Here is a 41,467-nt window from a genome sequence, read left to right as displayed (position 1 = left end):
GGCAACGCTGATCAAGTCGGTCCCTATCGGAGAAAATATGCCCCTTCCTTCAAATCGGAACGACCGATGAAACAGCAGACATTGGCGATGGCGGCCGATCAGGGCAGTGGATTCGAGCAGCATCGTCGGCCGACGCGCCGGGATGTGTTCCTGTCGACGATGGAGCAGATCGTGCCGTGGTCGGCACTGTGCGCGGTGATCGAGCCGTACTATCCGAAGGCAGGCAATGGCCGGCCGCCGGTCGGCCTGGAACGGATGCTGCGGATGTATTTGGTGCAGCACTGGTTCAATCTGGCCGATGAGGCCTGCGAGGAAGCGCTACTGGACAGCACGGCGCTGCGGCGGTTCGTGGGGATCGACCTGGGCCGCGAGCGGGTTCCGGACGCGACGACACTGCTGAAGTTTCGTCGCCTTCTGGAGACGCACGAGCTGGGGGCGGAGCTGTTCTTGCAAGTGAACCGGGAATTGGAAGCACGTGGCCTGAAGGTGGGCACGGGCACCATCGTGGATGCGACTATCATCGGCGCGCCCAGTTCGACGAAGAATGCGGACAAGGCCCGCGATCCGGACATGCATCAGACCCGCAAGGGGCAGCAGTGGTACTTCGGGATGAAGCTGCACATCGGCGTGGATAGTCGTAACGGCCTGGTGCATAGCGCGGCGGTGACGGCGGCCAATGTGCATGACAAGCACCTGCTGGGAGACCTGCTGCACGGGGAGGAACGCCGGGTCTATGGAGACAGCGCCTACGCCAGCCAGAAGGCGCTGATCGGCACGCATGCACCGCACGCCCGGGACTTCACCAACCAGCGGGTTCGCAAGCGTGGCGAAGTGAATGAGGTGCAGCGCCAGCGGAACCGCAACAAGTCGAAGATCCGTGCCCGTGTCGAGCACGTGTTCGCGGTGGTGAAGCGGCTGTGGGGCTTTGCCAAGGTGCGTTATCGCGGGCTGGACAAGAACGCGAACCGCTGCTTCGTGGCCCTGGGCCTGGCGAACCTGTACCTGGCGCGGGTGCGTTTGGCGGGATAGTTGCGCCTGCGGGGCCGCAAAAGCGGCCCGCAGCGCCCGGAAACGGGCATGGAAGGACGGCTGATCGTAGATCCAAGTGCGTCATGAGCCGGATCGGCCAGTTCGCTGGCCGTTGCGACTACTTGATCAGCGTTGCCNCGCAGCGCCCGGAAACGGGCATGGAAGGACGGCTGATCGTAGATCCAAGTGCGTCATGAGCCGGATCGGCCAGTTCGCTGGCCGTTGCGACTACTTGATCAGCGTTGCCTTAGATGATCGAAACGCCGTAGCGTTTGAATAGGGCTTCGAAGAATGCCTTGACGTCAGTCTTTGCTGACGGCAACTGCAGTTCCGCTGCCCCGAAGCGAAAGACTTCATAGCCGGTGAGTTTGAGTTCGCGATCAGCCCGAACCATCTGGGTATAGCGCTGTACATCGGCACTGCCGGTGGCATCTGCGTAGTGGTGCTTGCCATCGACCTCGATGACAACGCGAACACCCTGTGGCAATAGGAGCAAAAAGTCCATTCGAAACCGCAAAAGCGCGTCTGGCCCTCGCTCTCTGACCGTGCGAGGATCCCAGTGCAGCCAGACTTCCGGTAGCAGCGCCGGTAGGGTCGGCACCGCACTGCGAAACCCCTCGAAGAATGCGTCGAACAGCACTGTCTGCGGTGGGGAATTCTGAGGCAGGCTGGCCTTGAGACGAGCGTACAACGAGCGTTTGGCTTGCGTAGCATCAGAGATCTCCTCGACTTCGCTCCACCACTGCTGCAGATCGTTCCAGCGGAGACCGGCGTTGCCGATTGGTCGGTCATAAATGAGCACCTTGTCCGCATTGGTTACGATCTCGACATCGTTGTCGAGTGCATCGCGGAAGCGCAGGTCGGGCTTGTCGGGCGAAGCGAAGATGAGATTCTTCGGCCGGCCTTTGGCCGATGCATGCAGTGAGACCAATGAGAAGACTAGGTAACCGCCTGTCACGGCGGTTTCGCGTAGCTCAACGCCGCAGCTGCGCAGTGGCTCATTGACGCAAGCAACGAAGTGCCGTTGCGCCACCTCGTCAGGTCGTACTTCAGCCGAAGCCAGCCCTTCTAAGAACAGTGCAAAGCGTTGGTCTGAAGCGTCATAGGCGCCCAACTGATCGAACAGGGTTTCGGCTGGCCAGTCTTCTGAGTTGCGATGGACATGCTGTTGAATTCCAGCGCGCAACTCCGTGGGCTTCCCGCTCAGCAAGCCCATCCAGTCGTCAGTATCCAAAATCCATAAGCGTTCCAACAAGTCATCAAACCTGCGAGCATCGACATACAGGTCTTCGCTGTTGAGCCGGCGCGCGACTTCGCGCCGGTACCGTTTCGGGATGGTAGGGCCCGCAATGTCACTCCAGAGAATGTCCTGGATCTGATGTCGTAAGGCTGCTTTGGGCGGGTGGCGTTGCAGTAGTTTGGACGCAACCCCCTGGCAAGTCTGTGTCCGCCACCGCGCCCAAGCTGGCCATCATGCGCTCCCGCTTAGAACCATCGGTGGTAGGAATAGGCAATCCTAATCCTTCGCAAAGCGTCGGCAGCATGGTGTGCGTGCCGGCATCCTTCAGCCCAGTGACCAATGGCTCGAGTAGGTTGCGAAGTTGTGCATAGTCCATGGTGGCCCGACTCAACCCCTCAGTGCCATGGCGCGTAGCAGTGCATCGACCTGCCCGAAGGCATCCTGCTGCCACTGGTCGGGCGTGCGATCACCCAGTGCATGCGTGTCTTGGACGAAGCGCCTTACGCAAGTGGGGCCATGCCCCTCGAATGTGTCAAACTTGTCTGCGATGTGCCGGAAGCCGCTCTCACCGCTGGCATGGCCCAGCAGTTGGCGGCATTCCTGTGCCAGCGCCTCGATCCCATCGGGGTAGTTCCGTACGCAGTAGTAGATGTCGTAAGCATCCTTCTGTTTGTAGCGACCTGCCAGCGCATGTCCTTTCATTGCAAGCAGCGCGGGTATGGAGCACACCGCGATCTCCACGCGGTTTGTTCCTCCATCCGGCATCGGCCCGGCCACAGCCACCAACTGATAGAACCGCATCGCCAGGTCGGCGCCATCCGCTCGCTGCACAGCGAAGTCGCTGATCAGGGGAGGATCGTTTTTGACGATCGCCGCATCGCGCGGCATCAAGAAATCGACCACGACATCGATCGCCGCACCACCATCTTGAGTGGGAACCTGGCGAACCAATTGAAAGCGCCGGAGCCCTTCACGCTGGGCATATCCATGGCTTCGGAGCGCACCGATCAAGGTTGCGTACTCACCGTCTCCGAGTGCTTCTGCATCCAGACCGACGTCCACGTCGAGCGTGCCAACGTGCGGCATGTCCTCATTGGCCAGCAGAAGCCACGGCACCGCGCCGCCAATGATGGCGAACTTTCCCTTGAAGCTGCCAAGGATCTGACCGATCTCGATCAGAACGGACTTCACGGCTGCAGTCGTGCGGTCGTCGTACTCGGCGGCAGACTGTGGCTCCTGGGGTGGTGTCATTTGGACCATGAGAGCCTTTCTTGGCGCAAGTGATCTGCGGCTTCTGCACCGCGTTCGCCGGCAATGGATAGGTCTAGATAGGTCTGAACCGGGTTCGTACAAACGGCCCCGGGCGCGGGCTCGACTGTGTCGGCAAGCAGTTCCAAGTCCTTGGGCACGATGATGATCACATTCTCACCTTTCGATGCGGGTGCTAGCTTCAACGCTGCTTGGAGCTTGCGCAGACCTTCCTCGTTGGCGAAGAAGTAGTGCGATCCGGTGCGCCCGTAAGGAGCGAGCCACTGTGCTGCCGAGAACGATGCGAAGGCCGCGCGTCCGAAACCGTCTTCGACGCGAAGTGCGTCGCGTGCCGCATCTTCCAGCGCACTGCCATGGAGCGGTGTGTAGAAGTGCAAGCGCTCACCTTGTGGCGCTGTGTAGCTATCCCGCCATGCGTCCAGCAGTGCATCGGGTTCTGAGAGGACGAGGCCATCGTCCGAGATGCGAGCCCATTCCCGATCAATCAGGCCGGTGCGCACATTGCTGACGTGTCCCAGGCTGACTCTGGAGATTTCCGACAACTCGGTGACGCGCCATGCACGTGTGGGCTCGCGCAGCATCGCGCGTAGAACCTGGGCCGACTTCGGCCTGAACAGCGATTTGAGTTCACGCTGCTCGGCCGCCGGCCTGTCCGCCACCATGCGCTCAACAAAAACGCCGCCGAAGGCGATGCGGGCATTCCCCTCCAGGTCGAGATAGCCCACGCCTTTCTCTGCGCACATCTGCCTTACCGCCGGTGAGATGTAGGGCGCGATGAAGATGGGCGTCGCGAGGGGAGCCCGTTGCGCCACATAGTTCAGCACCGCCAATAATGCGTTTCGCGCGTACCGAGGTTGCCCGTTGGACTTGCACTCGCAGACGAGCATATGCTGCCGTCCGTCTACGAGCAGTCGGGCGATCAAGTCTGGCTCCCAAGCACCTGACACGGCTTCGGTTTCAATGCTTTCGACTTGAAGGATTGGAACGTTTTCCAGTAGACGGCGTAGCGCCTCAGAAGCACGAGCTTCTATATTTTTCATTGAAACTGAGCTTTTCAACATATGCTGAAAATAGCATATTTTTTGAAATTTGGAGCCAGATTTCATAGAGTTGCTTCGTTTCAACGTCTGTTGAAAGCTTTTGATACGGTGAAATCAACAAAAGCTCTTGGCTGGCCAATGATGGGTAGCTAGGTTCGGCGAAGCTCTGTTGACGCGCTGGAAGCTGAAAACCCAGAACCAAGACGAGGTGGCCTTTGCAGATACCGGGGCGCCGCGCGAAGACGAACTGACGGGTCTGAAACGCGAACTGGCGTGTGAAGATGGGCGGGATTTTTTGTGTGAGAAGCGGCGATGTTCTTCGTCAAGGGATCATCTTGCGGTATAGGGTGATCGAACGTTGCCGCGATGAGTTCCCGATTCGACCGATGTACAGCTGTCTGAACGTGTCGGCCAGCAGGTATTAATTGGGACGATCGCTTGCCCTGCGCTCGCCAGATCTACAACTGACGAGACAGCCAATCTGAACTGTGTGGCCCGCCTGTGCAGGGAGGCCTCGCGCAGCGGCGTGGCCAGTGGGCTGCCATAGCACCACCGGGCGTGCGCAATCTGTTGAAGCGGAACTTCATCGCGCTGTAGCCGGAGACAAAGTGGCATGGCAGCGCCCGTCCCTCTCTTGCTAAGGATGGTCTGATCAACGCAGCCGGAAAACGAAACACGCCACATCCGCCGCGCTGAGGGCGCTCAAACCCCCGGTTTTTTGCCGTTTTCGGCACGTTTTNCTGCCCCGACGTCGGGTAGTGCGGCTCGATCAGCGCCAGCAGGCCCTTCCACGGCACGACCTGGTCCATCTCGGCCAAGAACACCTCACGCCGCGTCCGCTTGCTGTTGTACTCCGCGTCGCCGAAGGTCAGTTGCATCGTCATCGTCCTGGTGCCTCTGTGCGATTGTCGCAGGATCAGGGGGAGTTGTTCAGAGTTTCCCTAAAGAAAAAATCTGGACGTAGCGGTATGGGGTAGGCGGCAGAATACACATTCGTGCTTACACGTTGTGGGTGCACTATGCGAGTTGCAAAGTGGGGTGATGGCTTGGCGATACGTCTGCCGGTCAGCTTGGTCGAGGCACTGGAGTTGCAGGAGGGCGATGAAATCGAGGTCATCGTTGACGGTCCTCGACTCTTCAAGGTCCGGACGAAGCCAGGGCTGCAGTCCAGGTTGGAACAGCTTCACTCCTACCGCGGAAGGTTGCCTGCGGACTTCACGTTTTACCGGGATGAGGCCAATGACCGCGGGTGACGCGCGCGCTTTTGGGGATTGATGCTCTAGATGGACCGGATTGGGCATCAGCGATCCCGGCGTTTACAATCAGGGTCAGATTCGCTTGTTCTTGAACTGGATTGGCTTGGCGCGCGAAAGCCGAGCCAGCCGTCATAACGGCCAGCACCGATTCCGCCGTGATCCGTCTGGGCTTTATCTCTAGGAACGCCCGGAGAATCCCTGACTTCACGTGCCGCTGATGATAGTCTGACTAGACATTGGCCATCGTCGTGAGCTTGTCGTCCAGTCGTAGATCGTGCTTCGCTGTCCATGTCGTCGCGTGTGCCTTCCGGTAATCGCTGCTATGGCCGGCTGTCTGGCTAGGCTCGAAAGCGCATGTAGCTATAGACAAGACCTTTCAAAGTAACCCCATGACAGAAATGAATGCACAGGCGGCCCGCCAGCCGCGGATAGGCATGGTCAGCCTTGGCTGCCCGAAGGCGCTCGTCGATTCCGAACGCATCCTCACCCAGCTGCGCGTGGAGGGCTACGACATCGTGCCCAGCTACGACGCCGCCGACGTGGTGGTGGTCAATACCTGCGGCTTCATCGATTCGGCGGTGACCGAGTCGCTGGACGCCATCGGCGAGGCGATGAACGCCAACGGCAAGGTGATCGTCACCGGCTGCCTGGGCAAGCGCCCGGAGCAGATTCGCGAGGCCTACCCGCAGGTGCTGGCGGTGTCCGGCCCGCAGGACTACCAGAGCGTGATGGAAGCGGTGCACGCGGCGCTGCCGCCGCGCCACGACCCGTTCGTGGATCTGGTGCCCGATTACGGCATCAAGCTGACCCCGCGGCATTACGCTTACCTGAAGATTTCAGAGGGCTGCAACCACCGTTGCAGCTTCTGCATCATTCCCTCGATGCGCGGCGATCTGGCTTCGCGCCCGGTGGACGAGGTGCTGCGCGAGGCCGAGCGGCTGGTGCGTGGCGGGGTCAAGGAACTGCTGGTGGTGTCGCAGGACACTTCCGCTTACGGCGTGGATCTGAAGTACGCCGAGCGCCCGTGGCGCGACCGCATGTACCAGACCCGCATGAAGGCCTTGTGCGAGGGCCTGTCGGAACTGGGCGTATGGACGCGCCTGCATTACGTGTACCCGTACCCGCACGTGGACGACGTGATTCCGCTGATGGCCAAAGGCAAGCTGCTGCCGTATCTGGATATCCCGTTCCAGCACGCCAGCCCGCGCATCCTCAAGCTGATGAAGCGGCCGGGCGCGGTGGAAAAGACGCTGGAGCGCGTGCAGCGCTGGAAGGCGATGTGCCCGGAGATCACGGTGCGTTCGACCTTCATCGTCGGCTTCCCCGGCGAGACCGATGCCGAGTTCGAATCGCTGCTGGAGTTCCTGGATCAGGCGCAGCTGGATCGCGTCGGTGCGTTCGCGTATTCGCCGGTGGACGGCGCCAGCGCCAACGCATTGCCGGATCCGGTGCCGGAAGAGGTGAAGCAGGAGCGGCTGGCGCGCTTCATGGCCAGGCAGGCGGAGATTTCCGCCGCGCGCCTGGAAGCCAAGATCGGCAGCGTGCAGCAATGTCTGGTCGACCTGATCGAAGACGACATCGCCGTGGCCCGTTCGCGCGCCGATGCGCCGGAGATCGATGGGCTGGTGCATATCCAGAACAGCGGCGCGCTCGGCCTGAAGGTGGGCGACCTGGTCGATGTGGAGATCACCGACAGCGACGCGCACGACCTGTTTGGCGATGCGCTGCCGTCGGATCGCGCGGTGCAGCCAGGGCGGGCGTTGAACCTGCAGATGGTCTAGCCGCCGCGGGATGCCGGCTGGCCGATGGCGTCGACGCTCCCTCGTGTGCCGAACCATCGGCGCACACGCTGTATGGGCACGCCAGCCCGTAGGAGCGTGCCTGCGCGCGACGGAGCTTGCTACGCGGAACCGGAGTGAGGAGTACATCCCGACTCCGAGCGCTGGCGGCACTGGCATGGCGGTGAGCGCAGTCGTTTTCTCAGACGCCCTAAAGCGCCGCGTACTCCACTGCCACCACCACAAACGTGTGCCTGCCCGCCGGCAACTGCGCCTCGAACTCGTCGTCCACGCGTTTTTTGAGTAGCGCACGCGCCAGCGGCGAATCGATGCTGATCCAGCCGCGCGCAGCATCGGTTTCGTCCGGGCCGACGATGCGATAGCGCAGCAACTCGCCGCTGTCGGCGTCTTCCAGCTCCACCTGCGCACCGAAGAACACCGCCTGCGGGTCGGTGGGCGCGGTGTCCACCACCCGCAGCGCTTCCAGGCGCTTGCTCAGGTAGCGCACCCGGCGGTCGATTTCGCCGAGCTGCTTCTTGCGATAGGTGTATTCGGCATTTTCCGAGCGGTCGCCCTCGGCGGCCGCCGCCGCCAAGGCGCGCACCACCTCCGGCCGCCGCACCCGCCACAGCTCCTCCAGCTCGACCTTCAGGCGCGCATGTCCTTCGGGCGTGATCAGCGCGGTGCTTTTTTCGGCGGGCGGTCGCCAGCGGCTCATGGGCAGGCTTGGGGGGAGGGAAGGGGCGCGATGCTAGCGCGCATGGTCCACTTGCGCATCTGTCGCCGCACGGCGAAGCTTTGCGCCATTCTCAAGACACGGACGTCGTCATGGTGATCATGCCGCTGCACAAACCCTGGTCGCGCCACAACATCCCGTGGGTGACGCTGCTGCTGGTGCTGATCAATGTCGTCGTCTATGTCGGCTATCAGCGCAAGGACGACGATCTGGTCGAGAACGCCGTGCGGTATTACGTCGACTCCGGGCTGGGCACGCTCGAAGCCCAGGCGCATGCGCGCTACCTGGAGCGCACCGCCGACGCCCGGCTGCGCGCTGCGCGCCAGGCCAGGCTGGAGGCAGTGCCCGCGCCGCAGCGCATCGCCTACCTGGCGCACCTCACCCTGCACGATGTCGCCTTCGGGCAGGCACTGCGCGAAGGCACGCTGTTCAAGGATGACGAGCAGCGGCGCGAGTGGCGCGGTCTGCGTGCGCCCTACGACGCGCGCCTGGCGCGGGTGTTCACCTTGCGCCATCTGCAACGCAGTTCGGAGTGGTCGCCGCAGCGGATGCTCTCGGCCACCTTCCTGCATGCCAACGCCGATCATCTGTTCGGCAACATGGTGTTCCTGCTGGCGCTGGGTACCTTGCTGGAAGGGGCGATCGGCAGCGGCTGGTTCCTGCTGCTGTATCTGCTGGGTGGCTTTGGCGCCAGCGCCGCCAGCCTGTGGTGGCGCTGGGGCGAGCCCGGTGGCGGCCTGGGGGCCTCCGGCGCGGTCGCCGCCCTGATGGGCGCGTTCTGCGTGGTCTGGGGGCGGCGCCGGGTGCGGTTCTTCTACTGGTTCTTCGTGGTGTTCAACTACGTGCGCGGGCCGGCCATCCTGCTGTTGCCGCTGTGGTTGGGCTGGGAGCTGTACAGCCTGCTGGGCAGCGGCAGCGAGGGGGTCGCATTCGAAGCGCATGCCGGCGGCCTGGTCAGCGGTGCATTGCTTGGTGCGGTATTGGTCGCCGTGCGGCAGACCCGGCCGGCTTTCATGGACGAGCAGGATGCCGCGCAGCGCGACGACCGTTGGGAGCGCGCGCAACGGCATCTGGGACGCATGGAGAACCAGGAGGCCGAACGCCTGCTGGCCGAGCTGGCCGGCGAGAGCCCGCAGAGTCTGGAGATCGCGCTGGCCCGCTATCGCGTGGCACGCAATGCCGGCCGCCAGCAGGAAGCCGTACGACACGCGCACATGCTGGTGTGTCTGCCCACGCACACTGCCGAGCAGACACGCCTGCAACTGGGTGTGGCCGCGGAGCTCGGCAAGGACCGCGCCGCGCTGGAGTTGCCGGCGCGCCTGGCCCTGGTGGATGCCTGCCTGCGCAACGGCTTGCTGGCCGATGCCGAGCGCCTGTTGAAGGAGTGCGACAGCAGCGCGCCGCGCGCCGAGCTTGCCCAGTGCTGGTTCGTGCTGGCGCTGCGCCACGGCGAATTGCAGGCCGGCGAACAACGCGCACGGTTGTTACGGCTGGTGCTGGAGCAGTTTCCCGAACAGGGGCCGGCGAGCAAGGCGCGGTTTCTGCTGGAAAACGGCTGAGCCGATGGCGCTGCAAGGGCGAAGCGTGTAGAGGGGTCTCTTGCGGCGTCCTGCGGTCGCAGGTCGCAGTGCTGCGCACACCCTGCTGGCTGGTTGCGAATCGGACTAACCGATCAAGCCGGCTGGATTGCCACCGCACGTAACGCCGCGTCCAGCTTGGCGCGTTGGGCATCGTCATCGCACTGTTCCAGCGCCTGCTGCAGCACCGCACGTGCCTGCTCATCGCGACCAAATCGTTCGGCCAACATCAGGCCTGCGTCCAGCGACCAGGCCGGCAGCATGCGGTCGCGGGGCCAGGCGGCGATGGCGGCGAGCAGGCCATCGGTGGCCAGCTGGAACTGGCCGGCCATCTTGGCGCGCTCGGCGAGCAGGGTGGCCTGCTCGGGCGTCAACGGCGTGAATGTCGCATCCAGATCCAGCGCCTCGCGTTGCAGCGCCAGCGCGCGGCGTTCCCGTTTTTCCTGCAGCAGGCGATTGATGTACTGGCGGGTGTGTTCGCGCAACTCGTCGTTGCGGTGATGCTGGCGGAGCAGGCGCTGATACAGCTCGTGCACTGCCAGGCTCACTGCGCGCGAGCGCACCGCACCGCGCAAGGCCTGGAAGGCTTCGTCGGAATGGCCGTCGCGCAGGTACTGGTCCGCCTCGTCGAGCAGGCGTTGGTCGGGGTCGGTGCGTTCGTGCGCAGCCCCGCCGCTGGGCATGTAGCCCAGCTCTTCGTGGTACTGGTACACCAGATACCCCAGCAGGTGGAAGCTGGCGAACAGGGCCCAGATCGAGGTCATCATCACTGTCGCCTCGCGCACGAGCGGAGGCAGGAATTTCAGTGCGAAGAACACCGCTGCCGTGCCGCTGCCCTGAATCACGTAAAGCAGACCGTAGGCAGCCAGATACGGCCAGCCGATGCGCAGCGCCATGTCGATCGAGACGGCCGGGTTGAGCGCACGGCGCAGGCTGCCGTCGATGGCAAGCGAAATCAGCATGCCGGGCAACAGCAGCATGGTGCCCAGGTAGGCAATGGTCAGCCCGAACGGGCCGGCGATCGCGGCGGCCACGCCGATCACGATGCCTAGCGCAAGGGCCAGCAGGATCAGGCGCAGCACCGCGCTGTCGAAGCTGTCATAGCCGAGCCGGGGTGCATCGGCCTGGCCATCGGCGGTGTGGCGCAGGATGTCGAAGGCGTAGGTGTAGGTCGCCATGCCCAGCACACCGGCAATCACCAGTTTCAGGATGCCCGGCAGCACCAGCAACGCGCTGCATAACGTCAGTGCGATCAGCGCATACAGTGCCGAGCCTCGCAACGGGTAAGTGGCGATGGCGGGAATGCGCGTCCAGAACGGCGCAAGCGCGGCCTGCGCGGCCACCTTGCGTGCGCGAAAACGGTCTTTCATGACGCTCCCCCAAAGCGTGTGATGTGAAGGGATTGTGCAGGTGCGCGGGCCGCTGCGCAATTGGGGGGGGGCGGCTGGTGATTGGCTGCACCGCATTGGCGGGGCAGCGCTCGAAGTCAGGCGGACAGGCGATTGCCCTGGTGGGCGCCGAGGTGCGCGAGCAGGCGAGTGGCGGCTTGCCCCTGCAGCGCCCGTAGAACCTGCAAAACATGAAGAGGCATGACGATCAATCCGCGAACCAAGACTCGCTGTCACCGACAGCAGTCCTTCGCGCAGAAAGGCATGCAGCGATCAGTTCGCCCGTCCAGGCGCCCTATTGTCGGACATAGGCGCATGGCGCTTCATGCTCATGGCCGGTCTTACCGCTTCCCACCAAAGATACTGCCGAAAATCCCGCGCACGATCTGCTGGCCGATCTTGCTGCCGATGGTGCGCGAGGTTTGCTTGGCCATCGTTTCCAGCATGCCCTGGCGGCGGCCAGTGCCGAATACGGCGTCCTTGACCGCTTTTCCGAAACCGCTGTCCTGCGTGTCTTCTTGCTCGCGGGTCCGCGCGGGCGGAGCGGCAGTCTGCTCCGCGACCTGTTCGACGCGACGTGCCAGCAGTTCGGCGGCCGATTCGCGGTTGATGGCCGTGTCGTAGCGCGTGCCGACCGGGCTGACCGCACGCACCTGTGCGCGTTCGGGCGCGCTGATGGCACCCATGCGGCAGCGCGGCGGGGCGATCAGGGTTTGCTGCACCGGCGCCGGCACGCCCTTGCCCTGCAAGGGAGAAACCAGTGCTTCGCCGGTGCCGAGGCTGGAAATGGCCGAGGCCACATCGAGCTTGGGATTAGCCACGAAGGTCTGCGCCGCAGTCTTGACCGCCTTCTGGTCGCGCGGCGTGTAGGCGCGCAATGCGTGCTGTACGCGATTGCCGAGCTGGCCGAGGATGGTGTCGGGAATGTCGTCGGGAAACTGCGAACAGAAATAGATGCCCACGCCCTTGGAACGGATCAGCCGCACCACCTGTTCGATGCGCTGCACCAGGGCAGCCGGCGCATCGTCGAACAGCAGGTGCGCCTCGTCGAACACGAATACCAGCTTGGGTTGTTCCAGGTCGCCCACTTCCGGCAAGCCCTCGAACAGCTCGGACAACAGCCACAGCAGGAACGTGGAATACAGCTTCGGCTTGAGCACCAGCTGGTTGGCCGCCAGGATGCCGATCACGCCGCGGCCATCCGGTGCCACGCGCATCAGCTCGGCAAGCTCCAGCGCCGGTTCGCCGAAGAACTGCTCGCCGCCGTCCTGCGACAGCCGCAGCAGTGCGCGCTGGATCGCGGCCACCGACTGCGCCGACACCAGCCCGTAACTGGTGGACAACTCCTTGCGCTCTTCCACCACCAGCGCCAGCCGCGCCCGCAGGTCGTCCAGGTCCAGCAGCAACAGGCCGCGGTCGTCGGCGAGCTTGAACACGATGTCCAGCACGCCGGACTGGGTGTCGTTGAGTTCCAGAATGCGGGCGAGCAGGGTGGGGCCCATCTCGCTCACGGTGGTGCGCACCGGGTGCCCTAGCTGCCCATACAGGTCCCAGAACACCACCGGGCTTGCGGCCGGCGCGTAGTCGGCAATGCCCACATCCGTGGCGCGCTGCAGCACGCCGGGCGCGCCGTCGCCGGCCACCGCCAGGCCCGCCACGTCGCCCTTCACGTCTGCCAGGAACACCGGCACCCCCAGCCGCGAGAAGCCCTCGGCCAGGGTCATCAGGGTCACGGTCTTGCCGGTGCCGGTGGCGCCGGCCACCAGGCCATGCCGATTGCCGAAGCGGCCTTCCAGGATGACCGGGATGTCGTCGGTGACGCCTTTGCCGAGCAGGAACGAGGCCATTGCACTGATCCGGTGGAGAAAGACCGGAGTCTAGCGGGCAACGGTGGCAGGCCAGCCAGACGAGCCACCCATGACCCGCCCGAACGTGCGGACGAAGAAGCCGGCCGGGCAGCGGGTCCATCGCCCTGCTCACCGCGCGTCGAAACCCCCCGGTCTGCAGACGATCATCGCGGCCGGGATGCTCGCCAAGCTAACGGGCCACTGACCCCGGCCGCTGCCGCGCCTTGCCCCGGTGTTGCCCCGGCGGCTACCCTGCCTGCCTTTCCGCTGTCCTGCCGACGATGCCGCTCGCTCATTCTGGTTTGCGCCCATGGCCTGTTCTGGTCGTGCTGGCGCTGTTGTCTCTTGCTCCTTCCGCCCAGGCCCTGTCCAAGCGCGATACCGAAAAGGTCGCCGCGCTGGACGCACGCATGGCCGCCGCCGAGAAACGCTACCGCGACGCGCTGGTGCTGGTGAACAACTCCGACCCCAAGGGCACCGCCGAAGGCGACGCTGCGCTGGAGGACATGGAGGATGTCATCGACGCCTGCATCAAGCAGCGCGGTTGCCTGGTCTCCAACCAGCTGGCGACCTACAAGCGGCTGCTGAAGGCGCGCGCCGATGCCGAGTCGCAGGCCGCAGAGGACCCGGAAGACGACGACACCTTGCTGCAGGCCGATCCGGACCATCTCGGCCCGGCGGCCAATGGCGTGCCGGAGGCGGCGCGGGCGGCCTCGCTGCTCAACGACCAGCGCCATGAGTTCGACAAGATGGTGCAGTACAACCCGGCGGTGCAGGCCGGTATCCGTCGCTGGCTGACCGACATGCGGCCGGCACTGATGACCAGCTACGAGAACTACAGCAACCTGCGTGGGGTGATGTGGCCGGAATGGCAGAAGCGCGGCCTGCCCGAGGCGCTGCTGTTCGGCATCATGGCCAAGGAATCCAACGGCAAGGTGCACGCCAGTTCGCGTGCCGGCGCGGCCGGACTGATGCAGTTCATGCCCACCACCGGCCGGCGTTTCGGGCTGGGCCCGGATGGCACCGGCTTCGACACCCGTTTCGATGCGCGTAGCGCGGCCGAAGCCAGCGCCGCCTATCTCAATGAGCGCATGGCCGGGCTCAACCGCAGCATCGAGCTGGCACTGGCTGCCTACAACGGCGGCGAAGGGCGCGCGGCGCGCGTGTTCGCGCAGTCCGGTGGCCGCGGTTTCTGGGAGCAGGACGTCTACAACCAGTTCCCGGCCGAAACCAAGGACTACGTGCCGATGGTGATCGCCGCGGCGTGGATCTTCCTGCACCCGCGCCAGTACGGTGTGGACTTCGCCAAGCTCGACGTGCAACCGGCCACCATCAAGCTGGTCAAGTCGACCTCCATCTACGAGCTCACCATCTGCCTGGGCAGCATGGGCACGCGCGATGGCTACATGCGTGCGCTGCGCAATCTCAACCCGCGTTACGAATCCGACGGCTGGATTCCGGCTGGCACCGTCATCAACGCCACCAACCGCATCGCCAGCCTGTACACGCGTTATTGCGTCAGTGGCCCGCGCGCGGATCTGGCGCGCACCCTGATCACCGCCGACCTCAATAGCGCGATCGTCCGCAGCAGCGCGCCCGAATACGTGCCCAGCGTGGCGGTGGGCGATGTCAGCCAGATGGCCGGCGTGCCGACCACCGTGGCCACCGGCCAGCCGGCAGTGGCCAAGCCCAAGGCCAGGCAGGCGCGCAGCTACACCATCGCCAGGGGCGACACGCTCGGCCGCGTTGCGCAGAAGTACCAGTGCGAGATCAAGGAGCTGGCCAAGGCCAACGGCCTGAAGGCCCCGTCGTATGCGCTCAAACCGGGGCAGAGCATCAAGCTGGCGGGTTGCGATCGCTGAACCGTGCGCTGGCGGTGCCGTGCTGATGGCCGCACCCATTAGACGGCGGTGCGCATCGGCCTTAACCCGCTGGCGTGAGAACAGGCCAGGTCGCGCGAACGCCGTTTTGCTAGCCCGGCGCGGGCAGCGTGTTTCCAATCGAAGGTTTGGCAAACGGCGCGCGGGTGTGCGACGCCTTGTCGGGAATGCCTGGCCGCGGCCAGATCCGCTCCTACGACGGCGGCGAGCGCACGACAAGCCTGATTGCCGTAGGAGCGGACCCTGCCGCGACGAAGCCGTCCAAGTCGCCCTGTTGTGTGCAGTGTGGTGCTTTATCTGGGCTGAGCAAAACGGCGCGCGTAGGGGCGACGCATCGTCGGGAATGCCTGGCCGCGGCCAGGTCCGCTCCTACGACGGTGTCGTTGCAATTTACTGACGACGGGCGAGTGCCTGGCCAAGACGAACCGATGTTTCGGCCGCAAGTCCGCTATCGAGCGTGGCCACACCCGGCGGCAGCAACACGATCACGGTCGAGCCGTAGTTGAAGCGCGCCATCTCCGCGAACTTCTCCAGGGTGACGCCCTTGCCGCGATAATCCTTGCGTGTAATGCGATCGCCGTAGCGTGGAATCTCCACGCCGCTCCACACTGTCTCCACGCCCGACACCAGCAACGCGCCCACCATCACCGAGGCCATTGGGCCAAACTCGGTATCGAAGTGGCACACCAGCCGCTCGTTGCGCGCGAACAGGCGCGGCACGTTGCGCACCGCATCCGGGCCCACACTGAACAGCCGGCCGGGGACGTGCACGGTTTCGCGCAAGGTGCCGGTCCACGGCATGTGCACGCGGTGGTAGTCCTTGGGCGACAGGTACACGGTGGCGAACAGGCCGTTGTTGAATGGTGCGGCGGCTGCCTCGTCGCCGAGCAATTCGGCGGCGGTGAACGACTGACCCTTGGCCTGGAAAATGCGGCCGTTCTCGATCGGACCGAGCTGGCTGATGCGGCCATCGGCAGGCATCAGCAACGCTGCCGGGTCGGCATCGGGCACGCGCGCGCCGGGCTTCAAGGCGCGGGTAAAAAACGCGTTGAAGGTGGGGTAGGCGTGCGGATCCGGCTCCTGCGCCTCGCTCAGATCCACACCGAACTTGCGCGTCACCGTGTCGATCAACCACTGCTTGGTGGACGGTGTCTGCGAATAGGCCAGCGCGCGCGCCAGCGAGGACAGCAACCGGTGCGGCAGCACGTAGGTCAGGGAAGTGACAGGGCTCACGGAGCGGTTACCTTGGTCAGCTGTTGGAGGTCGGCGGCAATCGCCTTCGGGTCGAGCGGGGGGCGGATCAGGCCGGCCAGGCGGCCCTGCGGATCGAGCACGGCGATGCCGGCCGAATGATCCATGCTGTAGTCGTTGGGATTCTGCTCGAACCCCTTGCCCGGCACCTTCTGGAACACGAAGCCCAGCGCAGTGGCAAAGCGTTCCAGCGCGGGCACGTCGGCGGTGGCGGCCAGGGTGTCCTTGTGGAAGGCATGCGCATACTCGCCCAGCCGCGCCGGCGGGTCGCGCTGCGGGTCCACCGACACGAACAGCACGCGCGGACGCAGGCCATCGGGAATGCTCTCCCATTGCTGCTGCGCCACGGCCAGATCGGTCAAGGTGGTCGGGCAGACATCCGGGCAGAACGTGAAGCCCAGAAACACCAGCGTCCAATGCCCCTTGAGCTCGCCGGGCACCAGTTGGGTGCCGTCGGATTGGCGCAGGCTGAATTGCGGCAGCGGACGCGGCTGCGGATAGAAGGTGATGGTCTTGGTGGGCGGCCAGGGCGAACTAGCCGCACCACCGAGGAACTTCTGGCCCAGCAACAGCCCCAGGCCGGCGGCCAGCGCCACCAGCAGCACGATGCCGGTATTGCGATTGAACATGGCGGTTTCCAGTGCAACGGACGCTCATGATACCGATCCGACCTCTATAATCGGGGCCCGATTCCTCTTTAGTTGTTGCCATGACTGCCGCCGCGGCCGACGAACTGCACACCATCATCGACCTGATCCGCTACGGCACCAGCCGTTTCAACGCAGCCGGTCTGACCTTCGGCCACAGCTACGACAATGCGCTGGACGAAGCCACCCAACTGGTCCTGTACAGCCTGCACCTGCCGCACGATCTGGGCCCGGCCTATGGCCAGGCGCGGCTGCTGCGGGCGGAAAAAGAGCAGGTGCTGGGCTTGTTCGAGCGCCGCATCAGCGAGCGCGTGCCGGCCGCATACCTGACCGGCGAGGCCTGGTTCGCCGGCCTGAGTTTCAAGAGCGATACGCGTGCGCTGGTGCCGCGTTCGCCGATCGCCGAGCTGATCGAAGCCGGCTTCGAGCCGTGGCTGGGCGGGCGCGAGGTGACCCGTGCGCTGGACCTGTGCACCGGCTCGGGTTGCATCGCCATTGCGATGGGCCACTACAACCCGCACTGGGATGTGGACGGCGTGGACATCAGCGATGACGCCTTGGCGCTGGCCGCCGAAAACAAGGCGCGCCTGCATGCCGACAATGTCAGCCTGCTCAAGTCGGACCTGTTCACCGGCCTGGCCTGCCGCCAGTACGACCTGATCGTCACCAATCCGCCGTACGTCACCAACGACGAGACCGACGCGCTGCCGCAGGAATACTCCTACGAGCCGGAGCTGGGGCTGCGTGCCGGCGACGATGGTCTGGATCTGGTGCTGAAGATCCTGCGCGATGCGCCGCAGCACCTGAGCGAAGACGGTCTGCTGATCTGCGAAGTCGGCGAATCCGAGCAGCATCTGATCAAGCTGCTGCCCGAGGTGGATCTGGCCTGGGTCGAGTTCAAGGTCGGGCAGATGGGCATCTTCGCGGTGGAATGCCGCGAATTGATCGCACACGGCGCACGCATCGCCGAGCTGGCCGCGCAGCGATGAGGCTGCGCGCATGAGTGCCAATGCGTTCGGCAAGCTGTTTACTGTCACCACCTTCGGCGAATCGCATGGGCCGGCGATCGGCTGCGTTGTCGATGGCTGCCCTCCCGGCCTGGAAATTGCGCCGGAAGAGTTCACCCACGATCTGCAGCGCCGTGCCAGCGGCAAGAGCCGGCACACCTCGGCGCGCCGCGAGGCCGATGAGATCGAGATCCTCTCCGGCGTGTACGAAGGCCGCACCACCGGCACGCCGATCGGCTTGCTGATCCGCAATACCGACCAGCGCAGCAAGGACTACAGCAACATCGCCCAGCAGTTCCGCCCCGGCCATGCGGATTACAGCTACTGGCAGAAATACGGCATTCGCGATCCACGCGGCGGTGGTCGCTCGTCGGCGCGCGAAACCACCATGCGCGTCGCCGCCGGCGTCATCGCCAAGAAGTGGCTCAAGCAGCGCTATGGCGTGCTGGTGCGTGGCTTCCTGTCGCAGCTGGGCGAGATCCGCCCGACCGGTTTCGACTGGGATGCGGTGGAAGACAACCCGTTCTTCTGGCCGCATGCCGCGCAGGTGCCGGAGCTGGAAACCTACATGGATGCCTTGCGCAAGTCCGGCGATTCGGTCGGCGCGCGCGTGGACGTGGTGGCCGGCGGCGTTCCCGCAGGCTGGGGCGAGCCGATCTACGGCAAGCTCGATGCCGAACTTGCGGCTGCGTTGATGAGCATCAACGCGGTCAAGGGCGTGGAGATCGGCGACGGTTTCGCCAGCGCGGCGCAAAAGGGCACCGAGCACCGCGACCTGATCACCCCGGAAGGCTTTCTCAGCAACCATGCCGGCGGCATCCTGGGCGGTATTTCCACTGGCCAGGCGGTCACTGCTTCGATGGTACTCAAGCCCACCTCCAGCCTGCGCCTGCCCGGCGCCACGGTGGATGCCGACGGTAACGTGGTCGATGTGATCACCACCGGCCGGCACGACCCCTGCGTGGGGATTCGCGCCACCCCGATCGCCGAAGCGATGATGGCGCTGGTGCTGATGGACCAGGCGTTGCGGCATCGTGCGCAATGCGGCGATGTCGGCGAGGTGGCCCCGCGCATTCCCGGTCAGGTCGATGTCTGACGCGGGTCGCGCCAGGGTGTGGGTCAGCCAGCCGTTGTTCGACGATGTGGTCGCGCAGCTGGGCGAGCATTTCGAGCTGACCACCACCGGGCGCGTCACCGCCTGGTCGCCGGCCGAACTGGCCGCGCAGCTGGCATCGCTGGACGGCGCGCTGATCACCCTCAACGAGCGGATCGGTGCAGCGGAAATCGCTGCGGCACCGCAACTGCGCGCCATCGCCAATGTCGGCGTGGGCTACAACAATCTCGACATCGACGCCTTGAGCGCGGCCGGCATCCTGGCCAGCAACACCCCGGACGTGCTCACCGAAACCACCGCCGATCTCGGCTTCGCGCTGCTGATGGCCACTGCACGCCGCATCACCGAGTCCGAGTGCTGGCTGCGCGACGGGCAGTGGGGGCAGTGGTCGTTCAAGACCATGCTCGGCACCGACATCCACGGCAGCACGCTCGGCATCCTGGACATGGGCCGGATCGGGCAGGGCATCGCGCGGCGCGGCGCGCACGGCTTCGGCATGCGCGTGCTGTATCACAACCGCAGCCAGTTGCCGGCCGCCACCGAGCAGGCGCTGGGCGCGCAGTACGTCGATTTCGAGACCTTGCTGGCGCAGTCCGATCATCTGGTGCTGGTGTTGCCCTACACCAGGGACTCTCACCACATCATCGATGCCGCGGCACTGGGCAGGATGCGCGCCACCGCTACGCTGGTGAACATTGCGCGCGGCGGCATCGTCGATGAGCTGGCGCTGGCCGATGCGCTGGCCAACGGGCGTCTGGCCGGTGCCGGCCTGGATGTGTACGAAGGCGAACCCCGCGTGCGTCCGGAGCTGCTGGCGCTGCGCAACGTGGTGCTCACCCCGCATATCGGCAGCGCCAGCCTGGCCACGCGCCGTGCGATGGTGCAGCTGGCGGTGGACAACCTGATCGCCGCCCTGGGCAAGGGTCCGCAGGCCGGGCATCCGCCGAGCGCGCTCAATGCCGATGCGATTGCCGCTGCCAAACGTGGCGGCACCGGCGCGGATGCGAAAAAAGCCGGCGTCATCGGCACCATCTCGACCAAACGATAGGGAACCTCCGCGGCCAGCGTTGGAGGTTCCCCGAACCCAACGCGCAGTGCTCCCTTTCTTTTCCCCTTTCGATAAAGACATTCTCATGAGCAACGAAAACCGTCGTTTCAACGTCGCGGTCGTGGGCGCCACCGGCGCTGTCGGCGAGACCATGCTGAGCATCCTGGCCGAGCGCAACTTCCCGGTCGCCACCCTGTATGCGCTGGCGTCCTCGCGCTCGGCGGGCGGGCAGGTGGAGTTCAATGGTGGCAAGGTCGATGTGCTGGACCTGGCCGAGTTCGACCCCACCGGCGTGGACATCGCGCTGTTCTCCGCCGGCGGCAGCGTGTCCAAGGAATACGGCCCCAAGTTCGCCGCGGCCGGTGCGGTGGTGATCGATAATTCGTCGGCGTTCCGTTACGACGACGACGTGCCGCTGGTGGTGTCCGAAGTCAACCCGGAAGCGCTCAGGCAGCGCCCGCGCGGCATCGTCGCCAACCCCAATTGCTCGACCATGCAGATGCTGGTGGCACTGGGCCCGATCCACCGCACCTACGGCATCGAGCGCATCAATGTGGCGACCTACCAGTCGGTCTCCGGCGGCGGGCGTTCGGCGATGGAAGAGCTGGGCAAGCAGACCAGCGAGCTGCTGAGTTTCCAGGACATCGACCCGCAGCGGTTCCCGGTGCAGATCGCCTTCAACCTGATCCCGCACATCGACGACTTCCAGGACAACGGCTACACCAAGGAAGAGATGAAGCTGGTCTGGGAAACCCGCAAGATCCTTGGCGACGACAGCATCCAGGTCAACCCCACCGCGGTGCGCGTGCCGGTGTTCTACGGTCACTCCGAAGCGGTGGCGATCGAAACCCGCGACAAGATCACCGTGGAAGCGGCGCGCGCGCTGCTGGCAGCATCGCCCGGCGTGGAAGTGGTGGACGAGCGCACCCCCGGCGGCTACCCGACCCCGGTCACGCATGCCTCCGGCAAGGACGCGGTGTTCGTCGGTCGCATCCGCGAAGACTTCTCGCACCCGCGTGGCCTGAACCTGTGGATCGTCTCGGACAACATCCGCAAGGGCGCCGCGCTCAATGCCGTGCAGCTGGCCGAACTGGTGGCGCAGGAAGGCTGAGCCAGCCGGTTCACTCGCAGGAGCGCGCCCGAGCGCGACGTGCGTTACCGATACGCCTCATCGCGCTCAGGCGCGCTCCTACGCTGGCGTGCGCACAAGGCTGGCCGGCGTAGGCGTGCGCCGCCGGCTCCATCCGCGCCCATCTGCCGGGCCGCATCTTGGTTGGTCCTATCGACAGCATGTCATTCGCATGGGTGTCGCAGGGCGGCGGCGACTTTTTCGCTCATCCAGCGGCTATATTGATGCCCATGAAACATAGGGGCAGGGGCGCGATGCGTCCGATACAAGGGATAGGTGCGTTGCTGCTGATGGCCTGCAGCGGCGCAGCCATGGCGTTGGGGCTGGGCGATATCCGGGTGCTGTCCAAGCCCGGGCAACCGCTGGTGGCGGAGATCCCGGTCATCTCCAACGAGCCGGGCGAGCTCGACAACGCACGCGTGGCGCTGGCCTCGGCCACCACGTTTGCGCGCGTCGGCCTGGAGCGGCCGCAGGGATTGGTCAGCAACCTGCAGTTCCAGTTCGCACAGGATGCGCGCGGGCGCGCGGTGATCCGCGTGACCAGCAGCCAGCCGGTGGACCGGCCGGCAATCAACTTCCTGATCGAAGTGGAGTGGAGCCAGGGCCGCCTGGTGCGCGAATACGCGGCGCTGGTGGATGCGCCCAATACCGCTGCAGCCATCGCCGAACCAGCCATCGACGCGCCGCAGGCCGGTGCCAGCAATACCATCGCCCGCGAACCTGCTGCCGCACCCGTGGCGGCAGCCGAGCGCAGCGGCTCGGATGCCGGCACCGCCGTCCCCTCTGCGCGCCCGGCGGCCGGTGCGGCTGCGGCCACACAGGCCGCCGGCGATACGCTGCCGGCGGTGCGCGCGGGCCAGACCCTGTCCGAAATCGCCGCATCCGTGGCACGCTCCAGTGGGCACTCGCTGGATCAGGCCATGCTGGCGCTGTTGCGCACCAATCCCGACGCCTTCATCAACGGCAACATCAACCGCCTCAAGCAGGGCGCAGTCCTGCGCACGCCACAGCAAGATGCGTTGGCGCAGGTCGGTGCCGCAGAAGCGGCTGTGATGGTGCGCGAGCAGGCCGCGCAGTGGCGGCAGGCGCGCTCGGCCATTCCACAGCCGGCCGAGGCCGGTGCTGCGGCTGCAGCGACGCCGGCCCCGGCGACACCTGCCGCATCCGCTGCCGCCGGCAATGGCGCGCGGCTCGAAATCGCCCCGGCAGTGGCGAGTCAGAACAACCCCGCCGGCGCGACGTCCGGCACCAGTGCCGAAGGCGAGGGCGAGATGGCGGCCAATCAACAGTTGCAACAGGCCAAGGAAGACATCGCCACCCGCGATGCGGAACTGCAGGATCTGCGCTCGCGCGTGGCCGATCTGGAAAAGCTCAAGCAGCAGCAGCAAGCCTTGATCGCGATGAAAGACACCGACCTGGCTGCGGCGCAGAAGCGCCTTGCCGAGGCGCCGCAGGCCGCGCCGCAAGGCGGCGGTTTTCCGCTGTGGTTGATCGGTGGCCTGGTGCTGATCGTGGCGGCAGTGGTCGCGTGGCTGGCCGCACGGCGCCGCAAACCTTCGCCGCTGCCGCCGTTGCCACGGCGCCAGTTCGACTTCATGCCGCCGGCCCCACCGGTTGCTGCAGGCGCCGCACAGGACGATGCGCCGGTCACCGATCCCAGCGAGCGCGAGGTGCTGCACGAGACCGAGTTCGAACAGGCCGATCTGCGCGACGACGAGCGCGCCCACGGGCCGCAGCCGCCATTGTCGGAGGTGCTGCGCCGCGAGCCGCAGTGGGCCGAACCGGTGGCTGCGCCTGTGGTGGTCAACAGCGATGAGTGGCGCGCGCTGCGTGCCGCCCCGCCGCCGCCGGCCGAGCCCGAGCCGGCAGCAGGGCCGTTCGAGACGCAGCGCGACGCTGCGCATCCGGGCGTCACCGCGCCTGCGTCAGCGGCGCCGAACGCCGATGAGAGCCGCGTGGATCCGGATCAGGCGGCGCAACACCACGCGCCGCAAAGCCAGCTGGATTTCGAGCCGGCGCCGGTGGCCCCGGTCGCCGTGCCGAACCCGGTCGCCGACCGGCAATTCGCCTCGGCCGGCCGCGATCGCCTGGAACTGGCGGTCGCTTACATGGACCTGGGCGACAAGGACACCGCGCGCGGCCTGCTGCTGGAGGTCGCCGCCACCGGCGACGACGCCATCCGTGCCGAAGCGGCCCAACTGCTGGAGCGCCTGGCATGAGCCCGGCCATGGACAGCATGGCGGTGCGCGAGCGCCGTATCGACTACGTGGAGTTCGGCTCAACCGATCCGGATGCCAGCCGTGCCTTTTTCGAGGCCGTGTTCGGCTGGCAGTTCCAGGCCTACGGCCCGGATTATCTGGCCTTCAACGATGGTCGCATGGACGGGGGCTTCTACCGCACGGCGATCGCGGCCCCGGGCGAGGGCGGCCCACTGGTGGTGCTGTATGCCGACGATCTGGCACCGATGCTCGAGCGCGTGCGCGCGGCCGGCGGCGAGATCGTCAAGCCGGTATTCGGTTTCCCTGGTGGCAGCCGGTTTCATTTCCGCGAGCCGGGCGGTTCCATGCTGGCGGTGTGGTCGGAGCGATCCGTCGCGTAGGGCAGGTCACTGCGGTGCTGTGCCGGTGGAGTCGCCAGGCATGCGCGGCGACCGAGGTGTGGGCTGGATGTTGATGCCCGCCATCTGGCGTTCTAGCGATGTTGCTACGACCCCGAGTTGCTGCGAACTGACTCCGGTCAGCTTGCGTTTGCCGCGCGTTCGGCAGGTTGACCGATTGAACACACAGGTAGGTACCGATGCGTTACGCGCTGGGCGTGGAGTATGACGGCAGCCAATTCCAGGGCTGGCAGCAGCTGGGCGAGCACGGCGGGCCCAGCGTGCAGGCCAGCCTGCAGGCAGCCTTGTCGTCGGTAGCCGATGCGCCGATCCAGGTCGTGTGTGCCGGCCGCACCGATGCCGGCGTCCATGGGCAATGCCAGGTGGTGCATTTCGACAGCGATGCGCGGCGTGAGCCGCGTGGCTGGATGCTGGGTACCACCGCGCGGCTTCCCGCGTCGGTTGCGGTGCGCTGGTGCGTGCCGGCCGCCGACGATTTTCATGCGCGGTTTTGCGCGCGCGCGCGGCGCTACCGCTACCGCCTGTTGAATCGTCAGATCCGTCCGGCCCTGCATCGGCATACCCTGAGTTGGGAGCGCCGCCCGCTCGACGCCGACGCCATGCATGTCGCCGCGCAGGCGTTGCTGGGCGAGAACGACTTCAGTGCGTTTCGCAGCGTGCAATGCCAGGCGCTGCACGCACGTCGCAATCTGCAGGCGATCAGCGTGCGGCGCGATGGCGAGGTGGTGGAAGTGGAGGTCCAGGCCAATGCATTCCTTCATCACATGGTGCGGAATATTGTTGGCTCGCTGATGTTGGTCGGGTCCGGTGAGCAACCGGCCGACTGGATCGCGACGTTGCTGGCCGGACGCGACCGCACGGTTGCCGGCCCGACAGCGCCGCCACAAGGCCTGGTGTTTATCGGGCCTCTGTATCCTGCAGAGTGGCATCTGCCTGCCGAGGTGACCCAATGAATCGATCGCTGTACCGCACCCGTATCAAGTTCTGCGGCATGACCCGCGCCGGCGATATCCGGCTGGCCGGGGAGCTGGGTGTGGACGCGGTAGGTTTCATCTTTGCGCATGGCAGCCCGCGCCGCGTGGCACCGGCCGAAGCGCGTGCGATGCGCCAGGCCACCGCGCCGATGGTCGATGTGGTGGCCTTGTTCCGCAACAACTCCAAGGAAGAAGTACGCGAAGTGGTGCGCACCGTGCGCCCGACCTTGCTGCAATTCCACGGCGAGGAAGACGACGCGTTCTGCCGCAGCTTCAACCTGCCGTATCTCAAGGCGGTACCGATGGGGAGCGCCGGCGTCAATGGCGAAGACGCCAACGCACGCACCTTGCAGCTGGCCTATCCGAATACCGCCGGTTTCCTGTTCGACAGCCATGCGCCGGGGGCCGGCGGCGGCACCGGCAAGACCTTCGACTGGTCGCGCCTGCCCACCGGCTTGCACCGTCCGTTCCTGCTCGCCGGCGGCATCAATGCCGACAACGTCTTCGATGCCATCGTCGCCACCTTGCCATGGGGCGTGGATGTGTCCAGCGGCGTGGAACTGGCGCCCGGGATCAAGGACGGCCACATGATGCGCAAGTTCGTCGAAGAAGTGCGCCGCGCCGACTGCCACGAGTTGGGGTGAGTCGGGAATCGGGAATCGAAAAGCGGTGGGCGCCGTTGGCGCATCTTTCTGGTGGGTGATCAGAAGGCTTGAGACTTTGATGTGCGCAGCGGCGCTGAGCTGGCCTCCAGCATCAGGATGGCCGCAGGATGGCGCTCAGGCGATCAGTGACGCGTGCTGATCCTCGGCAAGTGCACTGCGTAGCCAGTTGGCCAGTCGCGCGATACGCGGGTCCGGGTTGCGTCTTGCGGCACAGAGCACCCAACGTCCGTGGGTCGGGGTGAATCCCCACGGCGCCAGCAGGCGTCCGGCCGCCAGGTCCGCGGCCACCAGGGGGTGCGGGGCGATCGCCACGCCCAGACCGGCGGCGGCGGCCTCCAGCAGATAGACCAGATGTTCGAATTCGATGCCCAGGCGCAAGGTGTCCGACGCCATGTCGTGTGCCTGGGCCCATTCCGGCCATGCTTGCGGGCGCGAGCGGGTGTGCAGGACCGGGTGGTCGCGCAGAGCCTTAAGGCTGTGGCGATCGAGCTGCAAGGTCGCTGCCAGTTGCGGGCTCAGTACCGGGCCGATCCATTCCACGCCGAGCTCGTGCACCTGCCACTCGCCCGGCCATGGTGGCGACTCCAGCAGCAGGGCCGCGTCCAGCCCGTCCAGGTCAGGGCCAGGCGGTTGCTCGTTGGCCGACAGGTGCAGGCGCAGGTCGGGCAGGTCGCGTTGCAGCCGGCCCAGGCGGGGAATGACCCAGCGCGCCAGCAGGCTGCCCGAGCACCCCAACACCAGTGGCGCCTCGCTGGCCGGGTGACGCAGCGCCGCCCAGGCATCGCCGATCAGGGCAAATCCGTCCCCGGTGGCGTCGCGCAGCCGTGTCCCGGCGGCGGTGAGGACCAGGCCGCGGCCCTGGCGGGCGAACAAGGCCGTGCCCAGCGCCTGTTCCAGCGAACGCACATGGCGGCTGATGGCGCCATGGGTCACGTGCAACTCCTGTGCGGCCCGGCTGACGCTCTGCAGGCGGGCGGCGGCCTCGAAGGCGCGCAAGGCGGCTAGCGGCGGGAGCGATACCGTCATGTGTGAGTCCAGATCACAGGTTGCGGCAATCTTATCGATGTATCGCGCTGCCGGCCTGCGGTAGAGTTGCCGCTTCGCGTATGACCGCACTGCTGCAGAGGATTCCCATGTCGGCCCAGCCCATCAGTGACTTTTATGCCTACCCGGACGCTGCCGGCCATTTCGGCAAGTTCGGCGGCCGCTTCGTCGCCGAAACCCTGATCGGCCCGCTGCAGGAACTGGCTGCCGCCTACGACCAGGCGCGTCAGGATCCGAGCTTCATCGCCGAATACGACAAGGACCTCAAGCACTACGTCGGCCGGCCCAGCCCGATCTATCGCGCCGAGCGGCTCAGTCGCGAGGTGGGCGGGGCGCAGATCCTGCTCAAGCGCGAGGACCTGAACCACACCGGCGCGCACAAGATCAACAACACCATCGGCCAGGCCTTGCTGGCCAGCCGCATGGGCAAGACCCGCATCATCGCCGAGACCGGTGCCGGCCAGCACGGCGTGGCCAGTGCCACGGTGGCGGCGCGGCTGGGCCTGGAGTGCGTGGTCTACATGGGTGCCACCGACATCGAGCGGCAGAAGATCAACGTCTACCGCATGAAGCTACTGGGCGCGACGGTGATTCCGGTGACCTCCGGCTCGGCCACGCTCAAGGATGCGCTCAACGAGGCGATGCGCGACTGGGTGACCAATGTGCGCGACACCTTCTACATCATCGGCACCGTGGCCGGCCCGGACCCGTATCCGCGCATGGTGCGCGACTTCAACGCCATCGTTGGCCGCGAAGCGCGCGAGCAGATGCTGCAGGACTACGGCCGGCTGCCGGATGCGATCAGCGCCTGTGTCGGCGGCGGCAGCAATGCGATCGGCCTGTTCCACGCCTTCCTCAATGACCCCGGCGTCAGGATCTACGGTGCCGAGGCGGCGGGCGACGGCATCGCCACCGGCCGGCATGCCGCCTCCATCGCCGCAGGCCGCCCCGGCGTGCTGCACGGCAACCGCACCTATGTGATCTGCGACGACGACGGCCAGATCACCGAGACCCATTCGATCTCCGCCGGCCTGGATTACCCGGGCGTGGGGCCGGAGCACTCTTTCCTGTCCGATAGCGGCCGCGCGGTGTATCAGGGCATCACCGACGACGAGGCGATGGCCGCCTTCCATCTGCTGGCGCATACCGAAGGCATTCTGGCCGCGCTCGAATCGAGCCACGCGGTGGCGCAGTCGATCAAGCTCGCGCGCGCGATGCCCAAGGACGCGCTGATCCTGTGCAACCTGTCCGGCCGCGGCGACAAGGACGTGCACACCATCGCTGCGCGCGAAGGCGTGCAGGTCTGATGCCACTGCGGCGCGTCACGGTGACCGCGCTGGTCGACCAGCCGGGCGCCGCAGATCCGCACCTGCTCGGAAAACAGTGGCTGCGGCTGCTGCCTGGACGGTTTTGACCTCGAGGTCGACGCCCAGGCATTGACCGAACTGCTGCCTGCCATGCACCAGGATATCCATTGAAGCAATCGCACCGCCTCTAACTTTTTTGCAAGGTCTTTCAATGCGTCGTATCGACGAAACCTTCCAGCGCCTGCGCGCTGATGGCCGCAAGGCACTCATCCCCTTCATCACCGCCGGCGACCCGTCGCTGGAAGCCACCGTACCGGTCATGCACGCGCTGGTGCGTGCCGGTGCCGACGTCATCGAGCTGGGGGTGCCGTTCTCCGACCCGATGGCCGACGGCCCCACCATCCAGCGCAGCTCCGAGCGCGCGCTGGGCCGTGGTGCCGGCCTGGCCTACGTGCTGGAAGCGGTGCACGAGTTTCGCCGCGAAGATGCCGTCACCCCGGTGGTGCTGATGGGCTACCTCAATCCGATCGAGATCCACGGCACCCGGCGCTTCGCCGAGGCTGCCGTGGCCGCGGGCGTGGATGGCCTGCTGCTGGTGGACCTGCCGCCGGAAGAGGCGGACGAAACCCGGGACATCTTCAGCGACGTCGGGCTGGCACTGATCGCGCTGGCCTCGCCGACCACCAGCGAGCAGCGCCTGGACATGCTGTGCAGTACCGCGCAGGGTTACCTGTACTACGTGAGCTTTGCTGGCGTCACCGGTGCCTCGGACCGGCTCGATACCCAGGCCGCCAGCGACCGCCTGCGCCAGTTGCGCCACCGCGCCGGCGCGCCGGTGGTGGCCGGCTTCGGCATCAAGGACGCCGCCAGCGCGGCCGCGATGGCCGTCGATGCCGATGGCGTGGTGGTCGGCAGCGCCCTGGTGGCGGCCCTGGCCGAAGCGGGCGACGTCCGCAGCGCCCGCGAACGCGCCGAAGCCTTCCTGGCCCCGCTTCGGCAGGCGCTGGATCGACCCTGAAGCCAGGCCAAAGCCGCTCCCGCGTGGATGCCTGCGGCTTCGCCCGTACCCTCACCCCAACCCCCGCTCCGCGCCCCGGCCTGCGCTTGCAGCGCGGGCGCTCCAAGGCACGCGCGCCAGTGGCGCGCAACCCGTGCCTTCTCGCCCCGGGGGGAGAGGGGCTTTCGTCGCCTTCTCCCGTCGGGGGCGGATGAGGGGGCGGGTGAAGCCATGGGCACTCAAGCGAAAGCGCCGCAGCTACAACGCGCCGAAGCAACCTGCAATCAACCAGCTGCCAGCATTCCGGAACGTCAGGCCACCCCAAGGCCCATCAGGGGTTAACACGCGCCAGATCTTGCGTTCATGACGTCCGCTACCTTGGCATTCCTGCGGCGCGTTAGACTGTCGCTCCTCTGCGGCCTGCAAGGCCGCCCTGCATGGATTGTCATACACGCATGAGTTGGCTCAGCAAATTGATGCCCTCCGGCATCCGCACCGAGAACACCCCGGCCAAGAAGCGCAGCGTTCCCGAGGGTCTGTGGGAAAAGTGCAGCAACTGCGGCAGCGCGCTGTACGGCCCGGAGCTCGAAGAGAACCTGGAGGTGTGTCCGAAGTGTGACCACCACATGGCCATTCGCGCCCGCGCGCGGCTGAACTCGCTGTTCGACCCGGAGACCGCGACCACCGAGATCGCCGCCCAGCTGGGCCCGGTCGACGTGCTCAAGTTCAAGGACCAGAAGCGTTACGGCGAACGCATCAAGGCCAGCCAGAAGGCCAGCGGCGAGTACGACGCGCTGATCGCCATGCGCGGCACGCTCAAGGGCAATCCGCTGGTTGCCGCCGCCTTCGACTTCGCCTTCATGGGTGGCTCGATGGGTTCGGTGGTCGGCGAGCGCTTTGCGCGTGCGGCCGAAGTGGCGCTGGAAGTGGGCTGCCCGTTCGTGTGCTTTTCCGCCAGTGGCGGCGCGCGCATGCAGGAAGGCCTGTTCTCGCTGATGCAGATGGCCAAGACCTCCGCAGCGCTCGGGCGCCTGCGCGACGCCGGCCTGCCGTATATCTCGGTGCTGACCCATCCCACCACCGGTGGCGTGTCGGCATCGTTTGCCATGCTGGGCGACATCAACATCGCCGAGCCGCATGCACTGATCGGCTTCGCCGGCCCGCGCGTGATCGAGCAGACCGTGCGCGAAACGTTGCCGGAAGGCTTTCAGCGCTCGGAATTCCTGCTCGACCACGGCGCCATCGACCAGATCTGCGACCGTCGCCAGATGCGCGACCGCATCGCCGAGCTCACTGCCATGATGATGCGGCAGGCGCAGCCGCACGACGTCGACGCCGCATGAGCGCACGCAAATATTTCGGTACCGACGGCATCCGCGGGCGGGTCGGGCAGGGCGTGATCTCGGCCGACTTTGTGCTGCGCCTGGGCAATGCGCTGGGTCGTGTGCTCACCCAGGGCCGCAGCAAGCGTCCGCTGGTGTTGATCGGCAAGGACACGCGCATTTCCGGCTATATGTTCGAAGCGGCGTTGGAAGCCGGCCTGGTCGCGGCCGGCGCCGACGTGCAGATGATCGGGCCGATGCCGACACCGGCGATCGCGTTCTTGACCACCACTCTGCGCGCCGATGCCGGGGTGGTGATCAGTGCTTCGCACAACCCGCACTACGACAACGGCATCAAGTTCTTTTCCGCCGAGGGCGAGAAGCTCGACGACGCCACCGAAGCGGCGATCGAAGCCGCCCTGGACGAGCCGTTCCACACCGTGGAATCCGAGCGCCTGGGCAAGGCCATCCGTACCCGCGACGCGATCGGCCGCTATATCGAGTTCTGCAAGGCCAGCGTGGCGCGCGGCTTCACCCTGCAGGGACTGAAGATGGTGCTGGACTGCGCGCATGGCGCCACCTATCACATTGCGCCGATGCTGTTCCGCGAGCTGGGCGCCGAGGTGGTGGTGATCGGCGCCGCACCGGATGGGCTCAATATCAACGACGGTGTGGGGTCGACGCATATCGACAATCTCGCCGCCAAGGTGCGGCAGAGCGGGGCGCATCTGGGCATCGCCTTCGACGGCGACGGCGACCGTGTGCTGATGGCCGACGACCAGGGCAACCCGGTCGACGGCGACGACCTGCTGTACGTGCTGGCACGGTCGTGGCAGGCCAGTGGCCGGCTCACCGGCACGGTGGTCGGCACGTTGATGACCAACTACGGGCTGGAACCGGCGCTGGCCAGGCTGCAGATCCCGTTCCAGCGCGCGAAGGTCGGCGACCGTTACGTGCACCAGGCATTGGTCGAAGGCGGCGGCACGCTGGGCGGGGAAACCTCCGGCCACCTGCTGTGCCTGGACCGTGCCAGCACCGGCGATGGCATCGTCAGCGCGCTGCAGGTGCTCGAAGCCCTGGGCCGCGACGGGCATAGCCTGCGCGAAGCGCTGCGCGATCTGGCCAAGGTGCCGCAGAAGACCGTGAACGTGCGTCTGGATGGCGGCGCCGCCAAGGCGATCGTAGAGGCGCCCGGTGTGCAGCAGGCGTTGCAGCAGGCGCAGGTGGCGGTGCAGGGGCGCGGACGCGCCTTCCTGCGTCCCTCGGGCACCGAGCCGGTGGTGCGCGTGACCGTGGAAGCCGACGATGCCGGCCTGATGCAGGCCACGCTCGACCGTCTCTCCGGAGCGGTGCGTGACGCGGCGTGAGTCGCTGATCATTGGCGTGTGCGTAGTCTTCGCCAAGGCCGTGACGTTCTACCTGTTATATCGCCTGTTGTCCTGAGCGGCAGGCGTCTCCTTTCCCGACTTCCACTGCAGATACCCGTATGAGCGCCCGCATCCCGACCCTGGACATCACCCGTTTCGACAGCGACCGCGACGCCTTCGTCGCCGAGCTCGGTGCGGCCTACCGGCAGTGGGGTTTTGCCGGCATCCGCAATCACGGCATTGCACAGGCCGATATCGATGCCGCCTACGAGGTGTTCAAGGCGTTCTTCGCCCTGACCGAAGAGGTGAAGCGCCGCTATCACCTCGCCGGTAGCGGCGGTGCGCGTGGCTACACCGCCTTCGGCGTGGAAACCGCCAAGGACTCCAGGCATTTCGATCTGAAGGAGTTCTGGCATATCGGCCGCGAGATTCCCGACGATTCGCCGTATCGCGAGGTGATGCCGCCGAATCTGTGGCCGGAAGAAGTGCCCGGCTTCCGCGAACGCGGCTACCGGCTGTACAAGCAGCTGGATCAGCTCGGCTCGCGGGTGCTCTCGGCGCTGGCCCTGCACATCGGCCTGCCGCAGGACTATTTCGTCGACAAGACCAACAACGGCAATTCGATCCTGCGCCCGATCCATTACCCGCCGATCACCAGTGACGACATCCCCAACGTGCGTGCCGGCGCGCACGGCGACATCAACTTCATCACTCTGTTGGTCGGTGCCAGTGCCGCCGGGCTGGAAGTGCGCTCCAACGATGGCGAGTGGGTGCCGTTCACCGCAGACGCCGACACCATCGTGGTCAATATCGGCGACATGCTGCAGCGGCTCACCAATCACGTGTATCCGTCGACGATCCACCGCGTGGTCAATCCCCCGGGCGAAGCCGCGCGCAAGCCGCGCTATTCGGTGCCGTTCTTCCTGCACCCGAATCCAGATTTCGTGATCGACGTGCTGCCCTCGTGCATCAGCGCCGGCAATCCCAGCCGCTATCCCGAGCCGATCACCGCGCATGGATTCCTGGAAGAGCGCCTGCGCGAGATCAAGCTGAAGTAATCACCGCAGCAGCGGCGCCGTGGCGTTTACGGTCTTGCTGCCAGCAGTGGAGGGCGCTGCGCTGCATTGCCGCGCCCGCAACACAGCCATGACACCGGCCACACTTCCGTTCATAAAATTCTGCTCGTGTCTGGTTAAAGCTTGCGATCACTCGCGCCGATAAATCAGTCTGATCGCTAGCGCGACGTCGGACTCGCCTGGCGCCCGCTGCCGATTGCACGAGGTATTGGCGCATGCGGATGCGGTGGATCAAACAAGCAAGTGCGGTATCGGCGCTTGCACTCTGTGGCGCGATGGCGCCTGGGGCGGCAACGCCGGTGAGCGTGACCGTCACCGATGCCAATGGCGTCCTGGTCGATGCGGTGGTCAGCCTGGAGGTGCCGCGTCCTGCTGCTGCCGCGGTCGGGAAGACCGTTGAGATGGATCAGGTCAATTCGCAGTTCGTTCCTGCGGTGCTGGCGATATCTGTCGGGACCGCGGTGCGGTTTCCGAACAACGACCAGATCCGCCATCAGGTCTATTCGTTCTCTCCCGCCAAGCGCTTCGAATTGCCGTTGTTCCAGGGCACCACAGCGGCGCCGGTACGGTTCGATCAAGCGGGCCTGGTAACGGTGGGCTGCAACATCCACGACTGGATGCTGGGCTACATCGTGGTGCTGGATACTCCGTATTTCGGCAAGACCGGTAGCGATGGCCGCGTGCAACTTGATGCACCGGCGGGTGCGTACACGCTGCGCGTCTGGCATCCGCGCATCAAGGGCGCAGCGGCCACCGAGCCGCTGCAGGTTGCACGCGAGGCGGTGCAACGCCGCGTCACCCTGCAGACCACGGGCGCTGCCCCGACGGTGGCGCCGGCGGACGATCGGGTGCGCGCGCTGCAGGACAAGTTCCGCCGCGCCGAGCCCAAGAAGCCGCATCCATGAAAGCGATGCGGCTGCATACGCGCATTGCGGTCCTGCTAGTGCTGGTTGTGCTTGCCACGCAGGCGCTGACCTTCATCGCAGTGCAATTGGCAACCGAACGCAGCGTCAAGGCGCAACTGGGCGAAGAACTGCAGATCGGCGAACGCGTCTGGCAGCGCATCAACCTGCGTCGCGACGAACAACTGCTGCAGTCGGCATCGGTGCTGGCAGACGACTTCGGATTTCGCGCCGCGGTGGCCAGCGGCGATGTCCCCACCATGCAATCGGCGCTGCGCAATCATGCTGCGCGCATGTCCGCGCAGACCGCGCTGCTGCTCTCGCCGGATGGGCAATTCCTGACCGGGCTGGCCGACGTGCCGCAGGCCGAACAACTACGTGCCGTTCAGGCATTGTTGCAGCAGGCGCAGCGCGACGGGCGCGCGGTCGGCGTGGTCGCGCTGGATCAGCACATCGTGCGGCTGGCGGTGGTGCAGGTGCTGGCGCCAAGCCGCGTGGGCTGGATCGCGATCGGCAACGAATCCGGCGAAGGCCTGGCGCAGGACTTCCGCAGCACGACCGGACTGGATGCCACGTTCTATGCCGATGGGTCGCCAATCCGCGTCCTGGCATCCACCCTGGAGCCGGCTGCACGCAGCGAATTTGCGCAGCAGTTGCCGGCGGCCGAGCGCACCCAGGCGGCGGCCATTCCGTTGACGCTGGGCCAGTCGCGCTACCTGGTCAAGCTGCAATCGATCCAGGGCGATAGTCATGTGCGGGTGGCGCTGCAGGCATCGCTGGATCGCGCCGTGGCGCCTTACCGCATCCTCAAGTTGCGCATCCTGCTGCTTGCCGGCCTGGCCACGGCCGCCGCCCTGGGTGTGGCGATCTTCTTGGCGCGTAGCGTCAGCAAGCCGGTGGCGCAACTGGTGCAGGCGGCGCGACGCATCCAGCGAGGCGATTACCAGAACGCGGTCGAGGTCCCGCCGGGCCGTGAGCTGGCCGAACTCGCCGATAGCTTCGGGCGCATGCAGCAACAGATTGCAAGCCGCGAGCGGCACATCCTGCATCAGGCCCGGCACGATGCGTTGACCGGTCTGCCCAACCGCCTCTGGCTGCTGGAGCGACTCAGGGACGTGGTGGAACAGACGGTGGCCTCGGGCGGTACGGCGGCGGTGCTGATCCTGGATCTGGAGCGGTTCAAGGAACTCAACGACAGCCTCGGTCACGATTTCGCCGACCAGGTGCTGGTCGAGGTCGGGCAACGCCTGGCCAATGTGGTGCAGTCGCCCAATCTGGTGGGTCGGCTCGGCAGCGACGAATTCATGGTGGTGGTGGCGCAGGCCGACGCCTCGACCGTGCAGCAGGACGCGCAGCGCCTGCTGCTGCAGCTGCGTCGTCCACTGGTGCTGCCGCAGGCGCGCATCCAGCTCGAAGCCAGCATCGGCATCGCCTTGATTCCCGAGCATGGCGCCGACCCGGACACCTTGTTGCGCCGCGCCGACATTGCGCGGCGTCAGCTGGGCGACGCCACCACCGTTGGCGCCAGCGTCTACCGCATGGGGCAGGACGAGCAGCATCTGCGGCGGCTGCGACTCACCGGCGATCTGCGTCAGGCCATCGGCGGCAATGAGTTGACCCTGCGCTTCCAGCCCAAGATCTGCCTGCGCAGCGATCAGGTGGAGCAGGTCGAGGTGCTGGTGCGTTGGCATCACCCCACGCTGGGCCTGATCGGTCCGGACGAATTCATCCCGCTGGCCGAGCATTCCGGGGTGATCCATCCGCTGACCCGCTTCGTGCTGGACGAGGCGCTGCGCTGTCAGGCGCACTGGCGCAGGCAGGGGCTGGAGTTGGGCATGGCGATCAATCTGTCTGCGCTGGATCTCTCCGATCCCGGTCTGCCTGATTACGTGCGCGCGCGCCTGGAACAGCATGCGGTGCCGGCGCAAACGGTCACCCTGGAATTGACCGAAAGCGCCCTGATGCGCGATGTCGAATCTGCGCTGCACATGCTGCACCAGTTGCGCAGCGTCGGCGTGCGCTTGTCCATCGACGACTTCGGCACCGGCTATTCCTCGCTGGCCCAACTCAAGCGCATGCCGGTCAACGAATTGAAGATCGACAAGAGCTTCGTCATGCAGCTGGCCGACGGCACCGACGATGCCTTCATCGTGCGCAGTACCATCGATCTTGGACACAACCTCGGTCTGAGCGTGATCGCCGAAGGCGTCGAGAACGCGACGGCACTGGAGCTGCTGCGCGGCTATGGCTGCGATATGGTGCAGGGCTATCTGTACGCGCCGCCGCTGGAACAGGCGCCGCTGGTGGCGTGGTGCATGCGTCAACTCGGCAAGTCTTCGCCAGCGCAATCAGGAGCGCACCGATGAAGTTCAGCATCCGTGGCGCGGTCATCGTTGCGGCGGTCGGTATCGCGCTGATCCCGGCACTGGCCATCGCCGGAGAGGGGCGCCTGCTGGCCACCGGCGGCGTATCGATGATCGAAGGCAGCAGCGGTGGCGGCATCGTGCCGTGGGCGACATTGTCCGGCTACGGTACCCGCGATGAGCTCGGCACCGTGTTGTTCGCTACCCATGTCGACAGCGGCGATTACCGGCTCGATGTACAGGGCGCCGCATTGACCGTTGGCAACCGGCTGGAGCTGTCGCTTGCGCGTCAGCGCCTGGACCTGGGCGCCTTGCAGGACCGTCTGGCGCTGCCGTGGAATGCGCTGGGCCAGGATGTGTTCGGCGCCAAGCTGCGCGTGTCCGGCGATCTGGTGTACGGCCGCGGCCCGCAGGTCAGCGTGGGCGTGCAGTACAAGCGTCTGCGCGATGGCACGCTGCCACTGGCGATCGGTGCCCGCGACGATCACGGTACCGACGTCTACGTCAGTGCCAGCCGGTTGTTGCTGCAAGGCGCCGGCGGCTACCAGTTACTGCTCAACGGCACGCTGCGTGCGACGCGCGCCAACCAGACCGGTCTGCTCGGCTTTGGCGGCGATCGTCGCGACAGTTGCCGGCTGGTTGCCGAAGCCAGCGCCGCCATCGTGCTCTCGCCGTCGTGGGCGGTCGGGGTGGAGTATCGCGACAAGCCGGACAACCTGGGCTTTGCGCGCGAACAGGCCTGGGCGGACGGTTTCGTGGCCTGGTTTCCCAATAAGCATGTCTCGCTCACCGCAGCCTGGGCCGATCTGGGCGACATCGCCACGTTGACCGATCAACGCGGCCCCTATCTCTCCCTGCAGGTGGCGTTCTGATGAATCGATGGCTGCGTGGTTGCCTGATGTGCATGCTGTGCCTGCTCGGCGCCTGCGCCACCACGCGCACGCAGCCGACGCTGTATGACGAGCTCGGCGGGCAGTCCGGTATCGAGGCCCTGGTGGAGACCATGTTGTCGCGCATCGCCGACGACCAGCGCATCGTCGACAAGTTCGCGCGCGTCAACATCGTCATGCTCAACGCCCGGCTGGTGCAGAAGTTCTGTCACGTTGCCGATGGCCCGTGCCCGGACACCGCCAAGTCGATGCAGCAGGCGCACCAGCATCTGGCCATCCGCGAAAGTGACTTCAATGCATTGGTGGAAGATCTGAACTGGGCGATGGATCAACGCAAGATCCCGCGTCGCACCCAGAACCGCTTGTTGGCGCGGCTGGCCGCGATGCACGGGGAGATCGTCAATCGCTGAGCCGTGCCTTTCGCCGTAGGCGGATTGCGTCGCCTGGCCCCGATGCCTGCACGGCCGCCCTGAACCGCCGGCCATGGCCGGCTCAGTCCAGCGGCCGTACCCGATGCGAGCCGCGCGCCATCAGGCGCAAGGCCAGCGCGTGCGGCAACACGCGCAGGGCGGCGTTGACCAGACGATAGCGCCAACCCGGCACCGCCAGCACCTGCCCACGCTCCAACGCGGCGATGCCGTATTCGGCGACCGCATCGGCCTGTAGCCAGGCCCAGGCGGGCAGGGTGGACATCGCTTCGCGCGTGCCCGTGACGTCGTGGAATTCCGACCACGCAAAGCCCGGGCACAAGGCACACACCTTGACCGCGCAATCGGCGTTTTCCAGTGCCAGCGATTCGCTGAAGCGCAGCAGGAAACTCTTGCTGGCCGCATACAGGGTCTGCCCATCGGCACTGGGCGTGAGCGCGGCGAACGAGGCCACGTTGAGAATGCGCCCCTGGCCGCTGGCGCGGATCATCGGCAGCAACCGCCAGGTGAGTTCGCACACCGCGCCTATCATCACCTGTAGAAAGCGTGCATGCGTGGCCCAGTCGTTGCGCAGATACCGGCCCGGCACGCCATAGCCGGCATTGTTGACCAGGGTGCCCACCGTCCAGCCCGCGCGCTGGATCTGCGCAACCAGCATCTGCGCCGCGTCCGGGTCGGCCAGGTCGGCCGGCAGGATTTCCACGCGCACCCGCATGCCCAGTTCGGTGGCCAGCGCCTGCAGCCGGTCCACCCGTCGCGCGGTCAGGATCAAAGGTATGCCCCGACTGGCATACGCCCGTGCGATCTCGCGGCCGATGCCGCTGGAGGCGCCGGTGATCAGGGCGAAGACAGGCGAATCGGACATGGCGGGTTCCTGTTGAGGGAGGCATAGGACATCTGTCGGACACAAGTGTGCCGGTTGCCGACAGGGCATGGGCTATTCTGTCGCCCGTCTTCAACTCAGGAACCTGCGCCTGATGCGTCGCAAAATCGTTGCTGGAAACTGGAAGCTGCATGGTAGCCGCACCTTCGCCACCGACCTGGTGGCCAAGGTCGCCGCGCACATGCCCCTGGAGGGTGTCGATGTCGTCATCCTGCCGCCACTGCCTTACCTCGGCGACCTGATCGAGGATTTCGAGGCACATCACCTGTCCTTCGGAGCCCAGGACGTCAGCAGTAACGAGAAGGGCGCCTACACCGGCGAGGTGTCGGCCACGATGCTGGTGGATGTCGGTGCCGAGTACGGCCTGGTCGGCCACTCCGAGCGCCGCCAGTACCATCAGGAGAACAGCGAGCTGGTGGCGCACAAGTTTGCCGCCGCCCTCCACGCCGGATTGATCCCGGTGCTGTGCATGGGCGAATCGCTGGAACAGCGTGAGGCCGGTCAGACTGAGGCAATCCTGCGTGCTCAGCTCGAACCGGTGATTGCCCTGGTCGGTCGCCAAGGCTTCGAACGGGCCGTGCTCGCATACGAGCCGATCTGGGCGATCGGCACCGGGCGGACCGCCAGTCCGGCCCAGGCCCAGGCCGTGCACGCCTTCCTGCGTGGCGAAGTCGCGAAGGCGGATGCTAGAATCGCCGATTGCCTGCCCATCCTGTACGGGGGTAGTGTCAAGCCCGACAACGCGGCCGAGCTGTTCGCGCAGCCCGACGTCGATGGCGGGCTGGTCGGTGGCGCATCACTGGTTGCCGAAGACTTCCTGGCCATCGCGCGTGCGGCGGCCGCTCGTTAACCCATTAAGTTTTGTCCGGGGACGGATTTCGAAATGCTGATGTTGATCCTCAATGTGGTCTACGTACTGGTCGCGCTGGCGATGATTGCGCTGATCCTGATGCAGCGCGGTGCCGGTGCTGCGGCCGGGTCCGGTTTCGGCGCGGGTGCGTCGGGCACGGTGTTCGGGTCGCAGGGTGCGTCGAACTTCCTGTCCAAGTCGACCAAGTGGCTGGCGGTGGTGTTCTTCAGCATCAGCCTGTTCATGGCCTGGTACGCCACCCATGGCGCCCGTCCCACCGACCAGAACCTGGGTGTAATGTCGCAGGCGGCAACTCCTGCGCCGGCCGCCGCCGCTGGTGAGCTGACCCAGCCGCTGCCGCAGGCGCCCGCCAGCGGTGCAGTGCCGACCGCTCCATCGCAGCCGGCGCCTGTCGCCGCACCGGCTGCAACGCCGGCGCAGCCCGCGGCCACGCAGCCGGTGCCTGCGGCACGCGAAGAAAACGCTTCAGAACCAGCACAAAAACGCTGAAGCCGGTTACAATACGCTGCGCACTGGGATGCCCAGCGTCGCAACGTATGCCCAGGTGGCGGAATTGGTAGACGCACTACCTTGAGGTGGTAGCGACTTAGGTCGTAGGGGTTCGAGTCCCCTCTTGGGCACCATTGTTTGGCTGCAGTTCCTGCGCATTGCGGCATGCCGCGCGCGGGGTCTGCCTATACCCCATGCCGGCACGCGGCGCGTGCGGGCAGAGGCAAGAGAGAATCGCTGTGCTGGCCGAATATTTGCCGAGTCTGCTGTTTCTGGTTGTCGCCACTGGCATCGGCATCGTGTTGATGCTGATTGGCCGGTTCCTCGCTCCGCGCAGCCCGGACGCGCGCAAGCTCTCGCCGTACGAGTGTGGCTTCGAGGCATTCGAAGACGCGCGCATGAAGTTCGATGTGCGCTACTACCTCATTGCGATCCAGTTCATCGTGTTCGACCTGGAAATCATCTTTATCGTGCCCTGGACGCAGGTGTTCATGGAGATCGGCGCGCGTTCGCTGGTCACCATGGGGCTGTTCGTCGGCATGTTGTTCCTCGGCTTTATCTATGTGTGGAAGAAGGGAGCGCTGGAATGGGAGTGATTCAGACCCTGGATCGTCTGATGACCAACCCGATGCCGGAAGGCCGGGTGGAAGACATCCTGCGCCCGGAAGGCGAAAACCCGCTGCTGGAAAAGGGCTATGTGACCACCAGCGTCGACGCACTGCTGAACTGGGCACGCACCGGCTCGATGTGGCCGATGACCTTCGGCCTGGCGTGCTGCGCGGTCGAGATGATGCATGCCGGCGCCGCGCGTCTGGATCTTGACCGCTACGGCGTGGTGTTCCGCCCGTCGCCGCGCCAGTCCGACGTGATGATCGTCGCCGGTACGCTGGTCAACAAGATGGCTCCGGCGCTGCGCAAGGTCTACGACCAGATGCCGGACCCGAAGTGGGTCATTTCGATGGGCAGCTGCGCCAATGGCGGCGGCTACTACCATTATTCGTATTCGGTGGTGCGCGGTTGCGATCGCATCGTGCCGGTGGACATCTATGTCCCGGGCTGCCCGCCGACCGCCGAGGCGCTGGTCTACGGCATCCTGCAGCTGCAGAAGAAGATCTGGCGAACCCAGACCATCGCACGCTGACACCCGTCTTCTCCTACCGAGAGCAGCCAAGCCCCCATGGCAGAGCAAGCATCCTCCTTCACTGACCGACTCGCGGCACGTTTCGCCGGTGCGCAGATCGCCGTGGCCCTGCCGCGCGGCGAGGTGACGCTGGAAGTCGCTGCGGCCGACTGGCACGCGACCTGTCTTGCGCTGCGCGACGAACTCGGTTTCGAACAGCTCAGCGACCTGTGTGGCGTCGATTACCTGGGGTATGGCAGCGACGAATGGGACACTGCCGATGTGTCCTCGCAGGGGTTCAGCCGCGGCGTCGAGGGCAAGGCCGTCGGTCGTTTCGCCTGGGGCGAATTCCCCAGCCAGGAAAGCTCCGATGGCGCCCAGCCGCAGCAGCTGCCCAAGCAGCGTTTCGCAGTGGTCGCCCAGCTGATTTCCTACCGGTACAACCAGCGTCTGCGGGTGCGTTGCTATGCGCCGGACGAGCAAGTGCCAGTCGTGGCCTCGGTGACCGACATCTGGCCGGGCGTGAACTGGTTCGAGCGCGAAGCCTTCGACCTGTTCGGCATCGTGTTCGATGGTCATCCGGACCTGCGCCGCATCCTGACCGACTATGGATTCGTCGGCCATCCGTTCCGCAAGGATTTCCCGCTGATCGGCAATGTCGAAGTGCGCTACGACGACGAGCGCAAGCGCGTGGTGTACGAGCCGGTGACATCGGTCGAGCCGCGTGTTGGCGTGCCGCGCGTGATCCGCGACGACGCCCGTTATGAGACTGCCGCCGGTGAAGTGGGCAAGTCGGAGACTGCCAAGTGAGTGAGTTCCGCCAGGCAACCGATGCCTTCGCGAGCAATCCTGTGGAAAGCAAGCAGGAAATCCGCAATTACACGATGAACTTCGGCCCGCAGCATCCTGCGGCGCA

38 protein-coding genes, 1 tRNA gene and 2 pseudogenes (1 of these 41 cut by a window edge) are annotated in these 41,467 nt (G+C 65.8%); 30 read left to right on the top strand and 11 right to left on the bottom strand.

Going from position 1 to position 41,467, the window contains the following annotated elements; genetic code table 11:
* Positions 1-66: 66 nt before the first annotated feature.
* Positions 67-1,029, top strand: coding sequence for an IS5 family transposase (locus XCSCFBP4642_RS0121730; RefSeq protein ID WP_029218204.1), 963 nt, complete (start codon positions 67-69; stop codon positions 1,027-1,029).
* A gap of 247 nt (positions 1,030-1,276) precedes the next feature.
* On the opposite strand, the gene XCSCFBP4642_RS25575 is transcribed toward XCSCFBP4642_RS0121730, so the two are convergent.
* The 3 genes from XCSCFBP4642_RS25575 to XCSCFBP4642_RS0121715 form a co-directional block, all read right to left on the bottom strand.
* Positions 1,277-2,314 carry an AbiJ-related protein gene (locus XCSCFBP4642_RS25575; protein WP_235048307.1) on the bottom strand — a complete coding sequence of 346 codons (1,038 nt, stop codon included), beginning with the start codon at positions 2,312-2,314 and terminating at the stop codon, positions 1,277-1,279.
* Positions 2,315-2,656: 342 nt separating this feature from the next.
* Complete coding sequence (locus XCSCFBP4642_RS0121720; RefSeq protein ID WP_033899514.1) at positions 2,657-3,460, bottom strand: nucleotidyl transferase AbiEii/AbiGii toxin family protein; 804 nt, start codon at positions 3,458-3,460, stop codon at positions 2,657-2,659.
* 56 nt (positions 3,461-3,516) lie between these two features.
* Positions 3,517-4,644 (bottom strand): type IV toxin-antitoxin system AbiEi family antitoxin, encoded by a 1,128-nt coding sequence (locus tag XCSCFBP4642_RS0121715; RefSeq protein ID WP_200859722.1) that lies wholly within the window; start codon positions 4,642-4,644, stop codon positions 3,517-3,519.
* Between the two features lie 94 nt (positions 4,645-4,738).
* Here XCSCFBP4642_RS0121715 and XCSCFBP4642_RS30280 point away from each other — a divergent pair.
* A pseudogene (locus XCSCFBP4642_RS30280) lies at positions 4,739-5,172 on the top strand (IS3 family transposase); the annotation flags it as partial.
* A 158-nt stretch (positions 5,173-5,330) separates the two neighbouring features.
* Here XCSCFBP4642_RS30280 and XCSCFBP4642_RS28980 read toward each other — a convergent pair.
* Positions 5,331-5,456: pseudogene (locus XCSCFBP4642_RS28980) on the bottom strand (IS5/IS1182 family transposase); the annotation flags it as partial.
* Positions 5,457-5,597: 141 nt separating this feature from the next.
* Between XCSCFBP4642_RS28980 and XCSCFBP4642_RS30945 the strand changes: the two are divergent.
* The gene (locus XCSCFBP4642_RS30945) at positions 5,598-5,831 is read left to right on the top strand and encodes an AbrB/MazE/SpoVT family DNA-binding domain-containing protein (RefSeq protein WP_029221614.1); all 234 of its coding nucleotides are present in this window, start codon (positions 5,598-5,600) and stop codon (positions 5,829-5,831) included.
* 401 nt (positions 5,832-6,232) lie between these two features.
* Positions 6,233-7,615, top strand: coding sequence for a 30S ribosomal protein S12 methylthiotransferase RimO (rimO, locus tag XCSCFBP4642_RS0121705; protein ID WP_425480155.1), 1,383 nt, complete (start codon positions 6,233-6,235; stop codon positions 7,613-7,615).
* 208 nt (positions 7,616-7,823) lie between these two features.
* Here the strand turns inward: rimO and greB are convergent, their stop codons facing one another.
* The gene (gene greB, locus XCSCFBP4642_RS0121700) at positions 7,824-8,330 is read right to left on the bottom strand and encodes a transcription elongation factor GreB (RefSeq protein WP_029221612.1); all 507 of its coding nucleotides are present in this window, start codon (positions 8,328-8,330) and stop codon (positions 7,824-7,826) included.
* A 110-nt stretch (positions 8,331-8,440) separates the two neighbouring features.
* On the opposite strand from greB, the gene XCSCFBP4642_RS0121695 reads away from it, so the two are divergent.
* On the top strand, positions 8,441-9,907 hold the full coding sequence (locus XCSCFBP4642_RS0121695; RefSeq protein ID WP_029221611.1) for a rhomboid family intramembrane serine protease: 1,467 nt from the start codon (positions 8,441-8,443) through the stop codon (positions 9,905-9,907).
* Between the two features lie 113 nt (positions 9,908-10,020).
* On the opposite strand, the gene XCSCFBP4642_RS29535 is transcribed toward XCSCFBP4642_RS0121695, so the two are convergent.
* Together XCSCFBP4642_RS29535 and XCSCFBP4642_RS0121680 are read right to left on the bottom strand one after the other, a co-directional pair.
* Positions 10,021-11,295 (bottom strand): tetratricopeptide repeat protein, encoded by a 1,275-nt coding sequence (locus XCSCFBP4642_RS29535; protein ID WP_029221610.1) that lies wholly within the window; start codon positions 11,293-11,295, stop codon positions 10,021-10,023.
* A 359-nt stretch (positions 11,296-11,654) separates the two neighbouring features.
* The gene (locus tag XCSCFBP4642_RS0121680) at positions 11,655-13,160 is read right to left on the bottom strand and encodes a helicase HerA-like domain-containing protein (RefSeq protein ID WP_029221609.1); all 1,506 of its coding nucleotides are present in this window, start codon (positions 13,158-13,160) and stop codon (positions 11,655-11,657) included.
* Between the two features lie 281 nt (positions 13,161-13,441).
* Here XCSCFBP4642_RS0121680 and XCSCFBP4642_RS0121675 point away from each other — a divergent pair, with 281 nt between their 5' ends.
* Entirely contained in the window at positions 13,442-15,022 is a 1,581-nt protein-coding gene (locus XCSCFBP4642_RS0121675) for a transglycosylase SLT domain-containing protein (RefSeq protein ID WP_029221608.1), read from the top strand.
* Between the two features lie 408 nt (positions 15,023-15,430).
* Here the strand turns inward: XCSCFBP4642_RS0121675 and asd are convergent, their stop codons facing one another.
* Together asd and XCSCFBP4642_RS0121665 are read right to left on the bottom strand one after the other, a co-directional pair.
* A complete protein-coding gene (gene asd, locus XCSCFBP4642_RS0121670; RefSeq protein ID WP_029221607.1) occupies positions 15,431-16,273 on the bottom strand; it encodes an archaetidylserine decarboxylase in 843 nt (280 codons plus the stop codon).
* A complete protein-coding gene (locus XCSCFBP4642_RS0121665) occupies positions 16,270-16,920 on the bottom strand; it encodes an SCO family protein (protein ID WP_029221606.1) in 651 nt (216 codons plus the stop codon). The genes asd and XCSCFBP4642_RS0121665 overlap by 4 nt, the downstream gene beginning before the upstream one ends.
* Positions 16,921-17,000: 80 nt before the next feature.
* On the opposite strand from XCSCFBP4642_RS0121665, the gene prmB reads away from it, so the two are divergent.
* The 8 genes from prmB (at position 17,001) to XCSCFBP4642_RS0121625 (ending at position 25,471) form a co-directional block, all read left to right on the top strand.
* Positions 17,001-17,927, top strand: coding sequence for a 50S ribosomal protein L3 N(5)-glutamine methyltransferase (prmB, locus tag XCSCFBP4642_RS0121660; protein ID WP_029221605.1), 927 nt, complete (start codon positions 17,001-17,003; stop codon positions 17,925-17,927).
* Between the two features lie 10 nt (positions 17,928-17,937).
* Positions 17,938-19,041, top strand: coding sequence for a chorismate synthase (gene aroC / locus XCSCFBP4642_RS0121655; RefSeq protein ID WP_029221604.1), 1,104 nt, complete (start codon positions 17,938-17,940; stop codon positions 19,039-19,041).
* Positions 19,034-20,107 carry a 2-hydroxyacid dehydrogenase gene (locus tag XCSCFBP4642_RS0121650; RefSeq protein ID WP_029221603.1) on the top strand — a complete coding sequence of 358 codons (1,074 nt, stop codon included), beginning with the start codon at positions 19,034-19,036 and terminating at the stop codon, positions 20,105-20,107. The genes aroC and XCSCFBP4642_RS0121650 overlap by 8 nt, the downstream gene beginning before the upstream one ends.
* An 85-nt stretch (positions 20,108-20,192) precedes the next feature.
* A complete protein-coding gene (locus XCSCFBP4642_RS0121645) occupies positions 20,193-21,218 on the top strand; it encodes an aspartate-semialdehyde dehydrogenase (protein ID WP_029221602.1) in 1,026 nt (341 codons plus the stop codon).
* A 272-nt stretch (positions 21,219-21,490) separates the two neighbouring features.
* Positions 21,491-23,455 carry a motility hub landmark protein FimV gene (locus XCSCFBP4642_RS0121640; RefSeq protein ID WP_484606920.1) on the top strand — a complete coding sequence of 655 codons (1,965 nt, stop codon included), beginning with the start codon at positions 21,491-21,493 and terminating at the stop codon, positions 23,453-23,455.
* Complete coding sequence (locus XCSCFBP4642_RS0121635; RefSeq protein WP_029221600.1) at positions 23,452-23,835, top strand: VOC family protein; 384 nt, start codon at positions 23,452-23,454, stop codon at positions 23,833-23,835. The genes XCSCFBP4642_RS0121640 and XCSCFBP4642_RS0121635 overlap by 4 nt, the downstream gene beginning before the upstream one ends.
* 197 nt (positions 23,836-24,032) lie before the next feature.
* Positions 24,033-24,806 carry a tRNA pseudouridine(38-40) synthase TruA gene (truA, locus tag XCSCFBP4642_RS0121630; RefSeq protein ID WP_029221599.1) on the top strand — a complete coding sequence of 258 codons (774 nt, stop codon included), beginning with the start codon at positions 24,033-24,035 and terminating at the stop codon, positions 24,804-24,806.
* Positions 24,803-25,471, top strand: coding sequence for a phosphoribosylanthranilate isomerase (locus tag XCSCFBP4642_RS0121625; RefSeq protein WP_029221598.1), 669 nt, complete (start codon positions 24,803-24,805; stop codon positions 25,469-25,471). The genes truA and XCSCFBP4642_RS0121625 overlap by 4 nt, the downstream gene beginning before the upstream one ends.
* Positions 25,472-25,606: 135 nt before the next feature.
* Here XCSCFBP4642_RS0121625 and XCSCFBP4642_RS0121620 read toward each other — a convergent pair whose 3' ends face one another.
* Positions 25,607-26,518 (bottom strand): LysR family transcriptional regulator, encoded by a 912-nt coding sequence (locus XCSCFBP4642_RS0121620; RefSeq protein WP_029221597.1) that lies wholly within the window; start codon positions 26,516-26,518, stop codon positions 25,607-25,609.
* 107 nt (positions 26,519-26,625) lie between these two features.
* Between XCSCFBP4642_RS0121620 and trpB the strand changes: the two genes are divergently transcribed.
* From trpB to XCSCFBP4642_RS0121570, 9 genes are all read left to right on the top strand, one after another.
* Positions 26,626-27,843, top strand: a complete 1,218-nt coding sequence (gene trpB, locus XCSCFBP4642_RS0121615; protein ID WP_029221596.1) for a tryptophan synthase subunit beta — start codon at positions 26,626-26,628, stop codon at positions 27,841-27,843.
* A gap of 211 nt (positions 27,844-28,054) precedes the next feature.
* Complete coding sequence (trpA, locus tag XCSCFBP4642_RS0121605) at positions 28,055-28,861, top strand: tryptophan synthase subunit alpha (protein WP_029221595.1); 807 nt, start codon at positions 28,055-28,057, stop codon at positions 28,859-28,861.
* Between the two features lie 434 nt (positions 28,862-29,295).
* Positions 29,296-30,183 carry an acetyl-CoA carboxylase, carboxyltransferase subunit beta gene (gene accD, locus XCSCFBP4642_RS0121600; protein WP_029221594.1) on the top strand — a complete coding sequence of 296 codons (888 nt, stop codon included), beginning with the start codon at positions 29,296-29,298 and terminating at the stop codon, positions 30,181-30,183.
* Entirely contained in the window at positions 30,180-31,529 is a 1,350-nt protein-coding gene (gene glmM, locus XCSCFBP4642_RS0121595) for a phosphoglucosamine mutase (protein ID WP_029221593.1), read from the top strand. The genes accD and glmM overlap by 4 nt, the downstream gene beginning before the upstream one ends.
* 119 nt (positions 31,530-31,648) lie before the next feature.
* A complete protein-coding gene (locus tag XCSCFBP4642_RS0121590) occupies positions 31,649-32,587 on the top strand; it encodes an isopenicillin N synthase family dioxygenase (protein WP_029221592.1) in 939 nt (312 codons plus the stop codon).
* A 239-nt stretch (positions 32,588-32,826) separates the two neighbouring features.
* On the top strand, positions 32,827-33,510 hold the full coding sequence (locus XCSCFBP4642_RS0121585; RefSeq protein ID WP_029221591.1) for a methylamine utilization protein: 684 nt from the start codon (positions 32,827-32,829) through the stop codon (positions 33,508-33,510).
* Entirely contained in the window at positions 33,507-35,873 is a 2,367-nt protein-coding gene (locus XCSCFBP4642_RS0121580) for a putative bifunctional diguanylate cyclase/phosphodiesterase (protein ID WP_029221590.1), read from the top strand. The genes XCSCFBP4642_RS0121585 and XCSCFBP4642_RS0121580 overlap by 4 nt, the downstream gene beginning before the upstream one ends.
* Positions 35,870-36,742: a DUF3034 family protein gene (locus XCSCFBP4642_RS0121575; RefSeq protein ID WP_029221589.1), complete on the top strand. Its 873-nt coding sequence runs from the start codon at positions 35,870-35,872 to the stop codon at positions 36,740-36,742. Before XCSCFBP4642_RS0121580 ends, XCSCFBP4642_RS0121575 begins: the two co-directional genes overlap by 4 nt.
* Positions 36,742-37,170, top strand: a complete 429-nt coding sequence (locus XCSCFBP4642_RS0121570) for a group I truncated hemoglobin (RefSeq protein ID WP_029221588.1) — start codon at positions 36,742-36,744, stop codon at positions 37,168-37,170. Before XCSCFBP4642_RS0121575 ends, XCSCFBP4642_RS0121570 begins: the two co-directional genes overlap by 1 nt.
* An 82-nt stretch (positions 37,171-37,252) precedes the next feature.
* Here the strand turns inward: XCSCFBP4642_RS0121570 and XCSCFBP4642_RS0121565 are convergent, their stop codons facing one another.
* Positions 37,253-38,053 (bottom strand): SDR family NAD(P)-dependent oxidoreductase, encoded by an 801-nt coding sequence (locus XCSCFBP4642_RS0121565; protein ID WP_029221587.1) that lies wholly within the window; start codon positions 38,051-38,053, stop codon positions 37,253-37,255.
* 112 nt (positions 38,054-38,165) lie between these two features.
* Here XCSCFBP4642_RS0121565 and tpiA point away from each other — a divergent pair, with 112 nt between their 5' ends.
* The 7 genes from tpiA to XCSCFBP4642_RS0121530 all read left to right on the top strand — a co-directional run.
* Positions 38,166-38,921 (top strand): triose-phosphate isomerase, encoded by a 756-nt coding sequence (gene tpiA, locus XCSCFBP4642_RS0121560; RefSeq protein ID WP_029221586.1) that lies wholly within the window; start codon positions 38,166-38,168, stop codon positions 38,919-38,921.
* Positions 38,922-38,954: 33 nt separating this feature from the next.
* Positions 38,955-39,431, top strand: coding sequence for a preprotein translocase subunit SecG (gene secG / locus XCSCFBP4642_RS0121555; RefSeq protein WP_029221585.1), 477 nt, complete (start codon positions 38,955-38,957; stop codon positions 39,429-39,431).
* A gap of 49 nt (positions 39,432-39,480) precedes the next feature.
* Positions 39,481-39,565 (top strand) — tRNA-Leu (locus XCSCFBP4642_RS0121550).
* Between the two features lie 105 nt (positions 39,566-39,670).
* Complete coding sequence (locus tag XCSCFBP4642_RS0121545) at positions 39,671-40,027, top strand: NADH-quinone oxidoreductase subunit A (RefSeq protein WP_011037659.1); 357 nt, start codon at positions 39,671-39,673, stop codon at positions 40,025-40,027.
* On the top strand, positions 40,018-40,572 hold the full coding sequence (locus XCSCFBP4642_RS0121540; protein WP_016944318.1) for a NuoB/complex I 20 kDa subunit family protein: 555 nt from the start codon (positions 40,018-40,020) through the stop codon (positions 40,570-40,572). Before XCSCFBP4642_RS0121545 ends, XCSCFBP4642_RS0121540 begins: the two co-directional genes overlap by 10 nt.
* Before the next feature lie 36 nt (positions 40,573-40,608).
* A complete protein-coding gene (locus XCSCFBP4642_RS0121535; RefSeq protein ID WP_029221584.1) occupies positions 40,609-41,361 on the top strand; it encodes an NADH-quinone oxidoreductase subunit C in 753 nt (250 codons plus the stop codon).
* Positions 41,358-41,467, top strand: the 5' portion of a protein-coding gene (locus tag XCSCFBP4642_RS0121530; RefSeq protein ID WP_029221583.1) for an NADH-quinone oxidoreductase subunit D. It continues 1,198 nt past the right edge of the window; only the first 110 of its 1,308 coding nucleotides appear in the window; its start codon is at positions 41,358-41,360; its stop codon lies off the right edge, out of view. Before XCSCFBP4642_RS0121535 ends, XCSCFBP4642_RS0121530 begins: the two co-directional genes overlap by 4 nt.

Source organism: Xanthomonas cassavae CFBP 4642 (genome assembly GCF_000454545.1).
GTDB classification, from domain to species: domain Bacteria; phylum Pseudomonadota; class Gammaproteobacteria; order Xanthomonadales; family Xanthomonadaceae; genus Xanthomonas; species Xanthomonas cassavae.
The sequence above is the reverse complement of the archived record's forward strand: the minus strand, read 5'-3'. Positions and strand labels throughout refer to the sequence as shown.

What these genes read in the sequence shown, in the direction of transcription:
- XCSCFBP4642_RS0121730 (WP_029218204.1), top strand. Translation starts at nt 67, where the DNA reads ATGAAACAGCAGACATTGGCGATGGCGGCCGATCAGGGCAGTGGATTC.
- XCSCFBP4642_RS0121715 (WP_200859722.1), bottom strand. Translation starts at nt 4,644, where the DNA reads ATGAAATCTGGCTCCAAATTTCAAAAAATATGCTATTTTCAGCATATG.
- XCSCFBP4642_RS30945 (WP_029221614.1), top strand. Translation starts at nt 5,598, where the DNA reads ATGCGAGTTGCAAAGTGGGGTGATGGCTTGGCGATACGTCTGCCGGTC.
- rimO (WP_425480155.1), top strand. Translation starts at nt 6,233, where the DNA reads ATGAATGCACAGGCGGCCCGCCAGCCGCGGATAGGCATGGTCAGCCTT.
- greB (WP_029221612.1), bottom strand. Translation starts at nt 8,330, where the DNA reads ATGAGCCGCTGGCGACCGCCCGCCGAAAAAAGCACCGCGCTGATCACG.
- XCSCFBP4642_RS0121695 (WP_029221611.1), top strand. Translation starts at nt 8,441, where the DNA reads ATGGTGATCATGCCGCTGCACAAACCCTGGTCGCGCCACAACATCCCG.
- XCSCFBP4642_RS29535 (WP_029221610.1), bottom strand. Translation starts at nt 11,295, where the DNA reads ATGAAAGACCGTTTTCGCGCACGCAAGGTGGCCGCGCAGGCCGCGCTT.
- XCSCFBP4642_RS0121680 (WP_029221609.1), bottom strand. Translation starts at nt 13,160, where the DNA reads ATGGCCTCGTTCCTGCTCGGCAAAGGCGTCACCGACGACATCCCGGTC.
- XCSCFBP4642_RS0121675 (WP_029221608.1), top strand. Translation starts at nt 13,442, where the DNA reads ATGCCGCTCGCTCATTCTGGTTTGCGCCCATGGCCTGTTCTGGTCGTG.
- XCSCFBP4642_RS0121665 (WP_029221606.1), bottom strand. Translation starts at nt 16,920, where the DNA reads ATGTTCAATCGCAATACCGGCATCGTGCTGCTGGTGGCGCTGGCCGCC.
- prmB (WP_029221605.1), top strand. Translation starts at nt 17,001, where the DNA reads ATGACTGCCGCCGCGGCCGACGAACTGCACACCATCATCGACCTGATC.
- aroC (WP_029221604.1), top strand. Translation starts at nt 17,938, where the DNA reads ATGAGTGCCAATGCGTTCGGCAAGCTGTTTACTGTCACCACCTTCGGC.
- XCSCFBP4642_RS0121650 (WP_029221603.1), top strand. Translation starts at nt 19,034, where the DNA reads ATGTCTGACGCGGGTCGCGCCAGGGTGTGGGTCAGCCAGCCGTTGTTC.
- XCSCFBP4642_RS0121645 (WP_029221602.1), top strand. Translation starts at nt 20,193, where the DNA reads ATGAGCAACGAAAACCGTCGTTTCAACGTCGCGGTCGTGGGCGCCACC.
- XCSCFBP4642_RS0121640 (WP_484606920.1), top strand. Translation starts at nt 21,491, where the DNA reads ATGCGTCCGATACAAGGGATAGGTGCGTTGCTGCTGATGGCCTGCAGC.
- XCSCFBP4642_RS0121635 (WP_029221600.1), top strand. Translation starts at nt 23,452, where the DNA reads ATGAGCCCGGCCATGGACAGCATGGCGGTGCGCGAGCGCCGTATCGAC.
- truA (WP_029221599.1), top strand. Translation starts at nt 24,033, where the DNA reads ATGCGTTACGCGCTGGGCGTGGAGTATGACGGCAGCCAATTCCAGGGC.
- XCSCFBP4642_RS0121625 (WP_029221598.1), top strand. Translation starts at nt 24,803, where the DNA reads ATGAATCGATCGCTGTACCGCACCCGTATCAAGTTCTGCGGCATGACC.
- XCSCFBP4642_RS0121620 (WP_029221597.1), bottom strand. Translation starts at nt 26,518, where the DNA reads ATGACGGTATCGCTCCCGCCGCTAGCCGCCTTGCGCGCCTTCGAGGCC.
- trpB (WP_029221596.1), top strand. Translation starts at nt 26,626, where the DNA reads ATGTCGGCCCAGCCCATCAGTGACTTTTATGCCTACCCGGACGCTGCC.
- trpA (WP_029221595.1), top strand. Translation starts at nt 28,055, where the DNA reads ATGCGTCGTATCGACGAAACCTTCCAGCGCCTGCGCGCTGATGGCCGC.
- accD (WP_029221594.1), top strand. Translation starts at nt 29,296, where the DNA reads ATGAGTTGGCTCAGCAAATTGATGCCCTCCGGCATCCGCACCGAGAAC.
- glmM (WP_029221593.1), top strand. Translation starts at nt 30,180, where the DNA reads ATGAGCGCACGCAAATATTTCGGTACCGACGGCATCCGCGGGCGGGTC.
- XCSCFBP4642_RS0121590 (WP_029221592.1), top strand. Translation starts at nt 31,649, where the DNA reads ATGAGCGCCCGCATCCCGACCCTGGACATCACCCGTTTCGACAGCGAC.
- XCSCFBP4642_RS0121585 (WP_029221591.1), top strand. Translation starts at nt 32,827, where the DNA reads ATGCGGTGGATCAAACAAGCAAGTGCGGTATCGGCGCTTGCACTCTGT.
- XCSCFBP4642_RS0121580 (WP_029221590.1), top strand. Translation starts at nt 33,507, where the DNA reads ATGAAAGCGATGCGGCTGCATACGCGCATTGCGGTCCTGCTAGTGCTG.
- XCSCFBP4642_RS0121575 (WP_029221589.1), top strand. Translation starts at nt 35,870, where the DNA reads ATGAAGTTCAGCATCCGTGGCGCGGTCATCGTTGCGGCGGTCGGTATC.
- XCSCFBP4642_RS0121570 (WP_029221588.1), top strand. Translation starts at nt 36,742, where the DNA reads ATGAATCGATGGCTGCGTGGTTGCCTGATGTGCATGCTGTGCCTGCTC.
- XCSCFBP4642_RS0121565 (WP_029221587.1), bottom strand. Translation starts at nt 38,053, where the DNA reads ATGTCCGATTCGCCTGTCTTCGCCCTGATCACCGGCGCCTCCAGCGGC.
- tpiA (WP_029221586.1), top strand. Translation starts at nt 38,166, where the DNA reads ATGCGTCGCAAAATCGTTGCTGGAAACTGGAAGCTGCATGGTAGCCGC.
- secG (WP_029221585.1), top strand. Translation starts at nt 38,955, where the DNA reads ATGCTGATGTTGATCCTCAATGTGGTCTACGTACTGGTCGCGCTGGCG.
- XCSCFBP4642_RS0121540 (WP_016944318.1), top strand. Translation starts at nt 40,018, where the DNA reads ATGGGAGTGATTCAGACCCTGGATCGTCTGATGACCAACCCGATGCCG.
- XCSCFBP4642_RS0121535 (WP_029221584.1), top strand. Translation starts at nt 40,609, where the DNA reads ATGGCAGAGCAAGCATCCTCCTTCACTGACCGACTCGCGGCACGTTTC.